Consider the following 57,671-nt stretch of genomic DNA (forward strand, 5'->3'; position numbering starts at 1 on the left):
GAAAACAACCATTGGTCAGGGCCTTTCAATTTGAACGCAAAACCAATGACAAAAAGAACCAAAAATTTAAAGGCCAGCAGCATTATGGCAAAGCCGAGGATTTGTATGGGGTTCCCGATCAACAGCGCAAAGTTGATGCCCGCACCGACGGTGATAAAAAAGAGGCCAAGGAGCAATCCTTTGAAGGGCGCGATATCGCTTTCGAGCTGATGACGGAATTCGGAGTTTGCCAATACCATTCCCGCCAAAAAGGTCCCAAGAGCCGGCGAGAGGCCGATCAACAACATAACGGCCGCGATGAACACGACAATCACAAGGGAAAGCGCGGTGTATAATTCCGGCAAATGTGCGGAATGGATAAACCGAAACAGCGGACGGGTAAGATAGGCCCCCCCAAGTATGATCAGGAGAATTACCGTGATTGTCACAAAGGTCGTGCCAAAAGGTGAGAGGGCCGAGAACCAAGTGTTGATAGGCTCAAACGGGCCGAATTTGGGGCCGTGCTCGCTCGCAATTTGCGCAGCAGCTGGCTCATTATACACTCCTGTGAGCGCGAGAAGGGGGAGAAGCGCGAGAATGGGGATTACGGCGATATCTTGGGCCAGAAGCACAGAAAAGGACGCCCGCCCCCCGTTCGTTTGCATCAGGTTTTTCTCGTTTAAAGTTTGCAAAACGATGGCTGTTGAAGAGAGGGCAAGCGTAAGGCCGACGGCCAGTGCTTGCGGCCAAGGAAGTTGGAAATACAGCGCAATTGCCGTGATGCCCCCCGTCGTGAGCACCAGCTGCAAGCCACCAAGCCCAATGAGGCGGTGCCGCATAGCCCAAAGCGCGCGCGGCTCAAGCTCAAGGCCGATGAGGAACATCATCATGACGACGCCAAATTCGGCGAAATGTTGAAGGCTTTGTGTCTCGGTGCCCACGAACCCGAGCATCGGGCCGATTATGATCCCCGCCAGAAGATACCCCAACACCGAGCCTAGCCCAAATCGCATGGCAATCGGCACGGCAATCACAGCGATCCCGAGGTAAATAGTTGCTTGAAATAGGAAACTTTCCATAGGGATGACCTTAAGGGGAGTTGCACGGGAGGTGTAGTTCAATTCGCGATGAAAAGTGATTTTCGGACGTCAAAGTGGCAGTGGTGCGTCAATTTTAAATTGGTCCATAACGATTTGGCTCTGAACACGGGCGACGGAAGGGTGAGGCAGAAGCACTTCGTGGATTAAACGATTGAGCGACGGAAGGTCTTCGCAATAACACCGCAACATATAGTCGGCCGCACCGGTAAGTGTCCAAGCGGACGTGACCTCACGGCAGGTCCCGATGAGGCGCATGAAACTGGTCGCGTTTTCGATCCCATGCGTTGCCATGGAAACCTCAATGAATGCCTGAACAGATAGGCCAAGCGCAGCAGGATCAAGGCGCGCCGTGTAATGGTGAACATATCCTTCGGTTTCAAGTCGCTGGCGGCGACGGCCCACTTGGCTCGCGCTCAGGCCGAGTCTTTGTGCCAACTCTTGGGCTGTGAGGCGGGCGTCCTGTTGCAGGGCGCCGAGAATATCTAAATCCATTCGATCAAGCGGGGTGCGTGTATTTTTCATATTACTAACATATTATGCAATATATGTGTGAATCAATAGCCATTGAGTGCCATTTCGCGCACATTACGCGCGATACTGCAGATAGCCTGTGTTTAGCGCACACAGGAGATATAAAATGGGACCCTTCCCTCACAATGCCCCCCGCCCAAAAATTACCGCAGAAAATCCCGCTGGAACAGATGGATTCGAGTTTGTCGAATTCGCCCACGAGAACCCGCAGGAGTTACGCGATCTATTCTCTCGGATGGGGTACAGTCACACCGCCACACATAAAACCAAAGCTATTGAACTTTGGCAGCAAGGTGACATTACCTATATTTTGAACGCCGAACCTGGCTCAATGGCGATGGAATTCGTGAGTGAACATGGCCCGTGCGCCGCTTCTATGGGGTGGCGGGTTGTTGATGCTCAGAAGGCCTACGACCACGCCATTTCCGCCGGTGCAACACCGTTTGATGCCGACACAAAAACGCTCGACGTGCCTGCGATTGTGGGTATTGGCGGCTCACTCATTTATTTCATCGACGCCTATGGCGACTATGGCTCCGCCTACGGAGATTTTACTTTCCATCGCACAGAACCTGTTGAAGGCGTTGGGTTCTATTACCTCGATCACCTCACCCATAACGTCCACAAGGGCAATATGGATACGTGGTTTAATTTCTACAGCGGCATCTTTGGCTTCAAACAAATTCGCTTCTTTGACATCGCGGGGAAATACACGGGTCTGCTAAGCCGCGCGCTCACGTCGCCTTGTGGTCGTATCCGCATTCCGATCAATGAGGACCGAGGAGAAACTGGGCAAATTGTGGCCTATCTTAAGAAGTACAAAGGCGAAGGTATTCAGCATATTGCCGTCGGTTCGAATGATATTTACGCTTCCACTGATGCGATTGCAGAGCGCGGGCTTAAATTCATGCCCGGCCCGCCAGACACATATTACACCCTCTCCAAGGATCGTGTTATTGGGCATGACGAGCCGATTGCTCGCATGAAAAATCACGGCATACTTATTGATGGCGAAGGTGTTGTGGATGGTGGTGAAACGAAAATTCTGCTTCAAATTTTCTCAAAAACAGTGATCGGTCCCATTTTCTTTGAATTCATTCAACGCAAAGGGGACGACGGGTTTGGCGAGGGCAATTTCAAAGCGCTGTTTGAATCCATCGAGCAAGAGCAAATCGATAACGGCGAACTTGATACCGAAAAAGACGCTGAAAACGGTGCGGGAGTAGCCGCAGAATAAACTTCGGTCTTGCCGCTACGCGTGTTAACCGCGTGGCGGCATTTTTAATGATATATTGCGCCCGCCTTTGACATAACGGATTTCGTCCGCGCCGATGGCCGCTACTTTTCCGCCGTCCACACGGTCGCCTACGCTGACTTCGATTATTTTGCCATTGCCCATACGCACAAGGGCGGAGCGTTTTGACGGGGTGCCGTAAACGCCAATTAGCGCGATTTTTCTTAGAGATATCATGTTCTTTTGTGTTGCCTCTTTTGCGACGGACGCGCGGGTTGGAATTTTTGGCCCCGTCGCCGCGGCGCTTGGTTTTGCGGCCACTGCTGCCACAACGGTTTCTTTTTCAGCAACGTTCTTGGGGTTGGCGCGAGCCTTCTCTACAAGGGCGGCAAAGTTGTTCGGTCGCGTCTTTGGGATACGTGAGGTGCTGACGGCAAACTCTGTTGCTGTTGTGCTGAGAGCGACGCCTTCGGGGGAAGTTTGTGCCGCGATCTGTTCGGACACTGGGCGCGGTGCTGGACGAAGGCGGGCCAACTGCTCTCGTGTGCGTCCACCCAAGAGGGCGATTTCGCGTAAATCTGCTAAGTTTTCTGGGCGTGCCAAAGGCCGCTTATTGCCAATTTCGGTCTGGACCAAATCGGTGGTCTGGAGGACGTCGCCGGTATCGGGGCGCGGCGCGGCGCGTTTAGGAGGCGGACCGGAAAAAACCAAAATTCCGTCGGGATTGATCGTCCCATCCGCTGAAGGAACAACGAGACCATTGTCGCCAAGCGCAAAAGTGCTTCCGGCAGGGGCGGGCGACGGTTGCTGTGGAATGGGGGAGTCGTCTGGAAGGGCGTCCGCTGTCGGAAGCGCCACTGGGTCAGACAAATCAACTTCCGGATCAAGAGACGGAACATAGAGATGGTCGGTATCTTCAATCTCTGGCGCTGGTTTGAGGTCTGGCGACCGTTGCCAAATCCCAGAGTCGCTATAGGTTTTTTCGGCCTCGGCCACAGTCAGCGGGGCAGGGCGACTCGGCTCTACTGCATTCAGCGTCTGATCCGATGGGATTTCTAGCTCGAGATCAAATGCGTCAGCCTCAACTTCAATTTCAACATCTGCGTTAAAGGCTGCAAAAACAGAGTCTTCTGGCAGTGCCGTTTCTTGGGCTGATGTTTGCGCTTGGGCGTTGAATTCCGTGAAGGTTCCCACATCGGAGTCGATATTGATGCGCGCGTCCTTAATCGGTCCCATAACAGACCAAAGAACGGCAATACCCATGACCAAAAGAAGCGCCAAAAGGAGAAAAAGGCCCAAGAAACGTGGCGTTTTCGATGAGGACGCTTTGCTCTTTCGTGCCCCAAATACAGTGACGTCCAATGGGGGCTGAACTGCGGCGGGTTTGAAGTCGTTGTCACGCGCAAGTTGTGCCTCATGTCCAAGGCTTGCGCTTAAATGCTCGCTGTCGGGCAATTCCATATCCGCTGAGGTGACATGGGCGTGCGCCAAGCGTTCCTCAAAACTTGGAATTGGATCCGAGCTCGCGCTTTCGCTGACAACAGGCGTGGGAATGATGGGCGCAAGAAGGGGGAGAGGCTCTGATTTTGTGACGACGACGGGATCAGGAGAAAGGACCGCGTCCGAAGGCTTCTGACGGGTTTCGCTGGCCTCGATTTCGGTCGGCTCGCGTGTCGAGGCAAAGGGGGGTGTTTGGGTGTCTTCCGACTGTGACTTTCTGCGCCACGACGTAAGTCCCCTTGCGGTTTGCGTTAGGGATTTGCTTGCGGGCTTTTCGCTTTGCTTCGCCCCGTTGTTTTTCAAGCGCGCGGCGATCCCGTCGGGAATCTTTGGCGCAGCCACAGGACGGTGCACAAATTCGCCCGCGCCCCCTGTATCACTGCGCTCGGCTGTGAGTGCTTTGCGCGACACGGCGATTGAGGGTGGCACAGAGGATGTGCCCTTCACCTTGGATAAATGCGCAGGAATTGGGGGGGTCTGTTGGTTTAAAACAGGTTTTTTCGCGTCAATGCTCGAAAAAAACGCTTCAAGGTCGGGGACGCTCGTGGTGTCAGGGGCCTCCTCGTCTTGAAATTCAAGGTCATCAGAGGGGCCTTTGTCGCTTTCAGTCGCTTCTGAGGTGTCCAATTGCGGATCAACTTGTGTGCTGATGCTCGCTTCTTCCTCGCTTTCAGGCTGCGTTCCTAGCGCAATCGATAAACGCCTTTTACTGCTCGAAATTTTGTCCTCTTTCGAGGCTTCCGGATCGGAAATTTCGGGTTCAACTACAGGTATGTCGTCGCTTGGGACTGTGTCTTCGGCTACTGTCTGCTGAGTAACTTCTGGTGCGGAAATCTCCGTCGGTATCTCGCTCATAAGCTCTTCGGTGGGCTTGACTTTGTCTTCAGCCGCAGGTGTCAACAGGACTGATTTCTGTAGCTTTCCTGAGAAAATCTTGTTTTTACCGTTGGGCATTTTGTCTAAAATAACAAAGGCTTCAACGTCTTTTTCAACGGCATCTTCTTGGTCAAGAAATGCGGATGAAAAGGCTGTAGCCCCAAAGAAAGGTTCCCCTTCGAAATTGGCATCCGTCGTATCCCCAACAAAGGAAACAGGGTTGAAACGATGCTCTACGGCAAAGGCTTCGGCTTCTTGCAATGTTTCTTTGGCCACGGCGGCCACATTCACCATATCACCTGCTACACGCCAATCAAACACGAGTTCCGATGGATCATAGGGCGTCAAATCGCGCAAGGCTTCACGGATTTGTGCCTCTCGGCTTGCGTCATCTGGTCCTTGTGCGGTGAGGCTTGTGAATAGGATTTGGGAGTTTGGCAGAATGAGTTTGCTGCTCAAACCACTGCCAGAAAGCTTGGTTGCTTTGTTGCGCAAATAGGCGAGCGTTTCTGCGAGGTCGGGCGTGTCGAGATCCGTCTCACCAACGAGTCGCCATCCCCCAGTTGCGCGGGAGAACAGGCGAATGCCTTCGTGAGAAAGGTTTAGGGCAAAACTTGGCTTCATCCTCTTGATCTACCACATATTAGAGTCATCTTGGCACCCCCAATTGCGCCAAATTTTACCGAGGAGGCGTATTCTTGCCCATAGCAAAATACGGCATATTGCGAAGCGGTTTTTGGGGGATGAGGGGGGCGAACCCCCCTCGATTTTGTTAAGCCGTTGCTTTGGTAAGGGCTTGGTCCAAGTCAACTTTCAAATCTGCGACGTCCTCAATTCCGATCGAGAGGCGCACGACATTTGGAGCAGCGCCCGCAGCTTCTTGCTGCTCTAGCGACAATTGGCGGTGGGTTGTCGAGGCAGAGTGGATAACCAAGCTGCGCGTGTCTCCAAGATTGGCGACGTGGCTAAAGATTTCGAGGCTATCCACAAACTTGAGGCACGCGTCATAGCCGCCTTTAAGCGCGATGGTAAAGAGACCTCCCGCACCTTTGGGGCAGACTGTTTCAATGCGGCCATAGTAGGGCGACGACGGCAGGCCCGCATAGGTCACATAGTCAACTCTGGGGTCTTTTTCGAGCCATGTCGCCAGTTCAAGCGCGTTCTCGACGTGGCGTTGCATGCGCAGCGAAAGCGTCTCGGTACCCATCAAAGTATAGTGGGCGGCTTGCGGGTTCATGGTCATGCCAAGGTCGCGTAAACCAATGGCAATACCGTGGAATGTATAGGCCATCGGGCCAAATGTGTCTTTGAACACGAGGCCGTGGTACGCGGGTTCTGGCTGGGACAGCGACGGGAATTTATCGTTAGCACCCCAATCAAAATTGCCCGAATCCACAACGCAACCGCCCGTGACCGTGCCATTGCCGGTGAGGTATTTCGTGGTGGAATGCACAACCAATGTGGCCCCAAGAGCGATTGGATTGCAGAGATATGGCGTCGCGGATGTATTGTCGACGATCAACGGAATACCCGCCGCGTCGGCGATTTTCGCAATGGCCGGAATATCGGTGATATAGCCGCCCGGATTTGCGATACTTTCACAGAAAATGGCGCGGGTGTTTTCGTCGATTGCCGCCGCAACCGCCGCCTCATCGTCAAAATCAACAAATGTGGCTGACCAACCGAAACGTTTGATCGTGTGGCTGAATTGCGTGATTGTGCCACCGTAAAGACGGGTGCTGACGACCACATTCAAACCCGGTTGCATCAGGGGAAAGAGCGCCATGATCTGGGCTGCGTGACCTGAGGAGCAGCAAACACCGCCAATGCCACCCTCAAGGGTTGCGATGCGTTCTTGCAGAACTGCGACGGTGGGGTTGGTTAGGCGGGAGTAAATATACCCGACTTCTTGCAGGTTAAACAACGCGGCGGCGTGATCCGCATCGCGAAAAACGTAAGCTGTTGTTTGATAAATTGGTGTTTGGCGTGCGCCTGTCGCGGGGTCGGGGTGTGCGCCCGCGTGAATTTGTTGGGTGTCAAAGCCGAGGGATTTTACGTCACTCATTGGAACCTCCTTATGAAAATCTCTAGAAGACTAGGCAAAAGTCTGCATCGCAACAATGGCTTAATTCAGCTTGAGAAAAACTTTGCCATTAACGCATCCAAAACCCTTCGCGCCGAAGCGTGTTTCGGATAACTTTTTCACGGCGCGGAAGGTTGTCTTGATCAAAAAGCGCGCGGGCTTTGCGTCCGCGCCCCTGATAGATCATGCGCTTGATCGGGTCATAGAGTTTTAGACGTTTTTTAAGCTTATTGGGGGCTGCTACGGCCTCAAGAATTTCGAGGGTCCGTTCAGGTTCGCGCGCATAAAGGAGGGGGAGAAACCTGTAGTGGCAACTCGTTTCACCATCCAGTTTGCTGACCGACGGAGAGGGGCGACCGCCACCAAAGGAGTGAATGACCAAGGGGAGCGCGACTTGATCGAGCCACGGGGTGAGCGGCTGACAAACAAGCTCCTCTGGGGTGTCGTCGCGAATTTCGAGGGCATATTCGAGGAAGCGGGTGCCGAATTCATGCGGGCAGCGAAAGTAGAACCATCCAGCGTTAAAATAAAGGTAGCGCTCCCAGTATTCGTCGGGTTGCGAGAGATCGAGCGTGCTTTCAAATTCAAGACCAAAGCGATCATAAAGTGATTTCCATGTCTGGGTATATCCGGGGCCGTAAAGCTCTTGTTCGGGCCACGTTCCTTCGCGCTTCATCGAAGCGGACGGGCGATCAAAGTCAAATTCGATCTCATCCAAGGGGCCGGTCACCAAAGTATCGGTGTCGAAAAAGACGAAATTCTCGCCCTTGGGCATCGCAAGCAGAGCTTCGATTTTATTGCCATTGGGATAAGCTTTGCCAAAATACTGGTTCTCAAACGGCAGGATTTCCGCCCCCATATCCGTAAGCGCGTCGTGGATATCGGAGGGCATGCGGGGGGCTTGTCCGCGCCAAAGATCCGAGGGCTGGGGTTCGGCGACAAAAACGCGGCCATTGAAGTTCGGCGAACTCGCGCGCAGGCTGGCCACAAAAAGCAAGGCTTCATAGGCGAGGCGTCCATTTTGCCCGATGATCAAAATGTTGAATTTTTGGCCGACGTCAGATTTCTTTGCCATAATGTACGCGCTCTAACCATTTTTTGCTCTGTGGGAACTATAGCCGCTAATCGGTTCTGTCAAAAGGACAATTGGAGCGTGGCCCGCGTTCCAAAGTTTACCCTAGGGCAGAACCGCGAGCCAAAGCCAAATCGTGCCAATAGAAAGGGCGGTCGCAATGAGCACAGTCGAGGCCGCGACACGCTTCGCGACACCGTACATATTTGCAAAAACATAGGCATTCACACCCGGCGCCATAGACGCCGTGAGGACGGCGGATCGCAGGCTTTGTGTTGGTAATTCGAGTTGGGTTCCCATCGCAAATGTGATCATCGGATGCACGAGCAGCGAAAGGGTGACCGCAAAGAAAATCGTGCGTAAATCCCCTTCAGGGCGATAGCGAAAGAGCACGCCTCCGAGAGCAAAAAGCGCGACGGGCAGTGCAGTTCTTGCCACGAGATCAATGGCGTCGGACAGGGGCGTCGGGATGTAGAGGCCCGTCAGATTAACTACGAACCCCAGTGCGATGCCGATGACCAAAGCGTTTCGGAACATCGCGCGCAAGACGGCGCGCCCCGTTGCAAGGGGGCTTCCGCCGCGATTGCGAACGACTTCCATGACGGTGATGCCAAGTCCGTAACAGAAGGGCGAGTGCACCGCAATGATCGCGTAATTTGCCTGAAGAGCGTCGGGGCCAAATGCCCGTTCCGTGATGGGCAGACCAAGCAATAGGGAGTTTGAAAAAAGCCCGCAAAACCCAATGGCCACACAATCTTCCCACGGGCGATTAAACAAAAAACGCGCTCCAAACATACCGAGGACAAAGCAAATTGTGGCCCCTGCATAAAAGCTGAGGAGAAGGCGTGGGTCGAGATTTTCGCTTAAATCCAGCGTCGAAATGGCTCGAAATAGCAGGCAGGGAATCGCGAAATACTGGGTGAACCTCATCAGGGCATCGACACCATCGTCGGAAAATAGCTTTTTCCAAACAACAAGATAGCCCGCACCGATAACCAAAAAAACCGGCAAGATGACATCAATGAGCGCTTGCATGGTTAGCCTTTGGTTTCGATCACCATACCATCAAAGGCAGGGGTCACGTGTGCAGGCAATTCGCTGGCGAGGGTCTGGAAGTCTAAATCGATATGCATGTTTGTAATGACCGCGCGCTCCGGGGCGGTTTGAGCGATCCAGTCCAAGGAGGTCTCAAGATTTATGTGGCTTGGATGGGGCTTGTAGCGAAGAGCGTCGAGCACGAAAATTTCAAGTCCGTTGAGGCGACTGAACGTGTCTTCACTCATCGCGGAAACATCGGGAAGATACGCCAAGCCCCCCATGCGAAACCCCAGCGCCGTGATGCGTCCATGCTGAACGGGAAGGGGGGTAAAGGTGATGTCGCCACCCGGTCCCTCAACCACAAAATCCTCGTCATCAATCGAGTTGAGATCGCAAATGGGCGGGTAGTCGCTGCCCTTTGGTTGCACAAAAGCATAACCAAATCGCGAGATTAGATCGTTGGTTGTGTCGCTGTCGGCCCAAACGGGCATGCGTGTGCGCGTGTTGAAAACGATTTGGCGAATGTCATCGAGGCCGTGCATGTGGTCGGCATGGGCGTGGGTCATCACCACGGCGTCCAACGTGCCGACCTCGGCGGCCAAAAGCTGGGCGCGCATGTCGGGCGATGTATCGATCAACACGCGGGTAACCCCGTTGGGGCCAATTTTTTCAACCAACATGGAGCAGCGCTGGCGGCGGTTTTTTGGGTTCTGCGGATCGCACGCGCCCCAAAGCCCACCCAATCGAGGGACGCCACCTGAGGAGCCGCAGCCCAATATAGTGAAACGCATCACGATGGAGTCCAAGCCGCGGCTTTTGCAAAAAGCCGATCAAAATTTAACTGGGTTTGGGTGGCGAATTCCGCGAAGGGCATGTCAAAGACCTCAGCGCCGACGGCGGCAGTTAGAGCACTAAATGCAGGTTCGTTGCGCTTGCCACGGTGGGGCGGTGGCGCAAGATACGGTGCGTCCGTTTCGACCAGAATCCGGTCCACGGGGGCCGAGGCAAAGATTTCACGAAGCTCGGTAGAACGTGGAAAACTGGCGATGCCAGACATCGAAAGGTAGAACCCAAGATCAAGGGCCGCGCGGCCCAATTCGGCACTGCTTGAGAAGCAATGCATAACACAGGAAAAGGCACCAGCCGCGTGCTCTTGAGCCAAAATACGCGCCATGTCGTCGTCGGCCGCACGCGCGTGGATGACGAGGGGAAGGCCTGTTTGACGGGCGGCCTCGATGTGAATGCGCAGGCTTTCCTGTTGAATATCAAGGCTTTCTCGGGTGTAATGGTAATCAAGTCCCGTTTCGCCAATGGCGACGAATTTTGGGTGTTTCGCAAGATCGACAAGCTCTTGTACTGTTGCCATCGGCTCTTCGGCGGCACTCATAGGATGCGTCGCCGCGGCCCAAAAAACGGGATCATAGTCGTCCGCAATCGCGCGAACGTTCGCGGCATTTTTGAGGCGCGTACATATAGTCACCATGCGGCTTACACCTGCGGCCTGAGCGCGAGCAATGACGTCAGGAAGTTCGTCGGCGAAATCCGGAAAATCAAGGTGACAGTGGCTATCGGTAATTTGGGGCAGCATCCGGAATCCCTTGAAGTCTATTGATTTTGGGCAAGTGTGCCCGCAGTTTGGTCCATCTTCAAAAGCATATCAAGGATGAGCGCGGCAGGGTCAAGGTTCACGGCGCGCCCATGGCGCACGCGTGTACTTAACGATTGTTGTAGATTGGCCCATTCCCGCGCGTGCGGTGGGCAATTTGACAGGCGGGAAAATAATCCCGCTTCGCCCTTGGCGGCTTCAATCACAGGTGGCCCCGACACGCCCGCACGCGCCATGCGCGACAGCAGAAGGTCTAGCAAATCGAGCAATAGATCGTATCGGGGCACATTTTTTGCCCCAACAGCCGTTTCCGCAAGAGCGAGGGCGCGTTGGCGATCAAGCCCGGGTGCTGCCTGCATCAAATCAATGATGTATTGGTAGGTTTTGAGCCCATCTAGCGTGGTGAGGCGCATGGCTTCTCCGACGCTTCCGGCCGCGAGTGCGGCAAGAATAACGGGGTTGGCGTCGTTTTGCGCCCCGGCTGCCGCGAGCGCCAGAGCCATTTCCTCGGGGGGAAGAGGGTGGCATCGCAATTCGCGACACCGCGACCGGATCGTCGGCAAAAGGCGGCTGGGCTGGTGACTGATCAGGAGGAGCGTTACGTTTTCTGGCGGCTCTTCTAGAAGCTTCAGAAGCGCATTCGCCGCCTGAACATTCATCTCATCAGCTGTGTCCACGATCACCACGCGACGTCCTCCATCGGTGGCCGAAAGGGAGAAAAAATTCTTGAGTCGACGCACTTCATCAACGGAAATGACGGTTTTAAGTTTGCCCGTTTTCTCATCCGTTGGCCGCCGCAACAAAAATAGACGTGGCTCCGACATCGCCGCAATGCGGTGCGAGACCGGATTGTCAGGAGAAATCGCAAGCGTTTTTGCAGGGGCGGGATCGTCGCCGAAAAGGCTTGGCCCGCTGTGCGCAGGTTGCGAGATAAGGAAGCGCGCAATTTGCCACGCGAGGGTTGCTTTGCCGACACCGCGTGGGCCGGTCATTAGCCAGCCGTGATGCAGGCGGCCAGTGTTGAACGCCTCAAGAAACGCAGCCTGAGCGCGGTTCTGCCCCAAGATTTCGTGGGTTTCACGCGGGTGGGGCGCGCCTTCGATGCGGTCAGGTTCTAGCGCTTCAGCCATTCTGTTGCGCCATGTTCTGAGATATCTTCGCCATCGCACGCGCTAGGATATCGGCGGCAACATTTTCCATATCTCGGTTTCCGTCAATTAACTGACAGCGTGTCGGGAACTCCTGCGCGAGTTTCAAAAATCCTGCGCGCATTTTGCTCTGTAGGTCTTCGCCAAAGTCCTCAAACCGTTCTTCGGTTGTTTGACGCGACTTGGCGCGGGAGAGGCCCGTTTTCGGATCCATATCAATGATGAAGGTCAAATCGGGTTCACGGCCAATCATCAAGCTGTGCAACTGATCTACTACGGCGCGTAAATCGCCACGGCTTATGCCTTGATACATGCGGGTGGAATCGGCGAAACGGTCGCAGAGAACGATTTTTCCGGCTTCGATGGCGGGAAAAATCGTTTTTTCGAGGTGGTCGCGACGGGCGGCTGTAAAAAGCAAAATTTCACTTTCCGCCGACCAGCGATCCGGATCGCCTTCAAGGACCAGCGACCGTATTTCTTCAGCTCCCTTAGAACCACCGGGCTCGCGCGTTAAAACAACGTCATACCCATCAGCTCGCAATGCATCTCTTAAGAGCTTGATCTGAGTCGATTTTCCCGAGCCATCAATCCCCTCAAAACTAATGAAAAGCCCCCCAGAGTTGGAGGGATTGCATTTGGGGGATGAAAATTTAGCGATGGTCATTTGCGGAACCTAGCCCTCTAGGCTCAGATGGACAAGCCCAGCGTGTCGCCCGTGAAGCGATTAAACAGAATTGAAAAACTCGAGCGCAACCGAGGGAGAAAACCGCCCTCAAGGACGTCCTGTTTGGCGACGAGGGGCAAGCGGGTTTGGGGCATGTCGGGAAGCGTCAAAACGAGTTCGGCGAGGGCGTCCCCCGCCTTGACGGGCGCTTGAATCGGACTATTGAATACTACTTCTGCCTGAATTTCGCCCTGTGCAAGAGCTGGAAATAATATCTGCAGGTCTTCTGGGGCGATCAGATCGACAGTTTGTGTACTGCCCATCCACACGGGGGCGGTTGCCAAGATCTCGTCTTTTTTGGCCAATGTCTTTAGAACAAATTGCCGAAAGGCCCAGTTCACCACTTGCTCCGCCTCTTCTGCGCGCTCTTTTTCACTGTTAAGGCCAGAAATGACAAATACAACCCGTCGATCGCCCTGAAGGGCAGAGCCAATAAGTCCATAGCCCGCTTCGCTTGTGTGCCCCGTTTTTAGGCCGTCCGCGCCAATGTTCAGTTTGAGCAACGGGTTGCGATTGAAGCGGTTGTCTGGTGCCCGCCCGTCATAGCCGAACTCTGTCTGAGCGAAGAAATGATAGTATTCAGGAAATTCCGTGATCAACCGTTGCCCCAATGAGCCAAGATCCCGCATACTCATACGTTGATTGGGCGCAGGCCAGCCGGAGGCGTTCTCAAAAGTTGAATTATTCATCCCGAGTGCCTTGGCGCGGTCATTCATTAGGCGAGCAAAGGCCTCTTCAGTGCCCGCAAGCCCTTCAGCTACAACGACACACGCGTCGTTTCCAGACAACACAATGATGCCTTGAATTAATTCGCCAACGGTGGGGCGGTCGGTTTCGTTGAGAAACATTGTCGAGCCGCCCATGTTTTTCGCACGCGTGGATACGGAAAAAACCGTGTCCATGGTCACGCGCCCGTCCTGTAGGGCCTCAAACAACATATTAATCGTCATTAGTTTTGACATTGACGCTGGTGGCAAAGGGATGTCGGCATTTTTTTCAAGAAGCACTGTACCCGTCGTAAGGTCCAATACATACGCGCTTTGGGCGCGCGTATCGTAGTTCTGCGCCTGTGCCGTAAAAGCGGCGGGTAGCGCGAGAAGAAGCGTCAAAAATCCGGTTATTACGGATCGGCGCCCAATTTCGGATCGCAGGTTATTGAACAAACGCATGACGCTCCCCCTTTTTAGATTTAGTTCGATACGTAGTAGGCGCCGCTATAGCCCAGTGCGGTCACCGATTTTTGTAACGCATCTTTTTCGGATTTTCCGCCCACAGGGCCAACAACCACACGCCAGAAAGTTTTCCCTTTGGAGGTTTGTTTCTTGATCGTTGGGATCATGCCTGCGCCGCGCATTTTTTCTGCGGTTGAGTTTGCGTTGGCTTCGATGCTGTAAATCCCAAGTTGTAGGAAGGATTGCTCGGAGGTATTTTTCGTCGACGATAAAGCAGGTTTTGGTGTCGCTGCTGGCATTGCCGCGATCACTGGTGCTACTTCGCTGTCTACCGCATCAAGCGCCGCAGAAGCGGATGCAATTGGATCGAGCGCGGTTTCCGTAACTTCAGCGGCGATCACGCCCTCTCCATCCGAAACCTCAACCATTTCTATGCTCTCGTCGGGGTCTTCAATCGTAATTTCTTCACGCCGTAAAGCGGTAACGCTCATCTGGACGGGAGCACCGGCGATCATCCCAATGGCGTCTGCCGCGTCCGAGGAAACCTGAAGTTTGGGGCCAGGTGTTTCACGTTCTTTTCGGAAAAGAGCGCCAATGACAAACTTGCCGTTTGCCTCATTCCGGATTAAAACCCGCTCAGGGTCTTTTGCGGTTGGATGTGCAACCCAAACCCCACCCAGTGACGGGCGGCCATCCCAAAGCCCCTCTTCGGTGACTTGAAAAACCTCCGGTGCTTCGACATCATTTTCAACGGTTCTTGTTGATCCTGATGTTGATTTTCCGGGGTTATTTTTTGTGCCCGTATTTTCGACGCAACCCACAAGCCCAAAGCTCAAGGCCGTGATTACGGCAAATTTGATATACGATTGTCCCAACATGCTTCGCCCTCTATCGTCCGCGTTTGCACGCGTAACCGCCAGTTTCTGGCTATTTTTATATTTCTTTCCCAATGCCTTGGTCCATTTTTCGTAAAATGCACTGGTGGCAATTCGCCTGATTTTATTACACCTATAGTGTCTTTTGCCGCCACTCTAACCAAGCCTTGGGCACATGAAAAGCCTGTCCTACACCAATGCGCGATTTTCTGCGCTCAACTGAGGGCTTTTCGAATCACAAAACCCTCGTTAACACGTGCGAAGTCGGAGGAGTGGCAGAGTGGTCGAATGCACCGGTCTTGAAAACCGACGGGCCTTAACGGGTCCCCAGGGTTCGAATCCCTGCTCCTCCGCCAGAACCTTCCCTGAGCTTTGGTATGGAAAACGAGAAATCTTTCGTTAACGCGCTGGTTTTAAATGATTTGTGCAAAGTTTTCCTTTTGAAGGCAGCAATTGCGTCAAGTAAGAATGCAGGATTGCTTCGAGTTTTGGTGCACAGGTTGGTACACAATTAGGTACACTTGTCATTCTGCGCGTAATGCTGATAACTGTTTGCAAAGTCACAATAGCGGCGGATGGAATGAAAAGCTTAGAACAGCGTAACGGAATTTATTCCATGCGAAAACGGGTGCCTATCCGATACCGACAGGTTGAGGAGCGCAAGATGATACGGTACTCCCTGAACACGGATTCCAGGCAAATAGCAGAAGAAAAAGCCAGAAAGGTTTGGGACTATCTCATTGCCACGTGGGAATTGCGTCTTGAGGGGGATTCCGACAGCGCGGAAAGACGATACCAAGCCGCGATCAACATCGCCAAGAGCAAAGGCTTCACCTATCTGACCGCACTACAAGTGGTTCAACTCCCGCTCGAAGAAGTTCTGAAACGAATAGAAGCGGCCACCGACAAATCAGGGAAAATAAACGAAACCGAACTTGCCGCCTTGGCTGGAACCGTTGATCCGCCCGCATTAACCTTGAGCGGGGCATTGGACGCATATTGGCCCATGGCGCGCGATATGGTGCAGGGGAAAAGCGATTTGCAGATCAGACATTGGCGCAATCCTCGGATGAAAGCATTCAAAAACTTCATCGACATTGTGGGTGATCTTGAGTTGGAACAAATCACCCCAGACACGATGAATGAGTTCAGGAGCTGGTGGATGGACCGGATCGAAGGGGAAGGCGTCACGCCAAATTCGGCTAACAAGGATTTCACCTATTTGACATCCATTCTGCGCAAGGTGAACCGCGCCAAGGGGCTTAACCTCACACTTCCATTTGATGGGTTGAAGATAAAGGAAGGTAAGAAATACGCGCGCCCACCCTTCTCGGATACGTGGATCAGGGAAAAGCTTCTCAAAGCTGGCGCCATGGACGGATTGAACACGGAAGCGCGCGCGATCCTGTTGGGCATGATAAACACCGGATACAGACCCTCCGAAGGGGCTTGCCTCACAAGCGATCAAATCAGGCTTGATCACAACATCCCTCATATCATCATCCAACCAGTGGGTCGCACCCTCAAAAATCACCACTCGGAGCGCACAATACCCTTGGTTGGGGTGAGCCTAGAATCGTTCAGGGCGCATCCCCAAGGGTTTCCGCGATATGGGGCAGATAGCGCTAGCCTGTCAGGCACGATAAATAAGTTTTTGACCGAGAACGGATTGCGTGAAACGCCCAAACATAGCGTCTATTGCTTGCGTCACAGTTTTGAAGACAGGTTATTAGCCAAGAACGTGCCCGATAGGCTTGCAGCCGACCTTATGGGACATGCGCTTGTGCGCGAACGCTACGGATCAGGGGCGTCGCTCGAACAAAAGTTCGAGGCAATCAACGCTATCGCTTTTTGAGGTCTATAAAAGTGATCTCCATAGCGGTGAATATTGCTTTTTTCTCTAAAAAAGATCCAGTAGTGGGCCCCTAGTACCTATTAAAATCAACCATTCTAGAGAGACTGAATGAGGTCGCTTTTGGACAAGACGCCTCGGCCCCCTTAATTGCACAAAGACTATCCGCTGGATGGATGCTTCTATGTTTTCAGCACTTTGGAAGTGGGAAGTTAGCTATAATATGTACATAACGTGGGGACTGTTTTAATTACGCACGTTCTGATCCATTGAGGCGCCATAAAGACTTGATGGAGCTCCGGTCGCCGTATGTTGCCGGAAGCAGCGCTGGAATTGTAAGGAGAAATTTAATGTTTGCACCCGTTGGTTATATCCCATTGATTGACTTGTTCGAGGCTGCCTACAACGAAGATTATCAAGCTCATGAATATCTGGATCAAGCGGATCTATTTTCTTCTAGGTTTTATGCAGATATGCCTAACGACATAGTAAAACAGTGGATAATGGACTTTTGCAAAGAAGAACTTCACCTAACCAAAGATGGCTCTTTTCCAATTCGAATAAGTCACATTCCATTTACCCGTGGGGTATTCCGCTGGGGCGCTATGTGCAGCCATTTTAGTGAAGATCTCATCATAACCCTTAAGCTAACTGATGAATTGATGGCTCAACATGACTTATGTGAGGAAGTCTCACGAAAAGATGCCTCAGATTTCTCAGAGCGGGGTGAATTCTTTTCTGATGCGGTTAACACGGACTGTGAAATAAACCTTGAGCAACAAGTAAATGGAGATGAAATAGCCCAGAGCCTCGATTCCACGTATATCGATAAAATCGGGCATGTCAGCCCAAAACTTTTTTTAGACTACCGAACCGGTACCATTTCCATGAAGCTGTATGACCATCTTTCAAAACTGGACGATGAAGCTGATGAAGCTAAGGAAATATGCTTATTTGAAGACATGGTATCAGTAGCCGGCGTTCTAAGGCAATTTGACGGATATGCGGTTTGTATCCCAGAGAGGCTGTATCATGAAGGCTGGAAAGATTTTTGGAACATGCGAGGTGAAAAAGAACTCGATGATGACAAAACTCAACTTACATTTAGTGGACTTGAGGACCAATCCGAACAAAGCAAAAAAACAGAAAGGATGGTGGAGAGAGAGTTTTGCCTGTTCCTAACAGAAAATGGTTGCCCGAAGATAACGAAAGAACGCTTCGCTGCAAAGTTTGCTAGTGGATTGAAAGTTCGAGCGCAGCAGCGAGTTTGGGCGAAAGTGGCACAGGATTTCCCATATTTATCCAAGCCGGGGCGTAAATCGTGACACTGTTTCGAAACGCTAATTTAATCGTGACACCTATTTAAGCCGAAATACGCGTTGTTAATTGGGAACCATAATTAAACCTATGGAGATAACCCCATGACAGCCTTATTTGACGAAGAACGACACTATCAAGTGACGGACCCACTTATCCTTACGTTGCTTGGAAGCCGCGAGAAGCAGGCTCAAATGCGCCATCATGGACGCTCGCCTGCCTTTTACCGTCAGGGCCGCAAAATCATTTATCAAGGTTCAGATCTAAATAAATGGGCAAATGCCCAGCGCATCGAGCCTTCAAAATAAACGAAAACCCCATTCGGATAAACGGGGTTTTCGAGGGATACTTTAGACTTGTGATAGAGTTTTAGTGTACCAGACCCGTTCCGAATTTCAAACCAAAACTGAAATGAAGGAATAGTATAAATGGATATCCAATCACTCACGCTTAGGTTGGGGGGCACATATCACAATGGTAAAGGCCAGGCGCCGTGCCCGATCTGTCAGCCTGAACGTAGAAACGATCAAAATGCTTTAAGCCTGTTACTGCAAGGAAACAGAATTCTCGCCCATTGTTTCAAGTCGGAGTGCAGTTATGCGCAAATTGCATTGGCGGCAAAGCTGCCCACAAGAGAGGCTGGCTATGAGTTTGAAGCCCAGAAAGGGGCGGTCAAAGTCTTCACCAAATGCCAGCTTGCCCAAACAAGGAGGGCGCGCACTTTATGGAAAGAAAGCAGGCCGATACAAGGCACCGAGGCGGAGGCATACTTGCAAGGTCGCGGTATATCAATTCCGCTTCCAAAAAGCTTGCGCTTTGTTCCGGATATCTATCACGGACCATCTAGCAGCAAGTGTTGTGCTATGGTTGCTAATGTCGAACCATGCGGCGGGGTGCATAGAACATATTTCACGCATGGAGGCGAGCGTTTAGCAACCTTTGCGAAGATGATGTTAGGGCCTTGCAGCGGTGGTGCTGTTGGGCTTTCCAATGGCGACGGGCCCTTGATCGTTTGCGAAGGGATTGAAACGGGGCTAAGCCTGTTGCAAATCTTCGGCGATCGCTCCCCCACTGTTTGGGCTGCCTTGTCCACAAGCGGCATTAAGGGCTTAGAACTCCCTATGCTGGCCCACCGCTTGATCATTGGTGGTGATGGTGATGAGGCTGGCAAACGGGCAGCAACCAGTCTTGCATGGCGAGCGACAGCGCTGGGCTGGTCTGTTTCATTGATGCTAGCTCCTAGGGGGAAAGATTGGAACGATGTGCTTGTCGCTGGGGCCGCATCATGAACAAAACTGCATCAAAAATCACTCCGTTTCTTGGGAATGCCCCACAACCAATAATCAGAGAAATCCCCGAGGGAGAAGAATTCCCGGTTGAAGCACTAGGCCCTCTCAAAGAAGTGGTACTTGGCGTCCACGACAAAACCCAGGCACCCATTGCTATTGCAGCACAGTCAGCTCTGTCGATTGCATCTTTGGCCACGCAAGCCTTTGGAAATGTGGAGACAGAAGGCCGAATTTTTCCCTGCAGTTTATTTGTCCTAACTATCGCACAGTCGGGCGAGCGTAAAAGCAGTTGTGATAAACTATTGATTGAGCAGATCAGAGTGTATGAGCAGGATGCTCAAAAAATATACAACGCAGAAGTGGAGCGGCACGCCATTGATTTAAGGATTTGGGAAAAGAAGAGAGAAAAACTCTTAATGGACGCAATGGATGGAAAAACTGCAGATAAGCAAGCTGCTGCAAATGCGGAGCTAGAAGCATTCCACCCGCAACCGCACCCGCCTCGCGCGCCCAACAGAACGGTCACAGAGCCTACGTTTGAGGGGTTGGTTAAGCTATATGAAAAAAGCCATCCGTCACTCGGGTTGCTCACAGATGAAGGAGGAGGTCTAATCGGTGGCCACGCCATGAATAAAGACAATGTGTTAAAAACGTGCGCTGGGCTGTCTAGCCTATGGGACGGAGCACCAATCGTAAGAACGCGTGCGGGCGATGGCAGCCTGACGATGTATGGGCGTAGGTTGGCTATTCACATCATGGTGCAACCGGTCGCCGCTCGCCCAATGCTGGCTAACCCTGTTGTTGCTAGTCAAGGTTTCTTGGCGCGTTTCTTAATTTGTGAGCCCCCAAGCACGATTGGAACAAGAACGAGGCGCGGGTATGATCCGGTAAGTGATGCACAGATCGCAACGTTTGGTGCAAAGCTTCGCCTGTTGCTGGAAACTGAACCACCTTTAAGGAAAGATTCAAACAACGAACTTGATCCGCCTGCTTTAACCTTATCGGATGAAGCAACAGACAGGTTGTGGTATTATTTCAAAGCCACTGAAGAAGGGCAAAAAGCGGGGGGCGAATATTCAAGCATATGCCCTTTTGCGAGTAAAAGTGCCGAGCAAGCTGTTAGAATTGCCGCTGTTTTGACTTTGTGGGAAAACGTGCACGCTTCTGAAATCACAGCCCATACCATGGGAAACGCTATTATTTTGGCGCGCTACTATCTGATTGAAGCCAAACGTCTCGTCGACTCCGCTTTGGTTTCCGAGAAAGCTAGTAGGGCTGAAATGTTGCGACTATGGCTTCTTAACAAATGGGCGGACAAGGAAATTTTACCGAGTGACGTTGTAAAGCACGGCCCAAACTCCCTACGCGACACCAAGAAAGTAAAAGAAGCTTTGGCTGTTGTGGAAGAACATGGTTGGATCGTTCGTATCCCGCCGGAAACTGTTGTTCGAGGTGCCCATCGCACAACGGCATATAGGATCGTTCGTGTTGCAGAATCTGGGTGATGCTCCGGATGAGATCTGATTTAATGTAGGGTAATTTAATGTAAGTTTGGGTTTGGCGGCCCGCTATTCCTGCTATTCCTGCTATTTTGGGGGCCACAGTGGCAGACATTTATCGCAAAATAGCGGAAATAGCAGAAATAGCAGTGCTGCCTTATCTTCTAGTTTCTTGAGAATGGGACGCAGACATCACTTCAAAGCATCATGACTGTTATCCATTTCCGTGAAGTAAAGCTGATCCAAAGTTTGTTCTAAAAAGCCTTACCGCGGGCATTCCAAATATCGCCTGAGGTGCCGAGTAGATTGATGATGATGGAATTATTCTCCGCCCCCCTCCCAGACGGATCATATGAAAAAATGCGTCGTGACGCAGATTGTCACTATGTGGATCCTTTTCAGGACAGAGAAACCCTCACGAAACGAGTTTACACGATGAAAAATACTGACATTCATTTCATATTTCCTCGCCGAGGAGATCGCATATACTGGTCGCTCTCCGAGAGCGCGCCTTTATGAAACGCCTCATAGCCTATTATCGCATCCCCGCTGGCGACCAGGCCCACCATCATCTCAAGAAACAGGAGCAGGCCGTTGTGGCTTGGATGTCCTTTCATGACAAACTTGTTGGGCAATTCGTCGAGATCGAAACCTATGGAGAACGATCCCGACCACAATTAGCACGCGCGTTAATCAAGGCGAAGGAAGAGAATGCGACGCTCCTTGTTGCCAAACTCGGTCGCCTTGACCTTTCGCCGGTATTCCTCTCGACATTGCTGGAGAGCCAAGTTGAAGTTGCATCAGGAGACGTTCCGAGCTTCCATCAGAAAAAATTGATCATGCTTTTGGAGCGAGCCCGGCGCCGAAGCCGTATTATTTCTGGCAAGACTGCCGCGACACTCGCGTCAGGGAGGGCCGACGGAAAGTCGTCGCGGTCGGTTAAATCCGCGCGACCCACCGAGGCCCGATCTGCAGAGAGATATCCCTCAGCAATAAGCGGGGCGTTAAAGAATGCAGAAAATGCGAATGTCTTTGCAATGTCCGTAATGCCCTCGATAGCGGAACTATTTGAACGTGGACAAAGCCTTCACTTTATCGCCGATGCTTTAAACGACCGCAAAATAGCCACAGCCCGTGGTGGTAGATGGTATCCAACGACCGTTCGTAATATTCTGAAACGGAACATCATAGTGCTTTGTCGGCAAGAAACCTCAATCGAGCCTACCATCACGGAAATCGCTGCAGTACCGCCGAAGCCGTGGCGACGAAAATCGCGAGGCCAGTGGGCGTTTTAAAAGGGGTTTCAAAAACACATCCTTGCGGTCTCTTTAACGGTATTGACAATTCTGAACTTCGTCCCTGTTCCCGGACATTGGGGTACTTTACCCCCAGTCCGGGAACAGGGCACCAAATGGGACAACATCGAAGAACGTACACTGACGATTTCAAGGCAGGCGCGGTTGATCGGCTTTATGAGCCAGGAGCGACACAGGGCAGCGTAGCCAAAGAGCTTGGCATAACAGGCACGCAGCTAAAAACGTGGCGGCTTGAGATAGAAGCGTTTGAGTCAACTGAAGCGAAGCGTCGTCAAAAGTCAGATGCGGCAGAATTGGATCGTTTGCGCAAAGAGAATAAGCGTCTGGCCCAGGAAGTGGAGATTTTGCACCACTCGTATGCGTGCTATTTTACAGCGATGGGCGAAGATTGCTGCATTAACCCAGCCGCATACTAAAACAACGAGGCGTGCCGTCAATATCGGCGCGCCTTTTCTATTTACCCCCGTTTCCGCGAAGACAGGTTATATCACCGGACTTGAACCTGTGTAACGATATCTATCCACTGCTGGACGGCATTTGCGTCCTGTGGTCGCGCCATGTAGTCCCGCAAGGATCGAAGAACGGCTAGCTGCCGCGCTTCGCCCAGTGTCACTTCCATGATCGGTGCAAGCACGTCACGGTGCACACGATACACTTCCATCAATTCTCCGTATTCGTCGTCTGCCGCAGGTTGCGTCCGGGGACGTCCGCGCCGTGCATAGCCTTTCCCGCGTTTGACTTTCGGTGCACGGGGCTTGTCCGGCATATTACGCTTTGAATATGCAGCGTGATCGTCTTCACTATCTGCAATCCACGTCCTAGGAGCCGCGCCCTGCGCTTTTAGGTACTTGGACATATCAGTGGGGCGTAAACCGGCCTTAGCGACTCGTTTTGGGAGTCCCTGAGTCAATGCTTTGTGCCACGCACCGTCGTTCCGCGCGTCGATCTGCGTGCGCCGGTATCTCCAGCGCAACCAATCGACGACGGCGGGGGGCAGAGCGTCTATATCGGTGCCGCCAATCGCTGCCCTAAATGCGTCTTCGTGGCCCCCTAGGTCGATAGTTGTTCCGGGCAACCAAGAGTTCTTCTTCCATTGGTCGCCAAGCCGGTTCTTAGCGCGCCGTGCCTCGGCCCGGTTCCATGTTTCGGCACTCACCCGGCCCGACATGAAACCCTGATGCAAGCGCTCGTGGTGCTCGTTCGCCGCTTTCGGACCTGCATGGCTCAAGCAGCGCCCAGCGCCCTCTCGTAAAGGCGGGTTCGGGCAGGCAGCCCCGGTGCGCAGACGTGCGCCGCATATCTGAGCATGGGGGTTCCCGCGCCGGTAGGGAAGCGAGCTTTCCCGAAATGCGGCTTCGTGTTCTGGTGAATGAAATCTAGTGTGAATAGTCATGGTTTGCCTCGATGAACAGCTAAGGGATCATGGGTGTTATAATATAACGCTTTGCGATTCAGAGCCAGCCGTTCTTTGCTTTAGACTACCTTCAACAACGGGTGCCAAACATTCCTAAATATTGTTACTTTCGGCCCAAGCACTAAATCGCTTCGCGATAGGGCGCTTGTGTCGGCTGTTGCGGTAGATAGGAATATGTTGCGCGTGTTTTGATGTCGGGTGTGTAATGTTGGTCGAGGTGATTTTGCCTCGATGACAGAGGGTTTTCACATGAACATTCAGCATTCCACACCAACGACGCCCCTTCGTGCGCGCATGATCGCGGATATGTCCGGGCGCAATCTCGGCCCTGCATCCCAGACCAGTCACTTGCGTGCATGCAAGCGGTTTGCGGCCTGACTCGGGCGGTCTCCGGAGACGGCGACGCCGGATGATTTGAAGTATTTCCAACAGCATTTAATCGAGAGCGGCACCAGCATCTGCACGCGGAACCAAACCATGACAGGCGTTAAGTTTCTGCTCCGCGTGACCCTGCGACGTCATGATCTGGTGGCCGAGGTTTTCCATTTGAAGGAACCGGTAAAGGTCCCGCTGGTCCTCAGCAAGAAGGAGATCAAGCGCATCTTGGCCATGGACCCAAGCCTGAAGGCCAAGGTCATGCTGTCGCTGGCCTATGGCTGCGGATTGCGGGCGGGTGAGGTCGTCAAGCTGAAGGTTGGCGATATCGACAGCGCGCAACAAATCATCCGCATCATGCAAGCGAAGGGCCGCAAAGACCGTAACGTCATGCTGCCCTCGGACATTCTGGGGCTGTTGCGCGCGTGGTGGATAGAACGTCCGACCGGTCAGGATAAGGATGTGTCACCACCCGAGCGGATCCTCTTCCCCGGATATCGTGGCAAGCACCTTTCAGCGCGGCAGATTTCGCGGCTATTCAAAGAGACCGCGCGGGAAGCCGGGATCACCAAACCGGTCACGCTGCACACGTTGAGGCACAGTTTTGCAACCCATCTGTTGGAGCGCGGCGTGGATATCCGCGTCATTCAGGCCCTTTTGGGGCATTCCAAACTGACGACCACAGCACGCTATGCCAGCGTCGCCACGGGTATGATCGCGGCAGTGGACAGCCCCCTAGATGATCTGAATGGGGCCAAGCGGAAGAAGGGCAAGCCTAAGCCTTCATAAGCCACCATGTCCGGCCCATCACTGGAGGTCGCGAATATCTTCCGTGACCATGGTGCTGCCTGGCGTGCGGCAAACGCAGGGCACATCAGCCTGAACCAGTTCAAAGTCATGAGTGCGATCGTGCGATGTCGAACGGCGGCACTTGGCGGACATGTCGCGCGGTGCGCCGACTGCGCGCATGAGCACATCGCCTACAATTCGTGCCGCAATCGTCACTGTCCAAAGTGTCAGGCGGGTGCGGCGAAGACATGGCTGGCAGCGCGTGAGGCAGAGCTGCTGCCCGTGCGGTATTTCCATCTGGTCTTCACTTTGCCAAAGCAGATTGCTGACATCGCATATCAGAACAAACGCGAGATCTATAATCTGCTGATGTGGGCGAGCGCCGACACTGTGGTCAAAATCGCCGCCGATCCTAAACATCTGGGGGCAAAGGTTGGCATAACGTCGGTCCTTCACACTTGGGGATCCGCGATGACCCACCACCCGCATGTCCATATGATCGTTCCGGGCGGGGGCTTGTCTACGGATGGCGCAAAGTGGATCGCTAGCCGCAAGAACTTCTTTCTCTCCGACAAACCCTTTGGAGGATGTTTAATCCATTGGAACCTGTTATCCTGGGGTGGGCCCCAGAGATCGTCGCAGGCGTATGTCGGTAGGAAGCTCAATACTTTCGCAGGCTTCGCGCTGTTTGACCATCTGTATCAACATGCTGGCCGCGCGCCGACCCATTTCGCGGTGCGGCACGTGCACCGTCGTCAAGGCCGGGTCGGCCAGCATGGCCAGCTCAATGTCGTCAAAACCGGTGATTGAGATATCATCAGGCACCCGCAGCCCCATTTCCTTTGCCGCCCGCAACGCGCCTATAGCAAGCACATCGTTTACACACATCACGGCCGTGGTACTAGGCGCTTTAGCTAGGGTTGATCGAAAGGCAATTTCGCCGGCCTCGATTCCATAAGGGGTCTCTGTTAACTCAAGTTGATCCTCGGAAAGCCCTGCTTCGGTCATGGCGAGCCGGATGCCGGCAACCCGTTCGCGCGCCCGGTCGTTTGCTGCGGTCGGGGCTGAAATACAGGCGATATTGCGGTGGCCGTGAAGGATGACCTGTCGGGCCAGTTCGGCCATGGCGTCTTTATTATTAAAGCCTACTGCTGGCTCTGGCCGGTCGGGGTCAAAAGACCACGCGACGACAAAAGGAACGGACCGCCTCTTCAGAAAGTCATAAATGCCGTCGCTGCGGTGGTACCCTATCAAAAGGACACCGTCGGCACCGCGTGCCACAATCGTGCGTACCTGTTCGGTCTCAAGGGCTTCGTCGTAGGCAGACGAGGCTATCAGAAGCGTTTTACCGTTGCGCACCAGCTCTTCCTGGAAGGCCTGGATGCCACGGGCGAAAACCGCGTTTTCCATCGTGGGGATAACAACCCCGATGGTGTTGGTCTGTTTGGCGGCCAAAGCGCGTGCCCCGAAATTCGGAGTGTAGCCCAGATATTGCACTGCGCTTAGCACCCGTTCGCGCGTCAGAGGTACGACCAGATTTGGCGAATTCAGGCAGCGCGAAACCGTTGCCGTGGATACATTTGCGTAGCGCGCAACATCCGCGAGGGTCGCAATCTGTTTGTAATCGGGTGATCGGTTCATGGGACTTTACACTTTTTTCATGGGTCAAAACTACCGGAGATAGGAGCCACGGCTCTAATATAAATCAATAAATTAGCGAGGGCCGTTTCCGATGCATCCCTAAGCTATCTTAAATCGAATATAAACACTTGCATAAAATAATGTAAGCGCTTACATGTTCATGAATGGCCGAATAAATGAGCGATTTGGGGGGATAGATGGCATTTATTATAGCATTAATATTACTTCTGGCCTTCACAGCTAATGTCGCCGTAGGCGCGATTGGCGATGGCCCCCTTATTGGAAATGTCGGGGAGCTGCTGATGCTGATGACGGCATCAATTTCCTTTGTGGTCGGCATTCTTCAGCGAGAAACACAAACAAAAAAGGGCGCGAAGACGCCTGATACCTAAAATATCCAAACCATATGGGAGGAACCATAATGAACAAACGCAACAAAGAAATCGTTTCCGAAGAACGCAGAAATTTCCTGAAGCTAGCGGGCACGGGTGGCTTTACGGCGGCCATGGTCGCAGGTGCAGGTGGTATGCTGTGGTCTAACGCAGCCGTGGCCCAAACCTCATCCGAAGAGCGGGAGCGTGAAGCCGCTGCCGAGTTCACAATGACACTGGCCACAGCGTATATTTTGGGTGCTGACCGCAGCTATCCCATCATGCAGCTAGATCTGAAAGAAAACATCCAGAACATGACCAACGGTAAGGTCTATGTGCGCCTGGCCCCCGGTGGTCAGCTTGGTGCTGGCGGCGCATTAGCGCAGGCAGTGCAGTCGGGCACCATCCAATGCGCGCAGCACTCGCTTGCCAACTTTGCGCCTTTCGCATCGGTCGTTGACCTGATCAATCTGCCATATTTTTGCGGCTCGAACCAACGCTTTACCAACCTGACATCGTCAGACACATGGAAAAGCGAAGTTGACCCCAAGATTGCGGCGTCTGGCTTTAAGTCCTTGTTCTACATCGTCATCGATCCCCGCGTTGTTGCTGTGCGTCAGGGCGGCACCGCCATAATCACTCCCGCCGACATGGCTGGTGTAAAGTTCCGGGTACCCGGTTCCGCGATGTTGCAGCAGTATTACAGCATGGTCGGTGCCAATCCGACACCGGTTGCTTGGGGCGAAACGCCATCTGCAATCCGTCAGGGTGTTGCTGATGCGCTTGACCCATCGGTTGGTGCTTTGCATGTCTTTGGTTTCGGTGAAATCCTGAGCCACGTGACCTTCACCCAAGCGGTTCCAGACAGCCAAGTCTATTCGGTCAACCTAGAATGGTTTAATTCGCTGCCGCTGGACGTTCAGGAAGGCATCGAATTCGCAGGTGAAATCACTCAGGCACAGAACCTTGCCAAAGTGCCAGCCGCACGCGCCTATGCCATGTCAGAACTGATGTCTAATGGCGTTGAATTCCACACGCTGAACGATGATCAGTTGGGCGAATGGAAATCAGCAGGCGGCTACCAAAAGCCCGAGTGGGACCAGTTCAAGATGGACCTGGCCGGCGACATGGATACGTTCAAGCGCCTCGAAGAAGCTGCGGGAACCATGGGCCGTCATTACGTCCACGACGCCTAAAGCACTCAGGGCCGGAGCCCGCTGGGGCCCAGCCCACACCATACTCACGAGACGTTTTGAATTCAAGGAACAGGTAGCGTTTTAAACGCGCCTGAGTGGGGGAAATGTATGTTGCAGATATATAATACGTTGGACAAGAACGCCGAGCGTTGGCTGCTTCTTGTTTTCTACGTAATGCTGGTTGGCACAATGTTCATCGAAGTCATCCGCCGCGAGGTGTTTTCTTACTCCTCAATATGGGGAGAAGAGATGGTGCGCTATTCCTTCATTTACCTCGCTTGGATCGGCGCATCAGCGGCCGTTAAAGAGCGTGGCCATATCCGCATCGACGTGATCCTGAACTACGTCCCTAACACTGTTAAAACTCTAATCTATATGTTTGGCGATGTGATCATGTTCATCGTCGCACTGATCGCGCTTTATTGGTCCTGGGAAGCCGTCCACGTGTCGTGGAAATTTGGATCTGTTACCCACGGTCTGCGCATTTCCCAAGTTTGGTTTTTGTTTGCTGTGCCTTTCGGCTTCGCGCTGGTCACGTTTCGGCTTGTCCAGTCCTTCCTTCGGGATCTCTCCGATCTTCGTAACGGGCGTCCCGTCTACGAAGGCGATAAACTGTTCGATTGAAGGGCTAAGACATGCTTTGGCAAAATCTACAGAACCAACCCGTCATGCTTGGCTGGGATTTCTACATCCCGATCATCGTCTTTGTTGTTCTTGTCGCATTGGCCGTACCGGTCTGGGCATCGATCGGAGCCGCCGCAATCTTGATGCTGATGATCTCGGGCGCACTGCCACTGAGCCTGTTGGGCGAAAGTTTGTTTCACGGCATCGACCACTTTGCTTTGACGGCTGTACCGCTGTTCATTCTGACCGGTGACGTGTTGGTGCGAACCGGTCTGTCGAAGAAATTTCTCGATGTGGCCGAAGCAATCACTTGCTGGGCCAAGGGTGGCTTTGGCTCGGCCACGGTTCTGGTCTGCGGCATGTTCGCAGCGATTTCAGGATCGGATGCCGCGGGTGCCGCTGCGGTGGGTCGCATGACCATCGACCGTCTTGTCGAAAGCGGATATCCGCGCCCCTATGCCTGTGCGCTGGTCGCTGCGGGTGCCTGCACCGGCATCCTCATCCCGCCCTCAATTGCATATATTATCATTGGCCTTGTGCTAGGTGTGAACGTGTCGATCCTGTTCCTGGCCGCCGTCATTCCCGGGCTGCTGGTGCTGCTGGCAATCCTAATCACCAACACGCTTGTCAATCGGCGTCACGCCTACGAAGGCGGCGGCTTAATGACGTTCGGCGAATGGGCCGTAAACCTTTGGCAGTCAATCAAATCCGGTTGGTACGCCTTCTTGGTTCCCGGCATCATCTTTTACGGCATTTTTTCGGGACGCCTGACCCCGACTGAAGCTGGAGCCATTGCCGTTATGGTCACAATTGCCATCGGCTTTATCATTGGCACGCTCAAGTTTTCTGATTTCCCTGCGATGCTGGTCAGTTCGGCCAAGGTGAACGGGGTGATCCTGCCGATTATCGCTTTCTCGCTGCCGCTGGCGCAGGCATTGGCAATCCTAGGAGTGCCGCAGGGTTTTGTTGCAGCCGCTACGAGCGTCAGTGACGAACCCTGGGTGCTAATTCTGATGATGATCCTGATACTGATAGCAGCGGGCTGCGTAATGGAAACCACGCCTAATATCGTGATCCTTGCCCCAATTTTGTTCCCCTTGGCCCAAAACATCGAGATGAACGAAATTCAGTTCTGTATCATGATGATTACCGCTTTGGGGGTCGGCTTCATCACGCCGCCCCTTGGCCTTAACCTTTTCGTGGTTGCGGGCATCACAGGTGAATCAATACTGAAGATTGCCGCACAGGCCGTCCCGTTTGTGATCTTCATGCTGATCGTAACCCTTCTGATCGCCTATATCCCAGCGATCTCAACCATCCTTCTCCCAGAAGCTTACCAATAGGAAACTCTTAACATGACACGCGAGTATCTAAAGAAGGCGACCCTCACACCCAGCAGCGGTGCCTCGGATGTGCATGATCTGGTTCAGGGCATCCTGAATGATATCGAAGCCGGCGGCGACGCGAAGGCTTTGGAGTACGCGGCGAAATTCGATAAATACGAGGGCAGCATCATCCTGTCCCAAGCCGAGATAGACGCCGCCATCGCGCTGGTGCCTGAAAAAGTCAAAGCTGATATCCAGTTTAGCCACGACAACGTGAAACGCTTTGCCGAAGCGCAAAAAGCGACCCTTACCAATATCGAAGTCGAAATAGTTCCGGGCATGATCGCAGGTCAAAAGGTTATGCCGGTCGATGCCGCGGGCTGTTACGTGCCCGGTGGCCGCTATTCGCACATCGCTTCTGCGATCATGACCGTGACCACAGCCAAGGTTGCAGGCTGTAAACATATCGTGGCTTGTTCCCCGCCCCGCCCCGACGTTGGTATTGCTCCTGCGATTGTCTATGCCGCGCATATCAGCGGTGCGGACAAGATCATGGCGATGGGTGGCGTGCAGGGCGTTGCAGCTATGACCTTTGGTCTGTTCGGGCTGCCGAAGGCGAATATCCTTGTGGGCCCGGGCAACCAGTTTGTTGCCGAAGCCAAGCGCATCTTGTTCGGCCGCGTTGGCATCGACATGATCGCGGGACCGACAGACAGTCTGATCCTTGCCGACAAAACCGCCGATCCGATGGTTGTCGCCACCGATCTGGTCGGTCAGGCCGAGCATGGGTACAATTCTCCCGTGTGGCTGGTCACCGATGACCGAAGCATCGCCGAAGAGGTGATGCGCCTTGTCCCCACCCTGATCGAAACCCTGCCAGAGGTGAACGCAGCCAACGCAACCGCTGCGTGGCGCGATTATGCCGAGGTCATCTTGTGCGCTGACCGCGAAGAGATGGCGTCGACGTCGGATGAATACGCCCCCGAACACTTGACCGTTCAGGCCCAAGATCTGGATTGGTGGCTTGATCGCCTGCTTTGCTATGGCTCGTTGTTCTTGGGCGAAGAAACCACAGTGGCCTTTGGCGACAAGGCGTCAGGCACCAACCATGTACTGCCCACCAGCCGTGCTGCGACCTATACCGGTGGGCTTTCGGTGCACAAGTACATGAAAATCGTGACCTGGCAGCGGTCAACCCGCGAGGGGGCCAAGCCGATTGCCGTGGCCACAGCGCGTATTGCCCGTCTTGAAGGGATGGAAGCGCATGCACGGACTGCCGACATTCGGCTGGCCAAATTCTTCCCCAACGAAACCTTTGATCTGAAGGTGGAAGAATAGTCATGAAACCGGGCGATCATCCTGATCTAAGCGGCCATGTCGCCTGCGTCACCGGGGCCAGTTCTGGCCTCGGTCGACGCGCAGCGCTGGTGCTGTCGCAGGCAGGAGCCAAGGTAATTGCGATTGCTCGGCGCGCTGACGCGCTGGCGACGCTCCAAGCAGAGGCACTAGGCGAAGTATTTGCCCTGCCATACGATCTGAACGACCGCGCAGGCCTTGCCGATATCGCGCGCCTTGCGGCTGAACCCTTTGGAGCGCCCGATATTGTGGTACATGCGGCAGGCATCAACACCCGCGAAGTCGCGGATGATGTTACGCTGGAAGGCTGGGATATCACGCTGAACCTTAATCTAGCCGCACCGTTTTTCCTGTCCCAGCATCTGGTACCTGGCATGCGGGCCAAGGGGTGGGGGCGGATCGTCAATTTCGCCTCGCTGCAATCGTATCGCGCCTTTGCCGGCGGACTTAGCTACGGGGCGTCAAAGGGTGGTATCGCACAACTGACCCGCTCCATGGCCGAAGCTTGGTCGCGCGACGGCATCACGGTGAATGCGATTGGTCCGGGGTTCTTTCGTACCGAACTGACGGCGGCAGTGTTTAATGACCAAGAACGTGCTGCCCGCAACGCAGCGCAAACCTGTCTGGGCCGCAACGGCGAACCCGAAGACCTTGACGGACCGTTGTTGTTTTTCTGTTCGGATGCCTGCGCCTATGTGACGGGGCAAGTTTTAATGGTCGATGGGGGGTTTACAGCAAAATGAAAGCGCTTGTTTATACCGGTGTCGAAGGATTGGATTTCTGCGATGTGCCGGACCCCGTTTTGGCCCCGGACTGTCATCTGATCCGGATCGACAGTGTAGGCATCTGCGGGTCAGACATGCATGCCTATCTGGGCCATGACGACCGCCGTCCCGCACCGCTTATCCTGGGTCACGAAGGGGCGGGTACCGTCTTGGGCGGTGCATGGGATGGCACCCGTGTGACGATCAACCCGCTTGTGACATGCGGCACCTGTCCGGCTTGTCTGGCGGGTCGCGACAATCTGTGCAGCACGCGGCAAATCATCTCGATGCCGCCGCGCGAAGGGGCGTTTGCCGAATTTGTCACGATGCCCGAACGCAATCTTGTGAAGGTGCCAACTGGCATATCCCTTGAAAAAGCAGCCCTGGCCGAACCTGTCGCCGTGTCCTGGCACGCTGTGCGTCTTGGACTTGAGGCGTTGCCAAAGGGGGCCGTTGAAACAGCCCTCGTGATTGGTGGCGGTGCCATAGGGGTTGCAGCTGCCATCAGCCTCGTCGCCCAAGGTGTGCCGGATATTACCTTGGTTGAACCTAACACGCTGCGCCGTGACTATCTGCAACTGGATGCATCAGTCAAAGTGATGTCTCCGGATGATATCAGCGGAAAGCTATTTGATGTGACCGTGGATTGTGTAGGCTATGACGCCACCCGCGCTACGGCCAGCGCCGCCACCCGTCCGGGCGGAGTGATCTTGCACGTAGGCCTTGGGGGCGGGACAGCCGGCCTCGATATTCGCCGCCTGACCTTGCAGGAGATCACATTTATCGGAACCTATACCTATACCGCGCAAGATTTTCGCGACACTTGCGCGGCGATGTTCGACGGCCGTCTTGGCCCGCTTGACTGGGCTGAAAATCGCCCCCTTTCCGATGGTGCCCAGGCGTTTTGCGATATTCGCGAAGGCCGGGTTGCCGCCCCCAAGATCATTCTTAAACCAGCATAATTGGAGACGCTGATGACCAATACTAAACCCATCCCGAACGAAATTCCGCAAATGCTTGTTCACGAAGAGGCCGACAATGTCGGCGTCGTCGTGGTCGAGGGCCTGACCGCAGGCACCGATATGCTTTGCTGTATCACCCACGATAATTCGACCTTCCGCCTGACCGCCAAGCATGACGTACCAATCGGTCACAAGATCGCGTTGAAAGACCTGAAATCGGGCGAAACCGCTATCAAATACGGCGAGGACATCGGCAAGATCATTACCGATGTCGGTCAGGGCGAACACGTCCACACCCAAAACTGCAAAACAAAGCGCTGGTAAGGACCAATAACATGACATCCAAATATTCAAACATCACCGTACAGGGCTACCGTCGCGAAAATGGCCGGGTTGGCGTGCGCAATCACGTGCTCATCCTGCCCGTCGACGATATCTCGAACGCCGCATGCGAAGCTGTGGCCAATAACGTCAAAGGCACCATGGCGATCCCCCACGCTTATGGCCGTCTGCAATTTGGCGAAGACCTTGATATCCACTTCCGCACGATCATCGGCACTGGTGCCAACGCCAACGTCGCGGCCGTCGTTGTGATCGGGATCGAACCCGGTTGGACCAAGAAGATCGCCGATGGTATTCGCGCGACGGGCAAGCCTGTGGCCGAATTCTCGATCGAGCAAAAAGGTGACTTCGAGACCATCCGCGCCGCGTCCTGGGCCGCCAAGGAATTTGTGCATCACGCGACTGAAATTCAGCGCGAAGAATGTTCGATAAGTGAGCTTTGGATTTCTACCAAATGCGGCGAAAGCGATACGACAACTGGGCTGGGGTCTTGCCCCACGGTCGGCAACATGTACGACAAGCTGCTGCCCGAAGGCATCACCGGCTTTTTCGGCGAAACATCCGAGATCACCGGCGCAGAACACATCTGTAAAGAGCGCGCGATCAACGCAGAAGTCGGCGAGCGCTGGTACAAGATGTGGGAGGCCTATCAGAACGATGTGATTTTCGCGCACCAGACTGATGACCTGTCCGACAGCCAGCCAACCAGAGGCAATATCGAAGGCGGTCTGACCACCATAGAAGAAAAGGCCCTTGGCAACCTTGAAAAAATCGGGCGTACGTCGAAGTTCATCGACATTCTTGAACCAGCGGAAGCGCCGGGTCAGGGCAACGGTCTGTATTTCATGGATTCTTCCTCGGCTGCGGCGGAATGCGTGACCTTGATGGCTGCCGGTGGCGCCGTGATCCATACTTTCCCAACTGGGCAGGGCAACGTGGTCGGCAACCCGATCGTGCCTGTGATTAAGATCACAGCAAACCCCCGCACAGTGCGCACCATGTCAGAGCATGTTGATGTCGATGTGTCTGGTATCTTGCGCCGCGAGCAGACCATCGACGAGGCTGGCGATGCGCTGATCGAAATGATCCGCCGGACTGCCAATGGCCGCAACACTGCAGCCGAGGCCCTTGGGCATCGGGAGTTCTCGATGACCAAGCTGTATCGCAGCGCATAATGAACCAATGGGCGACCCTGCATGCAGGGCCGCCCATTACCATGCCGAAGGCAGGTTGTGACCAGTGACTGATAAAACCCGTATTTCGATTGCCGATGCAACGGCTCTAATCCACGCCGCCCTTGCTGCGGCAGGTGTACCGCCCAACGTTTGCGTTTCTGTCGCCGCAGCGCTTGTCGCTGCCGAGGCCGAAAGCCAAAGCGGACACGGATTTTCTCGCGTGGCCGATTATATCGCTCAGGCGCGGTCGGGCAAGATTAACTTAAGCGCTCAGGTCACCACGACCCTTCGCGGGCCATCGTCTATTTTGATTGACGCGGATCGGGGCTTTGCCTTTCCAGCGCTTGACGCGGCGCTCGAAGTGGGGCTGCCCGTGGCAGAAAAAATGGGCATCGCGATCATGGCCGTGGGCAATTCGCATCATTGCGGCGCGCTTTCGGTACAGGTCGAAAAAATTGCCAAAGCGGGCATGATCGGGCTGATGATGGCAAATGCCCCCAAAGCGATTGCGCCATGGGGGTCAAAAGAGCCCGTTTTTGGCACCAACCCGATTGCCTTTGCTACACCGCAGGCCGCAGGTGATCCTTTGGTGCTCGATATGTCATTGTCGCGGGTTGCCCGTGGCAAGGTGATGAATGCCCATAAGACCAACCAACCGATCCCACTAGGTTGGGCGCTGGATGCGCAGGGCGAACCGACAACCGATGCCAAAGCGGCCCTTGAAGGCACAATGATCCCCATTGGCGAGGCTAAAGGTACAGCCCTTGCCCTGATGGTCGAAATCCTTGCCGCTGCCTTTACCGGCAGTGCTTTTAGCCAAGAGGCCGGATCTTTTTTTACCGCCGACGGGCCCGCGCCCATGGTCGGGCAAACCTTGATTGCCATTCGCCCCGATGCAAATTCAGATTTTCTGGTCCGGGTCAGCAGCCTGCTTGATACGATCCAGGCCATGGAAGGCGCACGCCTGCCTGGCACCCGTAGGCGGGAGGCCATCCACAGCGCTGAAACCGACGGGCTGTTGGTTCAGTCAGGCTATCTAAACCTTGCTAAAACTTTCGCCGACGGCGGGTAGCGTACCAGTGGTCACACCTGCCGAACTTAACCTATTAGGATGAAACCCATGAATATGGCCGCCATGCAGTCTCGCGCTCAATCACTAATACCCGGCGGATTGGTGGCGATGATCATCGCGATGGCAAGCAAGTTCGTGTCTGAGCACTATGGTGCTCCTTCGATGTTGCTGGCGCTCTTGTTCGGGATCAGCCTGAACTTTCTGGCCGATGATCCGCGCTGCGGACCGGGCATCGCATTCACCTCAAAGACGTTGCTGCGGTTGGGCGTGGCGCTGTTGGGGTTGCGCATCAGTTTTGGGATGATGAGTGGGCTTGGCTGGCCCATTGTTGCGATGGTGACGCTGATGGTGCCGTTGACCATCGGCTTTGGCTTTGCTGCGTCGCGGCTTTTCGGCTTTCGCTATCGTTTTGCCTTTCTGTCGGCAGGCGCTGTTGCAATCTGCGGGGCCTCTGCCGCCCTAGCCATCGCCGCGATCCTGCCGAAGGATGAAAAATCAGACGACAGGCTGGTGTTCACGGTCGTAGGTGTCACCATTTTGTCGACGATCGCGATGATTATCTATCCTATCCTCAGCCAGGCGCTTGGTTTTGACGATGTGACGGCTGGCATCTATTTGGGGGCCACCATTCACGATGTTGCACAGGTGGTTGGTGCGGGTTTTTCAATCTCTGAACAGGCCGGCGAGACGGCGACTTTGGTGAAACTGTTGCGGGTCGCCATGCTGGCCCCTGTTGTGGTTCTGGCGACCTTGGTCTTGCGTAGCACTTCGATGCCTGATCCGTCAGGCGCACGCCCGCCACTGATCCCAAGCTTTGTTCTGGCATTTATCCTGCTTGCGATGCTGAATTCGTTTGTAACCTTACCCGCCGTCCTGCTTTCGATTGCAGTTGACGCATCGGGGTGGTTGCTATTGACAGCAATTGCGGCGGTCGGGCTAAAGACCCGCCCGGCAGAGATTTTGAAGGTCGGCAAACCCGCGGCAGCCTTGCTGGTGGCCGAGACATTATTTCTAGCAGTGGCTGTGGCGCTTGCCCTGAAGTTTTTGCCCATCCTCCCTACATAACGCCTAAAGAAGGAAACACGATCATGCCCTCGTCCATTCTGATCCCAGTGGCTATTGACCACGAAGTCCTTGTCGCCGAAAAGATTGCCCTTGCGCGCCAGATGCTTGCACTAGGGGGCAAGATCACGCTGTTGACGGTGCTTGAACAAATCCCGGGGTTTGCGACCGAATTCGTGACTGTCAAATCTGAAAACCACCTGACCGCCCGAATGATGGAAAAGCTTAAGGCCGCGGCCGGACATGCAGACGACATTGACTGCAAGATTACGACGGGCAAAGCTGGTGTGCGGATCCCGGCAGTGGCCAACGAGATAGGTGCCGATCTGATTATTGTGGGCGCGCATCACCCAGTTGCTGTAGATTATTTCTTGGGGTCCACAGCCTCTCGGGTTGCACGGCGGGCCAAGTGTTCTGTCTATATTGTTCGGCCAAATACATCCGGCCAATAATCGGCCTTATGACCCTTAAAGGGATATAAGTTGTGGCACAGAAAAGACCCGGTAAAAGCGAAACCTCCTTGTTAGATCCAAGCAAACGGGAGGACATTTCTGCGCCCGTTCAAGGCGATGGCACATCGCTTAACGAAAAATCCTACTAGCCCAAGCGCTTGTACTATGCCCCTGAGCGGTGGTGTCAGACGAATTCGAACTCGTCTCAGCTAGGCCAGTGAGACTGCCCTTTATGCCGCGCAAAGATCGCGCCACTCAGCCAGAGCAGCGGTGCGGTTCATCTTGAAATGATCTCTTTGGGAAAGGGTGCGCTCCTGATTAAAATGGTTATGGATGGAAGCGTGGACAGCAACGAATTTTTGCAAGGTTCGCATCCGGCGAAAGCGAAGCATGGCACGCTCTCGTCGTCGAAACGGCAAGTGTGAGTTCTCAGCGCGATTGTTTTTCCAACGACCCGTTTCCTGTTTCGCCGCGTTACCAATTACCTTCATCGCGGCGCAGTATGAGCGAAGTTTGTCGGTAACTAGCACCTCGGCTCTGCCATGACGTTTCATGGTTTTCTTAAGGAATTTCAACGCGGCCTTATGATCCCGACGCTTGGTGACATAGCTTTCCAGCACTTCTCCTTCATGGTCAACAGCCCGCCATAGATAGTGCAGTTCGCCGTTTATCTTCACAAAAACCTCATCGAGGTGCCACTGCCAATTCGAGTAGCATCGCATCCGGCTGACCCGCTTTCTACGGATCTCAGCTGCAAACATTGGGCCAAATCGGTTCCACCAGAAACGGACTGTTTCGTGGCAGACATCGATGCCTCGTTCATGCTAAAGATCTTCCAATTTCGAAGCGAAAGTGGAAATCGAACGTAGAGAATCACTGCTAAACGGATGATTTCAGGAGACGTCTTGAAATAGCGAAATGGAGAGCATTTTTTCATAGTCAAATGCTAGTTAGTTGCCCTGCCCGCCTCAAGCGAATTTCCTCTGACGGTGCCCCGGCGGGGTGTCAGGTCACGTCTTTGCCTTATTCCATCTGCTTGGGTTAAAATGGGCACCTCGTTTGTGGGATTTCCCAGATCGTAGGCTGGCCTGTTTTTGAATGCTGGGAGCTCGGAAAGGATTGATACCAATTAAGGGGCGGCCAATAAACGAAGAGGCTATTCTGAGCTGCAGGGACGGATGTTATCCAGCTGCCTGCAAGCGTAAAAAACGGCTCTGTAGATATCTCTACACCAAGGTGAAAGCTGGGCTAGGCGGGAATTTGGGCAATAATACTCCATTCAATGTAAAAACTGTGATACTTTCTTTACGTGCGAAAAAAAATATCGACTTGAGCTAAAGAAGTCGTATCATGGAAGAAATTGGGAATAAGGAGACCTGTTATGAATAAGCCGCGTGTCAACACTATGGAAGAACTCTCGATTGCGATCGGCGTGTCCCGTCCAACACTATCTCGTTATTTTCAAAACCCCACGCTCATTAAGGCTGCTACCGTGGCACGGATCGAGGCCGGGTTGGGCAAGGTTGAATATGTCCCTAATTTCTTTGCGACCCGCCTGAATCGCAAGACGACAGGCATTATTGGCGTTATCATTCCCTACTTGAATGACCTGTTTTTCACTAGGCTCTTGGAGCAAATTGAGATGGCTGCAATGGATGCGGGTTTTACTGTTATCACGCAGTGTTCCCACTCGGATCCAAAGATCGAAGCGCGCGCTGCGCGGACGTTTATGTCGATGAATGTTGATGGGGCGCTCGTAGTGCCGCTAGGGAACCAAAGTGACGCTAACGTTCATCAAAAACTCCGTGAACGCCTTCCGTTCGTTCTTGTTGACTCGCGACCCAAGACGATGCCGAATGTTGAATACGTCGGCACGGATCACACGCAAAGCTTTGGTTTAATGATTGAATATCTTTGCCGCGTTGGTGGCCCCCCGGTTTTTCTTGGCATGCCTCGTGTGAACTTTAACGCTGTTCAGCACGAAGAAATTTATATCAAACGGATGCATGAAATGGGGTTTGAAGCTACGATTATTGGTACCGAGATGGTTGGTGAAGGTTGGCATTTTGAGGCTCATGGTGAGGCTGTCTTGGACGATTTTTTCTCCCGTGGGCTGTATACCGACAGATCGATTCTCTGTGTAAATGACCGCGTCGCGATCGGCGCTTTGCGTGCTGCAATGCGGCACGGGTTAACGCCGGGTCGGAGCCGTGAAGGCGGTTTGCGCATTGCGGGTCACGACGATTATCCTTTGTGTCCGTTTGTCACGCCAGCGCTGACCACAGTGGAGCAGAACTTTGAAGCGATTGGAAAGGCGGCAGTTTCCCGACTCATTGAAATTATTCAGGGGGCGGAGATAGATCCCGCAAACCCTAAGGTCCAGTTATTTGAGGGGAGCTTGAGGTTGCGCGAGTCTGCTTGACCAAACGGCAAACGCCGCAATGCAGCATTCTAGTGTTTGATAAACAGTCTTGACTCACAGCTTTTTCAGCGCCAATGTTTACACACGTAAAAAAGGGAGGATCAAAATGTCTATCAAGAAAACACTACTGACCAGTGTGGTTGGCTTGGGCCTGACTGCTGGCATCGCTGCCGCAGACAGTCACTCTGCGACACTCACCATCGCGACCGTGAACAACGGCGACATGGTTCGTATGCAGGGCTATACGGATCAATTCACAGCCGAAACCGGTATTGCTGTTGAATGGGTCACGCTGGAAGAAAACGTTCTGCGCTCGCGCGTTACGACGGACATCACCACAAAGGGTGGCCAGTTCGACATCATGACAATCGGTATGTATGAAACCCCGATCTGGGGTGCGCAGGGCTGGCTCGTCCCGCTTGACGATCTGTCTGCTGAATACAACGTTGCCGATATCCTGCCCGCAATGGCAGGCGGTTTGAGCCATGACGGCACGCTTTATGCGGCACCGTTCTACGGTGAAAGCTCAATGGTTATGTATCGCACAGACCTTATGGAAGCTGCTGGCCTCGAAATGCCGGAAGCCCCTACATGGGAGTTCATCGCTAAAGCTGCGGCTGCGATGACGGACCGTGACGCTGAAATCAACGGTATTTGCCTGCGCGGTAAGGCTGGTTGGGGTGAGGGCGGTGCCTTTATCACAGCAATGTCCAACTCTTTCGGTGCACGCTGGTTTGACGAAGAGTGGAATGCACAGTTTGACACAGATGCTTGGGCAAACACGCTTAACTTCTACAAGAACACGATGGATGCTTCTGGACCAGCCGGCTACCCGACAAACGGTTTCAACGAAAACCTGTCGCTGTTTAACCAAGGCAAATGTGGCATGTGGATTGACGCAACGGTTGCTGCGTCTTTCGTAACAGGCGACGATTCAACTGTTGCTGACTCTGTTGGTTTTGCACTGGCACCAGATACTGGTTTGGGTAAGCGGTCCAATTGGCTCTGGGCTTGGGCTCTGGCGATCCCAGCTGGAACCCAGCAAGAAGCTGAAGCTAAGCAGTTCATCGAATGGGCAACTGGCACTGGCTACATCGAACTGGTTGCGGCCAACGAAGGCTGGGCTAACGTTCCTCCTGGTGCGCGTACATCGCTCTATGAGAACCCTGACTACCTTGCGGTCCCGTTTGCTCAGATGACGCTGGACTCTATCCTGTCGGCTGATCCGACCAACCCGACAGTTGATCCGGTTCCATATGTTGGTATCCAGTTCGCTGCTATCCCTGAATTCGCGGGCATCGCCACCGAAGTAAGTCAGGAATTCTCGGCAGCTTATGCAGGTCAGCAGACCGTCGAAGAAGCTCTAGCTAAGGCGCAGGCAATTACGACCGAAGCAATGGAAGCTGCAGGTTACTAAACCTATACTTCACATCAGGGGGCGGCGTGTGTCGCCCCCTGATCACAAGCAAGCCACCAACTCGAATGCCGTCCGAAAGCTGCGACAGACATGGTCGCCTTTTCTATACCAGTCTGTTCAAAGAGGAGTTGAATTCCAATGGCTACCAAAGCTTCCCGATCAGCCGCCCGTCTGATGATGGCTCCCGCCGTGATCCTGCTTCTGGGCTGGATGTTGGTTCCCCTGACGATGACGTTGTGGTTTTCGTTCCGCAATTATCTACCGCTGCGTGGCGGAGACCTAGGCTGGGCAGGATTTGACAACTACGTCCGCTTTGTAACGTCCAGTTCATTCTGGCCTGCAATTTTAACGACGCTGATCATTCTTAGCGGCGTTCTGGCTATTACGATCATCCTTGGTATTTTGCTCGCCATTTTGCTCGATCAACCTATGTGGGGCCAAGGGGTCGTCCGGATTCTTGTCATCGCCCCGTTCTTCGTAATGCCAACCGTATCGGCGCTGGTGTGGAAGAATATCTTCATGGACCCTACGAACGGTCTGTTCGCTCATCTTTGGAAATTCTTTGGTGCAGAGCCGGTCAGTTGGCTGTCGGATGCGGCAATGCCGTCGCTTATTTTGATTGTGTCCTGGCAGTGGTTGCCGTTCGCGACGCTGATCTTGCTGACTGCAATCCAGAGCCTTGATAGTGAACAGCTCGAAGCGGCCGAGATGGACGGTGCATCGCCATTATCGCGATTTATCTATATCACGCTTCCCCACCTGAGCCGCGCTATTACAATCGTGATCTTGATCCAAACGATTTTCTTGCTGGCGATCTTTGCCGAGATTTTCGTGACCACCGGCGGTGCGTTCGGTACCCGTACGTTGTCCTACTTAATTTTCCAGCGTGTGCTTGAAAGTCAGAATATTGGACTTGGTTCTGCGGGCGGCGTTTATGCCATCATCCTTGCAAACATCGTTGCCATCTTCCTGATGCGCATCGTTGGCAAAAACCTAGATAACTGAGGGAGGGCGACACATGGCACGTTCCGTCACAACACAACGCAAAGCGATCAATACGACGATTGCGTGGGCCATCGGTCTACTGATCTTCTTCCCAATCTTGTGGACCATCTTGACCAGCTTCAAAACCGAAGCGCAGGCCATCAATGACCCACCCCTGTTCCTGTTCTTTGATTGGACCACGGAAAACTACACAACGGTGATGGAACGATCAAACTACGGCCGGTTTCTGTGGAATTCGATCTTCATCGCTGGGGGGTCAACGATCCTCGGGATCATGATTGCGATCCCTGCGGCTTGGTCAATGGCCTTTGTGCCATCTCCCCGGACCAAAGACATTCTACTCTGGATGCTCTCAACCAAGATGTTGCCAGCTGTTGGCGTGCTGTACCCTATCTATCTTTTGTTCATTAAGATGGGGTTGCTGGACAGCGTTGTCGGCCTGACGATTGTGTTGATGTTGATCAACCTGCCGATCATTGTCTGGATGCTTTACACGTATTTCCGTGAAATTCCGGTTGAAATCCTCGAGGCGTCGCGGATGGATGGAGCCGGTCTTAAATCAGAAATTCTGTATGTTCTGACGCCAATGGCGCTCCCTGGTATCGCGTCCACGATGCTGCTGAACTTTATACTGGCGTGGAACGAGGCGTTCTGGACCCTCAACCTTACAGCTGCGAAAGCGGCACCCCTAACAGCCTTCATTGCGAGCTATTCCAGCCCTGAAGGTCTGTTTTACGCGAAACTCAGTGCGGCCTCTACGATGGCCATTGCTCCTATACTCATCCTTGGCTGGTTCAGCCAGAAACAACTTGTCCGTGGCCTGACGTTTGGCGCGGTAAAATAAGGAACCTGATACATGGGACAGATTACCCTTAACCAAGTCACTAAAAACTTTGGCGATGTTCAGGTCATTCCGCCACTTGATCTGGAAATTAACGAAGGTGAATTCGTTGTTTTCGTCGGGCCATCGGGTTGTGGTAAATCCACGCTGTTGCGTCTGATTGCGGGTCTTGAGGATACCACAGCTGGGCACATCGACATCAATGGTCGCGATGCCACGGCCCTGCCACCGTCCAAACGCGGTCTGGCGATGGTGTTTCAATCCTACGCACTTTATCCGCACATGTCTGTGCGCAAGAACATCGCGTTTCCGATGCGTATGGCAAAGCTGGATCAGGCAACACAAGACGCCAAGATTGAGGCTGCGGCGGCAGCGTTGAACTTGACGGATTATCTGGATCGCAAACCGGGTCAGTTGTCCGGTGGTCAGCGTCAGCGTGTGGCGATTGGCCGTGCGATTGTGCGCGAACCTGCGGCATTCCTGTTTGACGAACCACTATCTAACCTTGACGCGGCTTTACGTGTTGGCATGCGCCTTGAAATAATGGAGCTGCATGAAAAGCTAAAAACAACAATGATATACGTGACCCACGATCAGGTCGAGGCCATGACTATGGCCGACAAGATAGTGGTGTTGCAGGCTGGTATTATTGAACAGGTCGGCTCCCCGCTTGATCTGTACCATGCACCACGCAACAAGTTTGTCGCGGGCTTTATCGGTTCCCCTAAAATGAACCAGATTGAAGGTGCGGAAGCGGCTAAGCATAATGCCACAACCATTGGCATCCGCCCCGAACATTTGGCTGTTTCCAAGACTGAAGGTCTTTGGAAGGGCACTGTTGGCGTGGCCGAACATCTTGGGTCAGACACGTTCATCCACATCCATGAAACCGGATTGATGGACATGATGACGGTTCGTATCACGGGTGACATTGAAGCACGCCACGGCGAAAACATTTATCTGACCCCCGATATGGACAAGCTGCACAGATTTGACGCGCAGGGACTGCGCATCGCATGACACGTCTGAACGGTAAGTCGGCCCTGATTACAGGGGCTGCGCGCGGTATAGGGCGTGGTTTTGCCGAAGGTTACGTTGCCGAGGGCGCTACCGTCGCGATTGCTGACATCAACCTCGCCGCCGCGCAAAATACTGCAGCGGAATTGGGCGGTGGAACCTACGCGGTGCAGATCGATGTATCTGATCAAGCAAGCATCGACGCGGCCATCGCGTCGGTCGTTGCACGATCTGGCAAGCTCGATATTTTAGTCAACAATGCCGCGTTGTTTGATGCATCCGAAACCGTCAATATCACCCGGGCCAGTTTCGACAAACTGTATTCGGTCAACGTTGCGGGCACCTTGTTCACTATGCAGGCAGCGGCCAAACAGATGATTGCACAGGGCCACGGCGGTAAGATTATCAACATGGCGTCCCAAGCCGGGCGGCGAGGCGAGGCACTGGTCATGGTTTATTGTTCGACGAAAGCGGCCGTTATTTCGATGACACAGTCTGCGGGCCTCGATCTGATCCGTTATGGGATTAACGTGAACGCCATCGCACCAGGTGTCGTGGATGGCGCACATTGGGACCATGTCGATGCGATTTTTGCCAAGCTCGAAGATAAAAAACCTGGTCAGAAAAAGGCCGAGGTCGCCGCAGGTGTACCTGCTGGACGGTTTGCGGTCCCCGCTGATTTGACTGGCATGGCGGTTTTCCTAGCCTCTCCGGACTCCGATTATATCGTGTCGCAGACGTATAACGTCGACGGCGGACAGTGGATGAGCTGATGAAACTGAGTCTTGAAAATCTGGCAAACCTGCCTGACTGCGTGCGGACGCCGTCCTATGATCGCTCTGACCTGACGGCTGGCATCGTTCATATAGGGTTGGGCAATTTTCACCGCGCGCATCAGGCGTGGTATCTGCATCGTTTGATGGATCAGGGATTGGCGCAGGACTGGGCGATTTTGGGCGCAGGTGTGCGAGCAGGGGACGCAGTACAGCGTGATCGCCTGTTGGCGCAAGACTGTCTGACAACGCTGATCGAGCTCGACCCGTCCGGCAAGTCTGCCGAAGTGATTGGGTCAATGATCGGGTTCATTCCGGTTGCCGACGACAACGCGCCGCTGATTGCGAATTTGTCCGAAGCCGCTATTCGTATCGTGGCCTTGACCGTGACCGAGGGCGGTTATTATCAGTCTGCGAACGGCCAGCTTGATACCCAGCACGCTGACCTCAAGCATGACGCCGCCAACCCCGACAGTCCGAAAACAGCGTTCGGCGCGATAGTTGCTGCACTAAAGGCCCGTCGCAACAGCGGCGTGGGCCCGTTCACGTGCCAATGCTGTGACAATCTACAAGGTAATGGAGACGTTTTGCGTCAAACGGTCGTTGGCCTTGCAATGTTGTCCGATCCTGATCTGGCGATGTGGATTGACCAGAACGTGACATTCCCGAATGCGATGGTCGATTGCATCGTGCCCGCAACTGGCCCAGCCGAGCTTGCGTTGGTAAAAGAATTTGGTGTCGATGACGGCGCTCCTGTGACCCATGAAAACTTTCGTCAGTGGGTGATCGAGGACAAATTTTGTGCAGGTCGCCCCGATTGGGACAAGGCTGGTGCGACGTTCACTCCTGATGTCCATGCATTTGAGGCGATGAAGCTGCGCCTGTTGAACGCAGGGCACCAAATTGTTGCGACACCGGGCGAATTGCTTTCAGTTGATACTATAGCAGCTACGATGGGCCACCCGCTAATCTTGGGGCTATTCCGCAAGATCGAAACGCAGGAAATCGCACCGCATGTGGCCGCCGTGCCGGGTATGACGCAGCTTGCTTATATAGACCTGATCACCAGCCGCTTTGCGAACGCCGAGATTCGCGACACGACCCGCCGCGTGACCTTTGATGGATCGTCTCGGCACGCAGGCTTCTTGCACCCGATCATCCGTGATGCGCTGGCAGCAGGCACACCTATCGAGGGTCTCGCTCTGATCGAAGCGATGTGGGCCCGTATGTGCGAAGGCAGCAGAGAGGATGGCAGTCAGATTGAGCCTAACGATCCGTTTTGGGACGATCTGAATAGCACTGCCCAAGCGGCTCGTGAACGGCCAATGACCTGGTTAGAACAGAAATCAATTTATGGTGATTTAGCAAAAGAAAGCAGCTTCACTTCAGCCTTTGAACTTTGGTTAGACCTGATTTGGCGGGACGGTATAGAGGCTGCCCTTGAGCTCTATTGTGGCATGTCGGAGGAGAAGCGGGCAAGCGGGGCGAAGACACCATGACTGTATTAGAAGCCGACGTTACCTGCCGTTCAGCTCGTCAGGCGGTGCGCTGCTGTTCCATCTGCTTAGCAAACTCTATGAGCAGACCAGCGTCATCATAACAACCAACCTCAGCTTCTCGGAATGGGCCCAGGGGCACTGTCAGAAGAAACTGACTTGAACAGGGTCGGGCGGTTTTGTAGCGTTTGCGGATGACAAAACCTTCGCCATTTCGCTACTTCAAAACGAGCCCTGAAATCATCCGTCTTGCTGTGATGCTCTACGTCAGATTTCCTCTTTCGCTTCGAAATGTGGAAGATCTTTTGCATGAACGAGGCATCGATGTCAGCCACGAAACCGTCCGTTTCTGGTGGAACCGATTTGGCCCAATGTTCGCTGCTGAGATCCGTAGAAAGCGGGTTAGTCGGATGCGATGTTACTCGAATTGGCAGTGGCACTTGGATGAGGTTTTTGTGAAGATAAACGGCGAACTGCACTATCTATGGCGTGCCGTGGATCACGAGGGTGAAGTGTTGGAATCTTACGTTACGAAACGTCGAAATCGCAAGGCTGCATTGAAATTCCTCAAGAAAACCATGAAACGTCATGGCAGAGCCGAGGTGCTAGTAACCGACAAACTTCGCTCATACGGCGCCGCGATGAAGGTAATTGGTAACGTGGCGAAACAGGAAACGGGTCGTTGGAAAAACAATCGCGCTGAAAATTCGCACTTGCCGTTTCGACGATGAGAGCGTGCCATGATCCGCTTTAGGCGCATGCGAACCTTGCAGAAATTCGTTTCCGTCCATGCTTCCATCCACAACCATTTTAATCAGGAGCGCACCCTTTCCCAAAGAGATCATTTCAAGATGAACCGCACTGCTGCTCTGGCTGAGTGGCGCGGTCTTTGCGCGGCATAAAGGGCAGTCTCACTGGCCTAGCTGAGACGAGTTCGAATTTGTCTGACACCACCTCGGTGCGGTTTCCCTTAAACCGCGTTGCGTGGTTTTCGCTCCGGCCAAAACTCATCGACGACAATGTAGGCTACAATCACAAACATAACGGCACTCCCAATTTGCAAAACCCGCGTTATGCTTTTTGCGTCAGCTTCATCGGCAAAAAATCCAATGGATCCACCATAGATAACCAAAGCCGTGGTAATTGCGGACCCAGCAGCGGGGGCAAGTTTACTTTTTGACTTACCAAGCGCGCCCAAGGACAAGCAGAGCAGCAAGCACAACAAAGCAGGAGTCACGAGGCTTGGCGCAATCACGTTAATCTCGAAGCAAAGAATTGCGACGACGGCCCCAAGGCCGTTTGAGATCAGCATCGCCTTGCCTACGTTTTTTCCGGCTCCAGCCATGGCTGCAAGTTGCTGTGAGAGTAAGGCTACGAAGAAAAGCACCAGAAGAGCGCTCGAGCCTGAAATGAAGAAAATGAGCGCAAATGGCACTGTCACCAGCGACATTCTCAGGAGACGTCGGAGTGAATCGAATTCCGGCGCGGGCTTGGGCGGGGCTTTCGCAACGGCGGGCTCTCTTACAGGTATGATTAGAAACATGAGAGCCGAGGTATACCCCGCGATGAGCAAGTTGATAGGTATCCAAATCGCGAGTACGAGGGCTATTTCTTGTGATTGGAAAACGACGTTCGGAACCATCATCGCCGCCATGAGCGCAAGGACACCCGGTAGAATTCCAGCCCCAGACAGAGACCACGTAAAAGACATTATGATCCCAATACAAACGACGGCGAGAAACACTAATGGATAGGGAGAAAGAAGGGACGAAAGAACCCATGATGTGATCATCAACAGAAGCGCCAAAGTGAACAGCTTTAATGACACTTTAGGGGGCATAGGGGCCGGAGCTTGCAGAAACAGCGTTGTAAAAAGGGCGCCGATAAAGGCCAATGGCCACCCCATAGCCAATCCGAGTGTAAACACCACAGTTGTCCCAACGGCCAGCCTTACGACGGATCTGTAATCTTCAGTAAGCATAGCTGAAAACAGAAACCAAACGAATGTATGCACGGCCAACGAAGTTCAATAATGAACTGTCCGTTAGATACATTATGATATCGGCTTGCCCATTTAATTGAAACTTAAGATCGTCTTCGAGAGAGCCTGCCTCATAGCCAGGCAACACAATACGCACAGGAAACCGCTCAGGCTCCCTTAAAAATCCAGTTGCACTGGGTGCGCTTGCTAACTTTCCCGCCGTGTCTCCACCGCTAATTGAAACAGCACCGCTAAAGCTTTCAATAACACCGTCGACAATCTGGCCAGGGTGCATATCGAGAACGACTTCGACCGGATCTCCGACCTTCGCGAGCCCAATATTATTTTCAGTCATATAGGCTTCGACCCAGACGTCTGTAGCATCAAGAAAAGTCAGAAGCTCCCGTCCACTGTGCGCGTAGGTCCCGGGGGCCACGAGTAAGTTGGACACAACGCCTAAGGCAGGGGCTTTAAGTTCAGTCCACTCCAAATTCAATTCGGCCTCGGAAAGGGATGCAAGCGCTCTCTGGATTTTTGGATTATCTTGACCGGCGTCTCCCAGTTGAAGCTTTGCGCGATCCAAATCAGCAACCGCATTGTCTTTTTGAGCCTCCGCATTTGCCAATTCTTTTCGGGCGTCGTCCGCTTTTGAAATGGGAACTAAGCCCTTTTTCTCCAGCGCGAAAACACGTTCAGTCTGTAAGCGCATTGTGTCGAGGTCGCTTTGCGCCCTTGTTAACGTGGCTTGGGCCGCGCGGACTTGCGCCGAGGATGCGCCTACATCTTGAGTGGCAGATTCCAAATCCGCCTCGGCGCGCATTTTGTCGATCTCATAGGGTCTGCGATCAATGCGCGCGAGGACGTCCCCCGCAGAAACCACTTGGCCATTCGCGACCAATACTTCGGTCACAACGCCTGACACTTGGGGAACGATAAGTGTTGCGATGGCTTTCACACGTGCATTTCCGGTGAAAGGAGTCCTCCGATCCGCCGCGATATACCAACATAGAAACACCAGCAGAACGGCAAGTGTGGACCAGATCGTGCGCTTCATTCAGCCTCTCCTTTAACGGTTTCATCGGCATCAGACGCCAACCAAAGCGTAAACAATTCGTAGAATACGGCCAGCAAAACCGGCCCCATGAAGACACCGATAAGTCCATAAGCCATCATACCACCGATGACGCCGATCAAAATGACCAGCATTGGGGTTTGCAATCCTTTGGAGATGAAAATCGGGCGGAGAAAACCATCCATGATACCAACTGGAATGGCAAGAACAGTAAATGCGAGAGCCGCGCCGCCTGACATGGAACTCCATGCGTAAATGGCGACCGGAATGAGAACGATCATGGGGCCAAGCTGGATGATCGATAGGATCAAACATATCAGAGCGAGAGTTGCGGCCGACTGAATCCCAAAGAGAGCAAGGAGAACCCAAACACACACGGCTTGAATTGCAGCAACGCCAATCACGCCTTTTGTGACGTTTTTAATTGTGGCACCAGCCATCACAACGAATTCGCCACCGCGTGGAGCAAACACTCGGTTCGCAAACCCTTGGACGCCAAGAGAAAGTTTGGGGCCAGGTGAGAACAGAAAACCCATGACAATCACGGAGAGCGCTAGACCGAGCAAACTCATCCCAATTCCCGCGGCGCGTCCAAAAATAGCCATGCCGACTTCCGTGATTTGTGGTCCGTAAGTCCTTAAGGCATCCCCCAGATTTTTTTCAAAGACTGACCAAACTTCAGAGAGTTTACCGCCGACGAGGGGTAAATCCTTAAGACCCTCGGGCGCGGGTGGCATTTTCAAAGTTCCGGCGGTGGCTTGGTCAGAAAGATTCCGCGCGATTTCAATCGCTCCTGAGATTGCCGAACCTACGGGACCTAAAGTGAGGGCAAGACCAAGAAGGACTATGATTCCAGAGGCGAGAGATTTCCTCCCCCCGAGTTTTTGCTCAAGCCAAGTATATAAAGGGTACAAAGCCACGCACAGTATGACCGCCCAAATCACAACGCTTGCCAAAGGGGCCACCATTACGATGGCGCTGTAAATGAACAACCCCAAGAAAACTAGCCGAACGACTAGGTCAACAATTCGTGCGTCATCTGTCTTACCCATTAGAAACTCCCCAAAAGCGTTCAGTCTCGGTCAGTCGAGCCTGAAATTAATGTGCCTACTTAAGCAGACATCGAAAGGCCAAACTTATGAAATACAACCATCGCATACCCTCGTTAGCGATAGAGCATTGATTTGGCTCTATATGCAGACCAACCCGCTTTCATCCTGTAGCACTTGCAAATTAAACGTTGTCGAACTTGCAAGAACATACACGGGATGCAGTGAGGGTCCGCGTTGAAGAAGCTCGAGGCTTACGCGTCGTCTTCCCCCTCTTTTGCTTGCTTGATGATTGCGTCGGCCACAGTCGTTGCCGCAGTTACAAAAACACCAAGACCGATGATGATGTAAAAAATTGTGAATACCTTACCAGCAGCCGTCTCGGGCGAGAAATCTCCAAACCCAACTGTAGAAATTGTCACGACAGAAAAGTATATAGAATCCAGCCAAGACCAACCTTCAACGAAGCGATAAAAAACAGAAGCCCATAAAACAATAGCTGTTGAAATGGCTAAAACCGTTCGTACTGATTTATCCGCAAATGCCGCTCGCAGGCCTCGATTTATTTTACCCAGGTTACTCAACGCTTTTCTCCCTTAAGATCCTATCTCATTGAGAGTTAACTGAAAATGGCTCGGCACTCAAGATTCACTCAGTTGGATCTCTCTAGGCGTCAATGAACCCACACACCTTAACCCTATCGTTGAAATTCGATAAAGCAATTGGTTTTTATTATTTTGTCGCCTTACGACCTCAATCGTTTTCCCGGGCTCCCAAGGTTTAACTAAAAATGACGCGTAACCCAGACTAGGGCAGCGTCAAAGGAAACTCGGTTGTGAAGGTCAGGGTGGCGGTAATTCCCCCGTTTTTAACGGGGTGCCGCTTTAGAACTTACGTGGCCATTTTCAGTTTCATTGCGGATGCTACCATGTTGGGTCGCTCGTTGTTGTAAGATGGAGTGGTTGCAGCCCTCCTCAGACGGCATCGCAATGTGCCATGATGTGATCTTGGAAGAGCCACTAAGCGGAGAGGACGGCGAAATGAATGAGACAAGGGTTGGGGTGGGTTTGGCAAAGGCTGTGTTCCAAATCCACTTTGCGTCAATGACGGGCCACCTAAAATACAGCAAGAAACTTACGCGACCGCAGTTTCGAAAATTTATGGCAGACCCGTCGCCCTCGCTGGTGGTAATGGAGGCTTGCGGCAGCGCTCATTTCTGGGCGCGTTAGATGGTTAGGTTTGGCCACGACGTGAAGCTGATCGCATCATACGTGCGGCCTTTTGTTAAACGTCAGAAGAATGACGCCGCCGATGCCGAAGCGATTATGATTGCGGCACAGCGCCCGAGATGCGCTTTGTCGCCCCGAAGTTGCAAGAGCAGCAGGCCAGAGCGGTGCTGTTCCGGGGGGGGGCGACGCTTGGTTCATCAGCGCACGGAGTTGGTGATGCCTTGCGCGGGCATTGTCAGCTTAAACTAACTTGAGACGGTCAAGAGGCAATGTCAGAGGAAAAGCAATTACCTGTCCAAACGCAAATTTGGCATTTGGCTGCCCTTGATTTCTTACGGCTTTTTCGGATAGGATCAATCGAATATGCACCGCTTCAAGTTTTCAGAGTTTTCCACGGACAGTGCCGGGGTTTGAACAAACATGGTACCCAAGCGATTGAATGCTTGTCGAAAAACAAAATTTAGGTTGTGTAGTAGACTTATTGTTCATCAAACCACGCGAAAATACGCTAAATTTCAATTAGCAATTAGCAATTAGCAATTAGCAATTAGCAATTAGCAATTAGTAAAACAAGAACAACCAACCAAACCAAATGGGGAAAATACCAATTACTACTAGAAAAACAACATCCAAGGCCCTGATTATCTTGCCACTGATTGCAGTATCAGTTTTCTTGTCCGCTTGTTCAGAGAATATTGACCGCCGTCAGGACCGTCGCGACGCTCGTCAAGATTGTCGCCAGGAGGAGGGTATCGTTGGTGGAGACAAACGTGACTGTAAACAGGAAGAGCGCGCCGCAGACCCTGTATAAGTTAACCAATATTCATGCCGCCGGTCTCGTATCGGCGGCATGGGTCCCGTAGGAAAAGCGGGGTTGTCCCGCTAAGACGGCCTATATTGAACCGGGGTCACCTTGGGAAAACGGCTACTGCGAAAGCTTTAACGGCCGTATGCGAGACGAATTGCTAAACGGAGAAATATTCTACTCACTACGCGAAGCCCAAATAATCATCGAACGATGGAGGAAACACTACAACACCAAACCCCTCTCATCGATACGACGTATCGACCGCCGGGCAATGGACCACACAGTGCTTTGGGCTATCGCCCACCTGCGCCCGAAGCCATCATTCAGATGGACCAAAGACCAGTCATGCACTAACTTTCAAATTGGACCACTCAAGTGGGGCAGCTCACAACGAAACGCCCTGGTTGGGCAATTATTGTAAAGAAAGGTAAATGAGAATGACTAGAATACCTAGAAACCTTCTTTCGACTGTCAGAGGAGCTTTGTCAGCCCCCGCACTGATTTTGGTGCTTGGGATGACTGGACCGACTGCGGTCGCTGCGGACGAAGCAGATGCCAAGTCCATTTTGAAATCCATGTCGGACTACATCGCCTCTCAGGATGCTGTCTCATTTGGTTATGATGCAAGCCTGGAAGTTATTACGAAAGATGACCAGCGCCTCGCTCTTGTCAGTTCGGGAACCGTTTCCTTGAATCGTCCCGGAAATATCCACACGACCCGTTCGGGCGGATTTGCCGATACAGAGACATTCTTTGACGGGAAAACCTTAACGTTGCTCGGCAAAACGGCAAATATGTACGTGCAGGTTGATGCCCCCGGTTCGATTGATGATCTGATCGATACGATGAAGACAAAACTTGACCGGTCACCACCAGCGGCCCACCTGTTACTTTCAGATTCATATGACCAGATGATGCAGGGCGTGACCGATGTAAAGGATTTGGGCAGCGGAGTTATCGGCGGGGTGGAATGCGATTTTCTTGCCTTCCGAACCGACGAGGTTGACTGGCAGATCTGGATCGCTCATGGCGACAGGCCCTATCCATGCCGGTATGTTGTGACGTCGAAGGATATTGCCGGTGGGCCGCAATACAGCATCCAGTTCAATAACTGGATGACAGGAAGCGACGCAGAAACAGGTGGGTTTGTTTTTGAAAACACGACAAGCGCCACACAAATCGACGCGGCTGATCTCGCTGGTAAAATGAGCGAACTGCCAGGCCACTTTAAGACAGGAGAATGAAAATGACTGTATCGAAAAGACTTGGACTGATTGTGTTTGCCTTCGTATTGGGGGCTGGCGGACTGGATCTGGGAGAACGGTTAGGTGTTCATGGCGTTCACAGCTTTGTTTCGAGCGCCGAAGCGGTGGTCGGACGACCTCTGACGCCTGTGAGTGTAGCAGGTGTGGCGCGAAGGGATAATCGACGCAATTAAGGCGGTTTGAAAGCTGACATTTAGCAGGCTGCTGAAAAACTCCGGCTGACATTCAATATAGCCCAATTGGCGCGCTGCATATTGATAGTATCGGTCACCGATCAACATGTAGTGCGCATTTTTTTGGCGGAAAACCGTTTTTCAGCAACCTGTTAGACTGACATAGCAATAGATTATTTGAACTGAAACGCAAAGGAGGACCTGAATATTGTCTTACGACACCTTTTTCAAAACACAGCAATGGCTTTAGCCATTCTGTTGCCGACAGGCATGGTCCGGGCACAAGAAGTCCCGGAAATGAAAATGACGACGGAGCTTCCAGAGGGTCTCACCACCTTCCCAACTAAGGTTTAGCCCAGCGCGGGGCCATGCCGGAGGGACGTGTAAAGGGGCGTTTTTGAGCGGGAATGGGATTGAACCACGGCAAGGGGACGGCTAGGGTTTGGATGTGGATTTGTGTTTGGTGCCAGAAGGCATCACCTAATAATGGAGAATACTTATGTCGGTCACGAAAATTTTAGCTGCGACAACGTTGATTGCTTTGGGGGCGTCTGCTGCTTCCGCACAAAGTTCATTTGAAGAAGTAGGTATGGTTGAAGGGTGGAATGTCTGGAAAGACATGGACAACCAGTCCTGTATGATTGAGCGCAAAGATGGGCCGAATGTAGTTCAAATGGGCCTTACGAAGGATCATGCCATTGGATATCTCGGCGTTTTTACCCAGAATGAAACTGATATTAAAGAAGGCGAAATTCAAGAGTTGCAGATTATTGTCGGCGACAACTATTACAAGGGTGAATCTAAAGGCATGCGGGCCAATGTGAGCAACGGGTATACAGGCGGATATTTCCGCGCCGAAGTGAACTCTAATCTCGCAACTGACATTGCCAAACAATACACAATGACGGTTTTCCCGGGGGCTGAATATGCGTTTATCATCAACTTGGATGGGACGCTCAAAGCGATGGAAGCGGCACGCGAGTGTAACGAAAGCTTCTAAAACCAATTTGAATTGAGTGGATGGCCCTGCTTTGGTGGGGCCATTTTTATGTCGGAGGAGCGTAGCCCAGCGCGGGGCTGCACGATGGAATTCGAGTGCTGATTGGATCATTAGGCAGGGAATACAGATAATTGGGGCTTATACAATCTAAGCGTGGGTGGTAGCAATCAAGAGGCTGCCCGTAAGTATTTGATATTTATCCATAAATGCATGCGCCAGCGTGATGGCGGAGAGACAGTCCGTATGCAATCAAATGATTCGAGCTATGCCCAAAAGTTGGTGACGGTCTAATCAGGCGGCTTTTTGAATTTGCTTGATCCCGTCTTTGAACTCAACCCCTTGAATGACTTCGGGCAGTCGGTTTGTGCCGCTGAGCTTTCGCCATTTCTTCTTGGCTGACATCATCAGCTTGAAGACCATCGACAGGGCCGTTTTCCTGCTCAGGCAGCCCTTGGTCTTGCGGGTCCTATTGCGGACGGTGGCGAAGATGCTTTCGATTGGGTTTGTCGTTCGGATGTGTTTCCAATGTTCGGCTGGGAAGTCGTAAAAGGTCAGCAACACGTCACGATCTTTGGTCAGCTTTTTGACCGCCCGCTCGTATTTCACTCCGTAGGTTTCAACAAACAGATCGAAGGCGGCAATTGCTTCCTTCTTCGTTGCGGCCATCCAGATGTCTTGCAACCCCGCCTTGGCCTTCTCATGCATGGGCTTTGGCATCGCGCCCGTGATGTTGGCCATTTTGTGGACCCAACAGCGCTGCTCTTTCGTCGTGGGATACACGTCCCGCAGTGCGGTCCAAAAGCCCAGTGCACCGTCCCCACAGGCCAGATCGGGCGCAATCGTTAGTCCCCGTTTCTTTAGGCTACGAAGAAGATCACGCCAGCTGTCCGCGTTCTCACGGAACCCATCCATGATACCAAGAACATCCTTGTCCCCGTATTCGTCCGCGCCAATAATCACCAACATACATTGACGATCATCGTCCAGGCGCGGGTTGAAGTAGACACCATCGGCCCAGATGTAGACGTAGCGCTTTCCTGTCAGATCGCGCTTGCGCCAGACCTCATACTCGTCCCACCAGGTTGCCTTAAGACGTGTGATTGTCGAGGATGACAACCCCTCGGCATCCGGGCCCACCAACGAAGCCAGTGCCTCGCTGAAGTCCCCTGTCGAGATGCCTTTGAGATAGAGCCACGGAAGCAATTCCTCCACAGACTTTGCCTTGCGCAAATAGGGCGGGATAAGCGACGAGTTGAAACGGACTTTCGAGCCATCCGCGTTTGCCCCACGGTCTCGCACCCGAGGAACCTGGACTGACACCTTGCCGATCCCGGTCAAAACTTCGCGTTCCGGCAGAAACCCGTGCCGTACCAACCGCTGGCGACCCTCGTCGTCCAAAAGGTGGACGTGACCTGCTAGGAACTCCGACACCTCAGCGCGCACCGCAGTGGCCAGAATCTCCCGTGCTCCTGCGCGCAGCACATCTGTTAACGGATCAGGTAAAAAATCGCTTGGTTTCGTGAAGTCGATTACTGTATTCTTGGTCATGTGGCATATCCTTTTCTCAATGAGAATTGCGGCGTCCTAACAACGCTATGATATGCCGCCCATCTGGGCCGTCACCAACTTTCGACGGGGCGGTGAAAAGTCGGTTCAATTAGGATGCCAGTCGGTCTATATTTAAGCATGATTACATTGCGTGACAGACGGACCGGAGATTTGTTTGATCGCCGGTCGGAATTGGGCGAGAAGCGGCGTCGGCTGCTGGATCGCTCTTGGGCTGAGGTTTTCAGAAACCATCTTCTTGAAGAGCTTCCGGTTGATGAACTGTTTCCTCATTTTGACGAGCGTATGGGACGTCCATCGAAGGATTTCCACATCGTCATCGGTGTTCTGCTCTTGCAACAATTGCACGATCTAAGCGATGCAGCAACGGTTGAGGCATTGGCTTTCAACATGGCCTGGCATCATGCTCTGGATGTACGTTTCGAGGCGGATTGTTATTTCTGCGAGAAGACTTTGCGGAATTATCGCCGTCTTTTTATTGCACAAGGGCTCGATGAGGTTTTGTTCCGTAGTATGACTGATCGCCTGGTGCGTGCCTTTGCGGTGGATACCAGCCGCCAGCGCATGGATTCTACCGCGTTACGCTCGGCCATGCGAAGCCTTACGCGGCTCGGGATCGTCGTCGAGACCATTTCGAAATTTGCGCGTGAGCTTAAGCTGTTTGATCCCGCGCTGCATGCGCTGATCGATGACGACATCATCCGGCGATATGTTGATCGGACAGGTGCTGGCTGCTTTTCGAATACAGCACCAAGCACGTCCCGGCGCAGGCTTGATGAGGCCGGGCGCGATCTGCTGCAACTTGTGACACAGTTCAGAAATACGGCGGCTGCACAAATGCCCGGATATCTGTTGCTGGATCAGGTCCTGAATGAGCAGTTCGAGATTTCACAAGGAGAGGATGAGGATACACTCTCTACAATCGCCATGCCGCGCAAACCAGCGGAGATGTCCTGCGATGGCGTCAGCAACCCTTCTGATCCAGACGCCAGTTACAATGCTCACAAGGGGTTGGGCTATATGGCGCAGATCGTCGAAACCTATGCCGAAGATGATAGTCCCACGCATAAAGCGGAACCCCGGTCACCCGATCTGATCACCCATGTGGCGGTTCACAAGATGACAGTGCATGACGGGCACCGATTGCCAGACGCATTGGACGACCTTGCCGACCGCTCGCTCACGCCGAAAGTGTTGCTGGCCGATTCACATTATGGGTCGGCTGACAACATGACCTTGGCCGATGACCGCAGTATTGACCTCACGGCACCAGCACGGACGGCCAAAGGCGGCTCTTCAGGGTGCCTGACCCTCGAGGACTTCAGCCTCGATGAGGCCGGTCTGGTGCTCGAGTGTCCAAACGGCGTCGCACCGGTGTCGACCTCTGCGTCAACCACGAAACGGCAGGCGCGTTTAGATCTTTCCA

51 protein-coding genes, 1 tRNA gene and 6 pseudogenes (2 of these 58 running past the window's edge) are annotated in these 57,671 nt (G+C 53.1%); 38 read left to right on the forward strand and 20 right to left on the reverse strand.

Features of this window, described 5'->3' with window-relative positions; all coding sequences use genetic code 11:
- Window positions 1-1,058 carry the 5' portion of a cation:proton antiporter gene (locus AB9F26_RS14295; protein ID WP_335585710.1) on the reverse strand. Its footprint begins 817 nt before the window's first position, so 1,058 of the gene's 1,875 nt are visible here — the first part of the coding sequence; its start codon is at window positions 1,056-1,058; the stop codon falls past the left edge of the window.
- Window positions 1,059-1,127: 69 nt separating this feature from the next.
- On the reverse strand, window positions 1,128-1,601 hold the full coding sequence (locus AB9F26_RS14300) for an Lrp/AsnC family transcriptional regulator (protein WP_369757833.1): 474 nt from the start codon (window positions 1,599-1,601) through the stop codon (window positions 1,128-1,130).
- Between the two features lie 115 nt (window positions 1,602-1,716).
- Between AB9F26_RS14300 and hppD the strand changes: the two genes are divergently transcribed.
- Window positions 1,717-2,847 carry a 4-hydroxyphenylpyruvate dioxygenase gene (hppD, locus tag AB9F26_RS14305; RefSeq protein WP_335585708.1) on the forward strand — a complete coding sequence of 377 codons (1,131 nt, stop codon included), beginning with the start codon at window positions 1,717-1,719 and terminating at the stop codon, window positions 2,845-2,847.
- Between the two features lie 24 nt (window positions 2,848-2,871).
- On the opposite strand, the gene AB9F26_RS14310 is transcribed toward hppD, so the two are convergent.
- The 10 genes from AB9F26_RS14310 to AB9F26_RS14355 form a co-directional block, all read right to left on the reverse strand.
- The gene (locus tag AB9F26_RS14310; RefSeq protein WP_369768330.1) at window positions 2,872-5,844 is read right to left on the reverse strand and encodes a hypothetical protein; all 2,973 of its coding nucleotides are present in this window, start codon (window positions 5,842-5,844) and stop codon (window positions 2,872-2,874) included.
- 148 nt (window positions 5,845-5,992) lie between these two features.
- On the reverse strand, window positions 5,993-7,285 hold the full coding sequence (locus AB9F26_RS14315) for an O-acetylhomoserine aminocarboxypropyltransferase/cysteine synthase family protein (RefSeq protein WP_335585706.1): 1,293 nt from the start codon (window positions 7,283-7,285) through the stop codon (window positions 5,993-5,995).
- A gap of 88 nt (window positions 7,286-7,373) precedes the next feature.
- On the reverse strand, window positions 7,374-8,378 hold the full coding sequence (locus AB9F26_RS14320; protein WP_335585705.1) for a hypothetical protein: 1,005 nt from the start codon (window positions 8,376-8,378) through the stop codon (window positions 7,374-7,376).
- A 102-nt stretch (window positions 8,379-8,480) separates the two neighbouring features.
- On the reverse strand, window positions 8,481-9,410 hold the full coding sequence (locus AB9F26_RS14325) for an AEC family transporter (RefSeq protein ID WP_369768331.1): 930 nt from the start codon (window positions 9,408-9,410) through the stop codon (window positions 8,481-8,483).
- A 2-nt stretch (window positions 9,411-9,412) separates the two neighbouring features.
- Entirely contained in the window at window positions 9,413-10,204 is a 792-nt protein-coding gene (locus AB9F26_RS14330) for an MBL fold metallo-hydrolase (RefSeq protein WP_369768332.1), read from the reverse strand.
- Window positions 10,204-11,001, reverse strand: coding sequence for a TatD family hydrolase (locus tag AB9F26_RS14335; protein WP_369768333.1), 798 nt, complete (start codon window positions 10,999-11,001; stop codon window positions 10,204-10,206). Before AB9F26_RS14335 ends, AB9F26_RS14330 begins: the two co-directional genes overlap by 1 nt.
- A 17-nt stretch (window positions 11,002-11,018) precedes the next feature.
- Window positions 11,019-12,149, reverse strand: a complete 1,131-nt coding sequence (locus tag AB9F26_RS14340; protein WP_369768334.1) for a DNA polymerase III subunit delta' — start codon at window positions 12,147-12,149, stop codon at window positions 11,019-11,021.
- Complete coding sequence (tmk, locus tag AB9F26_RS14345; protein WP_335585700.1) at window positions 12,142-12,831, reverse strand: dTMP kinase; 690 nt, start codon at window positions 12,829-12,831, stop codon at window positions 12,142-12,144. Before tmk ends, AB9F26_RS14340 begins: the two co-directional genes overlap by 8 nt.
- A 23-nt stretch (window positions 12,832-12,854) precedes the next feature.
- Window positions 12,855-14,060 carry a D-alanyl-D-alanine carboxypeptidase family protein gene (locus tag AB9F26_RS14350; RefSeq protein WP_335585699.1) on the reverse strand — a complete coding sequence of 402 codons (1,206 nt, stop codon included), beginning with the start codon at window positions 14,058-14,060 and terminating at the stop codon, window positions 12,855-12,857.
- 20 nt (window positions 14,061-14,080) lie between these two features.
- On the reverse strand, window positions 14,081-14,941 hold the full coding sequence (locus AB9F26_RS14355) for an SPOR domain-containing protein (protein WP_335585698.1): 861 nt from the start codon (window positions 14,939-14,941) through the stop codon (window positions 14,081-14,083).
- Window positions 14,942-15,204: 263 nt separating this feature from the next.
- On the opposite strand from AB9F26_RS14355, the gene AB9F26_RS14360 reads away from it, so the two are divergent.
- The 8 genes from AB9F26_RS14360 to AB9F26_RS14395 all read left to right on the forward strand — a co-directional run bounded on the left by AB9F26_RS14360 (window position 15,205) and on the right by AB9F26_RS14395 (window position 22,627).
- Window positions 15,205-15,294: transfer RNA gene (locus AB9F26_RS14360), tRNA-Ser, on the forward strand.
- A gap of 224 nt (window positions 15,295-15,518) precedes the next feature.
- Window positions 15,519-16,793, forward strand: a complete 1,275-nt coding sequence (locus AB9F26_RS14365) for a DUF6538 domain-containing protein (RefSeq protein ID WP_369768335.1) — start codon at window positions 15,519-15,521, stop codon at window positions 16,791-16,793.
- A 347-nt stretch (window positions 16,794-17,140) separates the two neighbouring features.
- A complete protein-coding gene (locus tag AB9F26_RS14370; RefSeq protein WP_369757820.1) occupies window positions 17,141-18,115 on the forward strand; it encodes a hypothetical protein in 975 nt (324 codons plus the stop codon).
- Window positions 18,116-18,211: 96 nt separating this feature from the next.
- A complete protein-coding gene (locus AB9F26_RS14375) occupies window positions 18,212-18,415 on the forward strand; it encodes a MerR family transcriptional regulator (protein WP_369757819.1) in 204 nt (67 codons plus the stop codon).
- Between the two features lie 120 nt (window positions 18,416-18,535).
- Window positions 18,536-19,396 carry a toprim domain-containing protein gene (locus tag AB9F26_RS14380; RefSeq protein ID WP_369768336.1) on the forward strand — a complete coding sequence of 287 codons (861 nt, stop codon included), beginning with the start codon at window positions 18,536-18,538 and terminating at the stop codon, window positions 19,394-19,396.
- Entirely contained in the window at window positions 19,393-20,901 is a 1,509-nt protein-coding gene (locus AB9F26_RS14385) for a YfjI family protein (RefSeq protein WP_369757817.1), read from the forward strand. The genes AB9F26_RS14380 and AB9F26_RS14385 overlap by 4 nt, the downstream gene beginning before the upstream one ends.
- Before the next feature lie 509 nt (window positions 20,902-21,410).
- Window positions 21,411-22,190 (forward strand): recombinase family protein, encoded by a 780-nt coding sequence (locus AB9F26_RS14390; RefSeq protein WP_369757816.1) that lies wholly within the window; start codon window positions 21,411-21,413, stop codon window positions 22,188-22,190.
- 116 nt (window positions 22,191-22,306) lie between these two features.
- The gene (locus AB9F26_RS14395) at window positions 22,307-22,627 is read left to right on the forward strand and encodes a transposase (RefSeq protein ID WP_369757815.1); all 321 of its coding nucleotides are present in this window, start codon (window positions 22,307-22,309) and stop codon (window positions 22,625-22,627) included.
- A gap of 71 nt (window positions 22,628-22,698) precedes the next feature.
- Here the strand turns inward: AB9F26_RS14395 and AB9F26_RS14400 are convergent, their stop codons facing one another.
- A complete protein-coding gene (locus AB9F26_RS14400) occupies window positions 22,699-23,604 on the reverse strand; it encodes a hypothetical protein (RefSeq protein ID WP_369757814.1) in 906 nt (301 codons plus the stop codon).
- A gap of 270 nt (window positions 23,605-23,874) precedes the next feature.
- Here AB9F26_RS14400 and AB9F26_RS14405 point away from each other — a divergent pair.
- Window positions 23,875-24,789: pseudogene (locus AB9F26_RS14405) on the forward strand (tyrosine-type recombinase/integrase).
- A 6-nt stretch (window positions 24,790-24,795) separates the two neighbouring features.
- Window positions 24,796-25,356 (forward strand): annotated as a pseudogene (locus tag AB9F26_RS14410) (transposase zinc-binding domain-containing protein); the annotation flags it as partial.
- A 42-nt stretch (window positions 25,357-25,398) separates the two neighbouring features.
- Here AB9F26_RS14410 and AB9F26_RS14415 read toward each other — a convergent pair.
- Entirely contained in the window at window positions 25,399-26,430 is a 1,032-nt protein-coding gene (locus AB9F26_RS14415; RefSeq protein WP_369757813.1) for a LacI family DNA-binding transcriptional regulator, read from the reverse strand.
- Window positions 26,431-26,627: 197 nt separating this feature from the next.
- Here AB9F26_RS14415 and AB9F26_RS14420 point away from each other — a divergent pair, with 197 nt between their 5' ends.
- The 12 genes from AB9F26_RS14420 to AB9F26_RS14475 all read left to right on the forward strand — a co-directional run bounded on the left by AB9F26_RS14420 (window position 26,628) and on the right by AB9F26_RS14475 (window position 37,131).
- On the forward strand, window positions 26,628-26,822 hold the full coding sequence (locus AB9F26_RS14420; protein WP_369757812.1) for a hypothetical protein: 195 nt from the start codon (window positions 26,628-26,630) through the stop codon (window positions 26,820-26,822).
- A 29-nt stretch (window positions 26,823-26,851) separates the two neighbouring features.
- Entirely contained in the window at window positions 26,852-27,997 is a 1,146-nt protein-coding gene (locus tag AB9F26_RS14425; RefSeq protein WP_369757811.1) for a TRAP transporter substrate-binding protein, read from the forward strand.
- Between the two features lie 108 nt (window positions 27,998-28,105).
- Window positions 28,106-28,621, forward strand: a complete 516-nt coding sequence (locus AB9F26_RS14430) for a TRAP transporter small permease (RefSeq protein WP_369757810.1) — start codon at window positions 28,106-28,108, stop codon at window positions 28,619-28,621.
- Window positions 28,622-28,632: 11 nt separating this feature from the next.
- Complete coding sequence (locus AB9F26_RS14435; protein WP_369757809.1) at window positions 28,633-29,964, forward strand: TRAP transporter large permease; 1,332 nt, start codon at window positions 28,633-28,635, stop codon at window positions 29,962-29,964.
- A 12-nt stretch (window positions 29,965-29,976) separates the two neighbouring features.
- Window positions 29,977-31,284, forward strand: a complete 1,308-nt coding sequence (gene hisD / locus AB9F26_RS14440) for a histidinol dehydrogenase (RefSeq protein WP_369757808.1) — start codon at window positions 29,977-29,979, stop codon at window positions 31,282-31,284.
- Window positions 31,285-31,286: 2 nt separating this feature from the next.
- Window positions 31,287-32,045, forward strand: coding sequence for an SDR family NAD(P)-dependent oxidoreductase (locus AB9F26_RS14445; protein WP_369757807.1), 759 nt, complete (start codon window positions 31,287-31,289; stop codon window positions 32,043-32,045).
- Window positions 32,042-33,028: an alcohol dehydrogenase catalytic domain-containing protein gene (locus tag AB9F26_RS14450; protein ID WP_369757806.1), complete on the forward strand. Its 987-nt coding sequence runs from the start codon at window positions 32,042-32,044 to the stop codon at window positions 33,026-33,028. Before AB9F26_RS14445 ends, AB9F26_RS14450 begins: the two co-directional genes overlap by 4 nt.
- A 12-nt stretch (window positions 33,029-33,040) precedes the next feature.
- A complete protein-coding gene (locus tag AB9F26_RS14455) occupies window positions 33,041-33,352 on the forward strand; it encodes a UxaA family hydrolase (RefSeq protein WP_369757805.1) in 312 nt (103 codons plus the stop codon).
- A gap of 11 nt (window positions 33,353-33,363) precedes the next feature.
- Entirely contained in the window at window positions 33,364-34,545 is a 1,182-nt protein-coding gene (locus AB9F26_RS14460; RefSeq protein ID WP_369757804.1) for a UxaA family hydrolase, read from the forward strand.
- Window positions 34,546-34,609: 64 nt separating this feature from the next.
- Entirely contained in the window at window positions 34,610-35,617 is a 1,008-nt protein-coding gene (locus AB9F26_RS14465) for an Ldh family oxidoreductase (protein WP_369757803.1), read from the forward strand.
- Between the two features lie 48 nt (window positions 35,618-35,665).
- Window positions 35,666-36,682 carry a YeiH family protein gene (locus AB9F26_RS14470; RefSeq protein ID WP_369757802.1) on the forward strand — a complete coding sequence of 339 codons (1,017 nt, stop codon included), beginning with the start codon at window positions 35,666-35,668 and terminating at the stop codon, window positions 36,680-36,682.
- A gap of 23 nt (window positions 36,683-36,705) precedes the next feature.
- Complete coding sequence (locus AB9F26_RS14475; protein WP_369757801.1) at window positions 36,706-37,131, forward strand: universal stress protein; 426 nt, start codon at window positions 36,706-36,708, stop codon at window positions 37,129-37,131.
- Between the two features lie 230 nt (window positions 37,132-37,361).
- Here AB9F26_RS14475 and AB9F26_RS14480 read toward each other — a convergent pair.
- Window positions 37,362-38,068, reverse strand: a pseudogene (locus tag AB9F26_RS14480) (IS6 family transposase).
- A 65-nt stretch (window positions 38,069-38,133) separates the two neighbouring features.
- On the opposite strand from AB9F26_RS14480, the gene AB9F26_RS14485 reads away from it, so the two are divergent.
- The 10 genes and pseudogenes from AB9F26_RS14485 to AB9F26_RS14530 all read left to right on the forward strand — a co-directional run bounded on the left by AB9F26_RS14485 (window position 38,134) and on the right by AB9F26_RS14530 (window position 47,004).
- Window positions 38,134-38,229 carry a hypothetical protein gene (locus AB9F26_RS14485; RefSeq protein ID WP_369757800.1) on the forward strand — a complete coding sequence of 32 codons (96 nt, stop codon included), beginning with the start codon at window positions 38,134-38,136 and terminating at the stop codon, window positions 38,227-38,229.
- A gap of 283 nt (window positions 38,230-38,512) precedes the next feature.
- Window positions 38,513-39,553, forward strand: coding sequence for a LacI family DNA-binding transcriptional regulator (locus AB9F26_RS14490; protein WP_369757799.1), 1,041 nt, complete (start codon window positions 38,513-38,515; stop codon window positions 39,551-39,553).
- 106 nt (window positions 39,554-39,659) lie between these two features.
- The gene (locus AB9F26_RS14495) at window positions 39,660-40,970 is read left to right on the forward strand and encodes a sugar ABC transporter substrate-binding protein (RefSeq protein WP_369757798.1); all 1,311 of its coding nucleotides are present in this window, start codon (window positions 39,660-39,662) and stop codon (window positions 40,968-40,970) included.
- Window positions 40,971-41,108: 138 nt separating this feature from the next.
- Entirely contained in the window at window positions 41,109-41,975 is an 867-nt protein-coding gene (locus AB9F26_RS14500; RefSeq protein ID WP_369757797.1) for a carbohydrate ABC transporter permease, read from the forward strand.
- A gap of 13 nt (window positions 41,976-41,988) precedes the next feature.
- On the forward strand, window positions 41,989-42,819 hold the full coding sequence (locus tag AB9F26_RS14505; protein ID WP_369768337.1) for a carbohydrate ABC transporter permease: 831 nt from the start codon (window positions 41,989-41,991) through the stop codon (window positions 42,817-42,819).
- Window positions 42,820-42,831: 12 nt separating this feature from the next.
- Entirely contained in the window at window positions 42,832-43,836 is a 1,005-nt protein-coding gene (locus AB9F26_RS14510) for an ABC transporter ATP-binding protein (RefSeq protein ID WP_369757795.1), read from the forward strand.
- Window positions 43,833-44,606, forward strand: a complete 774-nt coding sequence (locus AB9F26_RS14515) for an L-iditol 2-dehydrogenase (RefSeq protein WP_369757794.1) — start codon at window positions 43,833-43,835, stop codon at window positions 44,604-44,606. Before AB9F26_RS14510 ends, AB9F26_RS14515 begins: the two co-directional genes overlap by 4 nt.
- Entirely contained in the window at window positions 44,606-46,105 is a 1,500-nt protein-coding gene (locus tag AB9F26_RS14520; RefSeq protein WP_369757793.1) for a mannitol dehydrogenase family protein, read from the forward strand. The genes AB9F26_RS14515 and AB9F26_RS14520 overlap by 1 nt, the downstream gene beginning before the upstream one ends.
- A gap of 19 nt (window positions 46,106-46,124) precedes the next feature.
- Window positions 46,125-46,262, forward strand: a pseudogene (locus tag AB9F26_RS14525) (ATP-binding protein); the annotation flags it as partial.
- 34 nt (window positions 46,263-46,296) lie between these two features.
- Window positions 46,297-47,004 (forward strand): annotated as a pseudogene (locus AB9F26_RS14530) (IS6 family transposase).
- A gap of 68 nt (window positions 47,005-47,072) precedes the next feature.
- Here the strand turns inward: AB9F26_RS14530 and AB9F26_RS14535 are convergent.
- From AB9F26_RS14535 to AB9F26_RS14550, 4 genes are all read right to left on the reverse strand, one after another.
- Window positions 47,073-48,083 carry a DUF2955 domain-containing protein gene (locus tag AB9F26_RS14535; RefSeq protein WP_335586495.1) on the reverse strand — a complete coding sequence of 337 codons (1,011 nt, stop codon included), beginning with the start codon at window positions 48,081-48,083 and terminating at the stop codon, window positions 47,073-47,075.
- Window positions 48,073-49,137 carry an HlyD family secretion protein gene (locus AB9F26_RS14540; protein WP_335586494.1) on the reverse strand — a complete coding sequence of 355 codons (1,065 nt, stop codon included), beginning with the start codon at window positions 49,135-49,137 and terminating at the stop codon, window positions 48,073-48,075. Before AB9F26_RS14540 ends, AB9F26_RS14535 begins: the two co-directional genes overlap by 11 nt.
- Window positions 49,134-50,207, reverse strand: a complete 1,074-nt coding sequence (locus tag AB9F26_RS14545; RefSeq protein WP_335586493.1) for an AI-2E family transporter — start codon at window positions 50,205-50,207, stop codon at window positions 49,134-49,136. Before AB9F26_RS14545 ends, AB9F26_RS14540 begins: the two co-directional genes overlap by 4 nt.
- Window positions 50,208-50,458: 251 nt before the next feature.
- Complete coding sequence (locus AB9F26_RS14550; protein WP_335586492.1) at window positions 50,459-50,788, reverse strand: potassium channel family protein; 330 nt, start codon at window positions 50,786-50,788, stop codon at window positions 50,459-50,461.
- A 1,526-nt stretch (window positions 50,789-52,314) separates the two neighbouring features.
- Between AB9F26_RS14550 and AB9F26_RS14555 the strand changes: the two are divergent.
- From AB9F26_RS14555 to AB9F26_RS14570, 4 genes and pseudogenes are all read left to right on the forward strand, one after another.
- A pseudogene (locus AB9F26_RS14555) lies at window positions 52,315-52,595 on the forward strand (transposase); the annotation flags it as partial.
- Window positions 52,596-52,756: 161 nt separating this feature from the next.
- A complete protein-coding gene (locus AB9F26_RS14560) occupies window positions 52,757-53,485 on the forward strand; it encodes a DUF2092 domain-containing protein (protein WP_369757792.1) in 729 nt (242 codons plus the stop codon).
- 2 nt (window positions 53,486-53,487) lie between these two features.
- Entirely contained in the window at window positions 53,488-53,679 is a 192-nt protein-coding gene (locus AB9F26_RS14565) for a hypothetical protein (RefSeq protein WP_335586490.1), read from the forward strand.
- A 499-nt stretch (window positions 53,680-54,178) separates the two neighbouring features.
- Window positions 54,179-54,679, forward strand: a complete 501-nt coding sequence (locus AB9F26_RS14570) for a hypothetical protein (protein WP_335586489.1) — start codon at window positions 54,179-54,181, stop codon at window positions 54,677-54,679.
- A 291-nt stretch (window positions 54,680-54,970) separates the two neighbouring features.
- Here AB9F26_RS14570 and AB9F26_RS14575 read toward each other — a convergent pair whose 3' ends face one another.
- On the reverse strand, window positions 54,971-56,227 hold the full coding sequence (locus AB9F26_RS14575; protein ID WP_335586488.1) for an IS256 family transposase: 1,257 nt from the start codon (window positions 56,225-56,227) through the stop codon (window positions 54,971-54,973).
- Between the two features lie 147 nt (window positions 56,228-56,374).
- On the opposite strand from AB9F26_RS14575, the gene AB9F26_RS14580 reads away from it, so the two are divergent.
- Window positions 56,375-57,671, forward strand: partial view of a transposase gene (locus AB9F26_RS14580; protein WP_335586487.1) — the 5' portion only. The gene runs 305 nt beyond the window's last position; only the first 1,297 of its 1,602 coding nucleotides appear in the window; the start codon lies at window positions 56,375-56,377; its stop codon lies off the right edge, out of view.

This window comes from Falsihalocynthiibacter sp. BN13B15 (assembly GCF_041205415.1).
Taxonomy (GTDB): Bacteria; Pseudomonadota; Alphaproteobacteria; order Rhodobacterales; family Rhodobacteraceae; genus Falsihalocynthiibacter; species Falsihalocynthiibacter arcticus.

Excerpts from the sequence above, each read along its gene's own strand:
- AB9F26_RS14335 (WP_369768333.1), bottom strand. The coding sequence starts at position 11,001 with ATGCTGCCCCAAATTACCGATAGCCACTGTCACCTTGATTTTCCGGAT.
- AB9F26_RS14325 (WP_369768331.1), bottom strand. The coding sequence starts at position 9,410 with ATGCAAGCGCTCATTGATGTCATCTTGCCGGTTTTTTTGGTTATCGGT.
- AB9F26_RS14540 (WP_335586494.1), bottom strand. The coding sequence starts at position 49,137 with ATGAAGCGCACGATCTGGTCCACACTTGCCGTTCTGCTGGTGTTTCTA.
- AB9F26_RS14370 (WP_369757820.1), top strand. The coding sequence starts at position 17,141 with ATGTTTGCACCCGTTGGTTATATCCCATTGATTGACTTGTTCGAGGCT.
- AB9F26_RS14395 (WP_369757815.1), top strand. The coding sequence starts at position 22,307 with ATGGGACAACATCGAAGAACGTACACTGACGATTTCAAGGCAGGCGCG.
- AB9F26_RS14475 (WP_369757801.1), top strand. The coding sequence starts at position 36,706 with ATGCCCTCGTCCATTCTGATCCCAGTGGCTATTGACCACGAAGTCCTT.
- AB9F26_RS14350 (WP_335585699.1), bottom strand. The coding sequence starts at position 14,060 with ATGCGTTTGTTCAATAACCTGCGATCCGAAATTGGGCGCCGATCCGTA.
- AB9F26_RS14425 (WP_369757811.1), top strand. The coding sequence starts at position 26,852 with ATGAACAAACGCAACAAAGAAATCGTTTCCGAAGAACGCAGAAATTTC.
- AB9F26_RS14415 (WP_369757813.1), bottom strand. The coding sequence starts at position 26,430 with ATGAACCGATCACCCGATTACAAACAGATTGCGACCCTCGCGGATGTT.
- AB9F26_RS14470 (WP_369757802.1), top strand. The coding sequence starts at position 35,666 with ATGAATATGGCCGCCATGCAGTCTCGCGCTCAATCACTAATACCCGGC.
- AB9F26_RS14310 (WP_369768330.1), bottom strand. The coding sequence starts at position 5,844 with ATGAAGCCAAGTTTTGCCCTAAACCTTTCTCACGAAGGCATTCGCCTG.
- hppD (WP_335585708.1), top strand. The coding sequence starts at position 1,717 with ATGGGACCCTTCCCTCACAATGCCCCCCGCCCAAAAATTACCGCAGAA.
- AB9F26_RS14355 (WP_335585698.1), bottom strand. The coding sequence starts at position 14,941 with ATGTTGGGACAATCGTATATCAAATTTGCCGTAATCACGGCCTTGAGC.
- AB9F26_RS14500 (WP_369757797.1), top strand. The coding sequence starts at position 41,109 with ATGGCTACCAAAGCTTCCCGATCAGCCGCCCGTCTGATGATGGCTCCC.
- AB9F26_RS14455 (WP_369757805.1), top strand. The coding sequence starts at position 33,041 with ATGACCAATACTAAACCCATCCCGAACGAAATTCCGCAAATGCTTGTT.
- AB9F26_RS14375 (WP_369757819.1), top strand. The coding sequence starts at position 18,212 with ATGACAGCCTTATTTGACGAAGAACGACACTATCAAGTGACGGACCCA.
- AB9F26_RS14385 (WP_369757817.1), top strand. The coding sequence starts at position 19,393 with ATGAACAAAACTGCATCAAAAATCACTCCGTTTCTTGGGAATGCCCCA.
- AB9F26_RS14505 (WP_369768337.1), top strand. The coding sequence starts at position 41,989 with ATGGCACGTTCCGTCACAACACAACGCAAAGCGATCAATACGACGATT.
- AB9F26_RS14490 (WP_369757799.1), top strand. The coding sequence starts at position 38,513 with ATGAATAAGCCGCGTGTCAACACTATGGAAGAACTCTCGATTGCGATC.
- AB9F26_RS14435 (WP_369757809.1), top strand. The coding sequence starts at position 28,633 with ATGCTTTGGCAAAATCTACAGAACCAACCCGTCATGCTTGGCTGGGAT.
- AB9F26_RS14575 (WP_335586488.1), bottom strand. The coding sequence starts at position 56,227 with ATGACCAAGAATACAGTAATCGACTTCACGAAACCAAGCGATTTTTTA.
- AB9F26_RS14545 (WP_335586493.1), bottom strand. The coding sequence starts at position 50,207 with ATGGGTAAGACAGATGACGCACGAATTGTTGACCTAGTCGTTCGGCTA.
- AB9F26_RS14400 (WP_369757814.1), bottom strand. The coding sequence starts at position 23,604 with ATGACTATTCACACTAGATTTCATTCACCAGAACACGAAGCCGCATTT.
- AB9F26_RS14315 (WP_335585706.1), bottom strand. The coding sequence starts at position 7,285 with ATGAGTGACGTAAAATCCCTCGGCTTTGACACCCAACAAATTCACGCG.
- AB9F26_RS14495 (WP_369757798.1), top strand. The coding sequence starts at position 39,660 with ATGTCTATCAAGAAAACACTACTGACCAGTGTGGTTGGCTTGGGCCTG.
- AB9F26_RS14460 (WP_369757804.1), top strand. The coding sequence starts at position 33,364 with ATGACATCCAAATATTCAAACATCACCGTACAGGGCTACCGTCGCGAA.
- AB9F26_RS14450 (WP_369757806.1), top strand. The coding sequence starts at position 32,042 with ATGAAAGCGCTTGTTTATACCGGTGTCGAAGGATTGGATTTCTGCGAT.
- AB9F26_RS14565 (WP_335586490.1), top strand. The coding sequence starts at position 53,488 with ATGACTGTATCGAAAAGACTTGGACTGATTGTGTTTGCCTTCGTATTG.
- AB9F26_RS14365 (WP_369768335.1), top strand. The coding sequence starts at position 15,519 with ATGAAAAGCTTAGAACAGCGTAACGGAATTTATTCCATGCGAAAACGG.
- tmk (WP_335585700.1), bottom strand. The coding sequence starts at position 12,831 with ATGACCATCGCTAAATTTTCATCCCCCAAATGCAATCCCTCCAACTCT.
- AB9F26_RS14510 (WP_369757795.1), top strand. The coding sequence starts at position 42,832 with ATGGGACAGATTACCCTTAACCAAGTCACTAAAAACTTTGGCGATGTT.
- AB9F26_RS14390 (WP_369757816.1), top strand. The coding sequence starts at position 21,411 with ATGAAACGCCTCATAGCCTATTATCGCATCCCCGCTGGCGACCAGGCC.
- AB9F26_RS14430 (WP_369757810.1), top strand. The coding sequence starts at position 28,106 with ATGTTGCAGATATATAATACGTTGGACAAGAACGCCGAGCGTTGGCTG.
- AB9F26_RS14445 (WP_369757807.1), top strand. The coding sequence starts at position 31,287 with ATGAAACCGGGCGATCATCCTGATCTAAGCGGCCATGTCGCCTGCGTC.
- AB9F26_RS14515 (WP_369757794.1), top strand. The coding sequence starts at position 43,833 with ATGACACGTCTGAACGGTAAGTCGGCCCTGATTACAGGGGCTGCGCGC.
- AB9F26_RS14520 (WP_369757793.1), top strand. The coding sequence starts at position 44,606 with ATGAAACTGAGTCTTGAAAATCTGGCAAACCTGCCTGACTGCGTGCGG.
- AB9F26_RS14320 (WP_335585705.1), bottom strand. The coding sequence starts at position 8,378 with ATGGCAAAGAAATCTGACGTCGGCCAAAAATTCAACATTTTGATCATC.
- AB9F26_RS14380 (WP_369768336.1), top strand. The coding sequence starts at position 18,536 with ATGGATATCCAATCACTCACGCTTAGGTTGGGGGGCACATATCACAAT.
- AB9F26_RS14330 (WP_369768332.1), bottom strand. The coding sequence starts at position 10,204 with ATGCGTTTCACTATATTGGGCTGCGGCTCCTCAGGTGGCGTCCCTCGA.
- hisD (WP_369757808.1), top strand. The coding sequence starts at position 29,977 with ATGACACGCGAGTATCTAAAGAAGGCGACCCTCACACCCAGCAGCGGT.
- AB9F26_RS14340 (WP_369768334.1), bottom strand. The coding sequence starts at position 12,149 with ATGGCTGAAGCGCTAGAACCTGACCGCATCGAAGGCGCGCCCCACCCG.
- AB9F26_RS14535 (WP_335586495.1), bottom strand. The coding sequence starts at position 48,083 with ATGCTTACTGAAGATTACAGATCCGTCGTAAGGCTGGCCGTTGGGACA.
- AB9F26_RS14420 (WP_369757812.1), top strand. The coding sequence starts at position 26,628 with ATGGCATTTATTATAGCATTAATATTACTTCTGGCCTTCACAGCTAAT.
- AB9F26_RS14570 (WP_335586489.1), top strand. The coding sequence starts at position 54,179 with ATGTCGGTCACGAAAATTTTAGCTGCGACAACGTTGATTGCTTTGGGG.
- AB9F26_RS14300 (WP_369757833.1), bottom strand. The coding sequence starts at position 1,601 with ATGAAAAATACACGCACCCCGCTTGATCGAATGGATTTAGATATTCTC.
- AB9F26_RS14560 (WP_369757792.1), top strand. The coding sequence starts at position 52,757 with ATGACTGGACCGACTGCGGTCGCTGCGGACGAAGCAGATGCCAAGTCC.